Raw genomic sequence first — 56,575 nt, 5'->3', positions numbered from 1 at the left:
GGCGATGGCCGAAGACCACTAGGCTGGGCCAGTGTTGCGCGCCGGCATCTTTGTGATCAACGGATACCGTTTCTTACATTGCGCCGGGATCGGTGCGCGCTAGACTGTGGGCATGTTCCTCCACAAGAAAGGACTCCCATGACACATCGCGCGCTCCGGCCGGCCAAGGTCCTCCTGCTGGCGGCCCTGCTGGGTTCCGGCCTGACGTTCAGTGCGGCGTCGATGGCCCAGGTGTCGGTCAATATTGCCATCGGCGTACCACCGCCGGCCCCGATCTACGAGGTCGTGCCCGCACCGCGCTCCGGCTATGTCTGGATGCCGGGCTACTGGGACTGGGATGATCACCACCACAAGCACGCCTGGAAGAAGGGGCGCTGGGAACGTGAACGCCCCGGCTATATCTATGAGTCGCCGCGCTGGATCCAGTCGCGCGACGGCTGGGTGCTGGTGCCGGGTCGCTGGGACCAGGGCGGGTACAAGGACAAGGGGCAGAAGGATAAGGGCCACAAGGACAAGGGCTATCACTGCCCACCCGGCCACGCCAAGAAGGGCGAGTGCTGAGGTGCCGGCCACCGGGCGCAGCACGGTGACGCCGGGTGGCCTTGCCATGCTACGATCGCCGCCATGACAGCCGCGCCCACGCGGCACATCGGCGGCGGATACCGGAGGTAGCAATGGCAAAGCACGTTTTCACGCGCGCGCAGTATCTCGACATCCTCAATGACAGCCTGCGCAAGCATCCCGGCTGGCAGCCCGGCATGGCCTTTGTGTTCCTGCCGCCTGGCGCCGATGCCAGCCAGGCCACGGCCGTGGGCTGCACCGGGCCGATGGAGGCCATTCCTGTCTATGCGGAAATCCAGCGCGTGGCTGCCGAACTGATCGAAGTCGGCAACGAATAGCGGCGCCGGTCGCGTTGCGGCCGGTGGGTGCCGCGAGTGCGTACAATACCGGCCTCTACAGACTTTCGGATAATGCCGTGAAGAAAACGGACCTGGAAAAAAACAAGGGCCTGAAGATCGCCAACAGCCTGAAGCAGGCTTCGGCGGGCCGGGGTATTCCCGGCGGCGCTGCGCGCCCGGACCGGCGCGAACAGCGCCGGCTGGACCAGGAGCAAGGTCTGGTGCCCTTTGCGTGCAAGCTGGACGGCACGCTGGTCAAGCGCCTGCAAGCGCTTGCCGTGGATCACCCGGGTGGCATGACCGGGCTGCTCAATGAGCTGCTGGCGGGCGCGTTGCCGCCGGAGCAGGGCCAGAGCTGAATATGGTGGCCGCGCCCGCGGCCACCTGCCTGACCCCATCAGGTCGCGAGCGGGTCAGTCCTCTTCTTCGTCAAGGAATTCGCGGCGCAGCATCCAGTTGGCGATGGCTTCGTCGCAGATGCGCTTGAATTTCTGCTTGTCCGGCATCTTGTCGAACAGCTGGAAATTGACCAGCGCCATGCCGGCATCGGTGATATAGAACATCCGGCTCGGATCGTCTTCATGGACGATGCGGCCATCGATGGCGTCTTCCTCGCTTTCCGCCGGCATGTCTTCTAGCTCGACCACGCGGCAGGTGAAGCGCGGGCTGCGGGTATGGGTCAGATACTCGAACTCGTCGTGCATGACCTCGCCGCCTTTGCCTGCGATAACGGCGAAGCCCCAGATAAAGCGGGGCATCGGCAGATCGGACAGATCTTCAATCTCGTCCATGGTGTTCTCCCTGATTCAATCCCCGCATTATCGCCCGGAACGCCGCCACCTCAAACGTTGACGTGGCGCTTAGGGCTTTGCCTGGCAGTTGGCCAGCGCCGGCGCGGCGTTTTCGGCCTGCATCAGGTCGCGCAGCGTGCCTTCCTCGCCCTTGGTCCACCATTCGTAGCGGCCGCCGACATAGCGCGCGCCGGAGGCCGACACGGTGCTGGCCGCCAGCACGGGCTTGCCATCGATGCTGAACACCGCCGCCTGGTTGTCCGGACTGTTGAAATAGCGCACGGAAAGCGTCTTGCCGCCGTCGCACTGGTAGCGCACGGCGCGCACGTCCGGGAAGCGCACGCCGTCGATGCCGGGCGCACGGGCGGCGTGTGCCGCGGCGCATGCGCCGAGGGTTGCGAGCAGGGCCACGGCGCGGGCGCAGGACAGGATCGGGCGAGTGGTCATGGCTTTGCCTTGGTCGATGGGTGGATTGTCAGCCAGTTGAGAGGGGCGGCGCCGGCGTCCGGGTCAGCCGAGCATGTAGCCGGCGGCGAGCGTGCGGAAACTCTCGATTTCGCGCGCCTGCCAGGCCTCGTCCTCGCCGAGTTCCTCGGCCAGGATAGCGGCCACGGCCGGCGCGGCGTCCACGGCGGCGCGCGCGTCCAGGAACAGCGCGCGGTTGCGGCGGGCCAGCACGTCCTCGACCCGGCGCGCCAGTTCGTGCCGGGCCGCAAAGCGCACGTGCGCTTCGGTCAGGCCTGACGCCGGTGCCAGCATGCGGTCATATCCGGGCAGCGCGCGCAGCAGGTCCAGCTCATTGCCGTAGTAGCGGTCCGGCGAGCCTGAATCCGGCGGCGGCAGCCCGGCCGGCAGCCCCGCCGCGCCGTGCAGGGGCAGCTCGGCGGTCACGCACGGGGCCGCGCGCACCATCTGGCGCTGGATCGCGGTCTCGATCACGTCTTCAGCCATCTTGCGGTAAGTGGTCCACTTGCCGCCGGTGACGGTGATCAGCCCGGCCTTGGACACCAGGATCGTATGCTCGCGCGACAGCGACGCGGTAGAGGCCTCGCCGGTGGCCCGCACCAGCGGCCGCAGGCCGGCCCAGACACTGGTGACGTCGGCGCGGGTCGGGTCCCTGGCGAGGTAGCGCGACGCGGTTTCCAGGATGAAGTCGACGTCGTCGGCGCCGGCGTCTGGTTCCAGCGGCAGGTCGCGGCGCGGGGTGTCGGTGGTGCCGACGATGGTGTGGCCGTTCCAGGGCACCACGAACAGCACCCGGCCGTCGTCGGTCTTGGGGATCAGGATGGCGCGCTCGCCCGGCAGGAAGCTGCGCGGCAGCGTCAGGTGCACGCCCTGGCTGGGCGCGACCATGGCGCGCGCGTGGCCGTCTTCCATCTGCCGGATCGCATCGACCCACACGCCGGTGGCGTTGATCACGCAGTCGGCGCGCAGGTGGAAGGTGGCGTCGCCCAGCACATCCTGCACGGTCACGCCGCTGATCACGCCGCCTTGCTGGCTCAGGCCCGTCACGCGCATGTAGTTGAGCGCGGTGCCGCCCACGTCGAACAGCGTGCGCATCAGCGCCACCGCCAGCCGCGCATCGTCGAACTGGCCGTCGAAATACAGGTTGCCGCCGCGCAGCGGACGCCCGCCGACGTGCTCGGCCAGGTTGGGCGCCGCGGCCAGCACCTCGCGGTGGTTCAGCCAGCGGCTGCCGGCCAGGTTGAGGTCGCCGGCCAGCATGTCGTAGACCTTGAGGCCGATGCCGTAGAAGGGCTGGTCGAACAGCTGGTAGGCCGGCACCACGAAGCCCAGCGGCCACACCAGGTGCGGCGCGTTGCGCGCCAGCAGGCCGCGCTCGTGCAGGGCCTCGCGCACCAGGCTGATATTGCCCTGGGCCAGGTAGCGCACGCCGCCATGCACCAGCTTGGTGGCCTTGCTGGAGGTGCCCTTGGCAAAATCCGCGGCTTCGACCAGCAGCGTGCGGTAGCCGCGCGAGGCGGCGTCGACTGCGGTGCCCAGGCCGGTGGCGCCGCCGCCGATGACGATCACATCCCAGCGCGGCTCGCGCTCCAGGGTGGCGAGCAGGGCGGCGCGGTCGGGGGGCTGGATCGGGGTGGAGACTCTCTGCATGACGCTTTTCTTGGGGGTGTGTTCGGGGTGGGCCGGCGCTCAGGCGTGGCTGCCGCTGGCTTCGTCCTCGCGCGCCCAGTCGCGCGCGCGGTCGACTGCGCGATGCCAGCGCGCCAGCCGGTGGCCGCGCGCGTCAGCCGACAGGTTCGGCTCAAAGCGCCGCTCCACCTGCCATTGCTGCGCGATCTCCGCCGGATCGCTCCAGTAACCGGTGGCCAGTCCCGCCAGGTAGGCGGCGCCCAGCGCGGTGGTTTCGGTCACGCGCGGGCGGACCACCGGGGTGCCGAGCAGGTCGGCCTGCATCTGCATCAGCAGGTCGCTGCGCGAGGCGCCACCGTCCACGCGCAGTTCGGCCAGCGAGATGCCGGCATCCTTCTGCATGGCTTCCAGCACGTCGACGCTCTGCAGCGCGATCGATTCCAGCGCCGCGCGCGCGATCTGCGGCCGGCCGGTGCCGCGCGTCATGCCAACCAGCGTGCCGCGTGCAAACGGGTCCCAGTGCGGCGCGCCCAGGCCGGCAAAGGCGGGCACCAGCACCACGCCGCCGGTGTCGTCGCACTGGCGCGCCAGCGGCTCGACCTCGGGAGCGCTATTGATGATCTTGAGGCCGTCGCGCAGCCACTGGATGGTGGCGCCGCCCATGAACACGCCGCCTTCCAGGCAATATTGCGTCTGGCCGCGGATCTGCCAGCCGATCGTGGTCAGCAGCCGGTTGTGCGACGTGACCGGCTGCGAGCCGGTATTCATCAGCAGGAAGCAGCCGGTGCCGTAGGTGTTCTTGGCCATGCCCGGCGACAGGCAGGCCTGGCCGAAGGTGGCGGCCTGCTGGTCGCCGGCGATGCCGGCAATGGGGATCTGCATGCCGAACAGCCGCGCCGAGGTGCGCGCCACCTCGCCGCTGGACGCCACCACCTCGGGCAGCAGCGCGTGCGGGATGTCCAGCAGCGCCAGCAGCGCATCGTCCCACTCGAAGTTGTGGATATTGAACAGCATGGTGCGCGAGGCATTTGACACATCGGTGACATGGCGCGCGCCGTCGGTCAACTGCCAGATCAGCCAGCTGTCGACGGTGCCGAAGGCCAGCTCGCCGCGCTGGGCGCGTTCGCGCGCGCCTTCGATGTTGTCGAGCATCCAGCGCAGCTTGGTGCCGGAGAAGTAGGCATCGATGATCAGGCCGGTCTTGTCGCGGAACAGCTCGCCGTGGCCGGCGGCCTGCAGCGCCTCGCACATGGGCGCGGTGCGGCGGTCCTGCCAGACCAGCGCGCGCCCGACCGGCTCGCCGGTCTTGCGGTCCCACAGCACAGTGGTCTCGCGCTGGTTGGTGATGCCGATGGCGCGCACCTGCGCGGCCGAGATACCGGCATCGGACAGCACCGCGTGCGCCACCGCCAGCTGCGATTGCCAGATCTCGTAGGGGTCGTGCTCGACATGGCCGGGATGTGGGTAATATTGGCGGAACTCGCGCTGCGCGAGCCGCACCACATTGCCGGCATGGTCGAACAGGATGGCCCGCGAGCTGCTGGTGCCCTGGTCGAGCGCCAGCACATATTGCGGCTCGGTGGGAAGCTGGGACGATGCAGGGCGCTGGGCCTGCGCGGCTGGCTGGTTCATGCGTTCAATCCTGACAATGACAAATCACGCCGGCCCGGCCGGCGCATGGATTCCTGATGGCTGAAACGTCTTCCTTGCCGCCCGCGGACGCCGCGGGCAACTTCGCCGCCGATCCCGCCGCGCAGATCGCCGCCTCGCTGGCGGCGCGCAGCGGCTTCGACGCCGCCGCCAAGCTGCGCCTGATGGCGGCAGGCCAGCAGGTTGGCTGGCTGCCGCGTGCCCATGCGGCAATCTTGCGCGGCATGGGCGCCATCCTCGGCCCGGACGAGCGCCTGGCCGATGGCACCACGGCGGCAGAACTGCTGCCCGGGCGCAATGACTTCGACGCGCGCAGCGCCGCGCTGCAGGCGCTGGCCCGCCAGCTGGCCGATGTCGGCCATGTGCGCGGCTGGCGTGACGAACTGTTCGCGGTCACCCCTGCGCAGGACGCGCCCGCACTTGCCGTGGTGGAGCGCGCGGCGGCGCGCTTTCTCGGGCTGCTGACCTTTGCCTCGCACATGAACGGCATTGTGGATGGCGATGTCGACGGCGGTCCCGCCCTGTGGATCTCGCGGCGCAGCCCGGCCAAGTCGGTCGACCCCGGCATGTGGGACAACCTGGTCGCCGGCGGCATGCCGCACGGCAGCGATCCGCTGGCGACGCTGGTGCGCGAATGCGAGGAAGAATCCGGCATCCCGCCCGCGCTGGCGCAGGGCGCGCAGGCCCACGGCATGATCGAGGTGCTGCGCGACCTGCCCGAAGGCGTACAGTGGGAGCAGGTCTACGTCTACGACCTGCTGCTGCCGCCCGGCTTCACGCCGCGCAACCAGGATGGCGAGGTCAGCGAGCACCGGCGCGTCGATGTGGCCGCATTGCTTGCTATCATGTCGGCCGGCGCCATGACGGTTGATGCGACACTGGTGACGCTGGATGCCCTTGGGCGGCGCGGCTGGCTCGGTCCTGACCATCGCGCCTGAGCCGTCGCCGCGGGTTCCGCCTGTGCCGGTCTTGCCGACCGCGCTGACCTGATTTTTCCGGCCTTGCGCCGCGCCACTCCGACAGAACAACACACCATGAGCAACACCGGATTCATCCTGACCCTCTCGTGCCCCGACCAGCCGGGCATTGTCCATGCCGTCTCGGGCCTGCTGTTCCAGCACGGCTGCAATATCGTCGATTCCGACCAGTACGGTGACGAGTACGCCGGCCGCTTCTTCATGCGCGTGCATTTCACGCCGGCCGCCGGCGGCCCGGACCTGGACACGCTGAAGGCCGCGTTCGCGCCGGTGGGCGACCAGTTCGGCATGCAGTGGGAGCTGAACGACGCCGCGGTCAAGCCGCGCGTGATGATCATGGTGTCCAAGATCGGCCACTGCCTGAACGACCTGCTGTTCCGCGCCAAGGTGGGCGGCCTGCCGGTCGAGATCGCGGCCATCGTCTCGAACCACCGCGACTTCTACCAGCTGGCGGCATCGTATGACGTGCCGTTCTTCCACCTGCCGCTGATGAACGCCTCGGCCGAGCAGAAGGCAGCGCAGGAAGCGCGCGTGTTCGACGTGGTGCAGGAGCAGAAGATCGACCTGGTGGTGCTGGCGCGCTACATGCAGGTGCTGTCCGATGACCTGTGCCGCAAGCTGGCCGGCCGCGCGATCAATATCCACCACTCGTTCCTGCCCAGCTTCAAGGGCGCCAAGCCGTACTACCAGGCGCATGAGCGCGGCGTGAAGCTGATCGGCGCGACCGCGCACTATGTCACCGCCGACCTGGACGAAGGCCCGATCATCGAGCAGGAGATCGAGCGCGTGGACCACAGCATGGACCCGGAGCAACTGACCGCCGTCGGCCGCGACGTGGAATGCGTGGCACTGGCGCGCGCGGTCAAGTGGCATGCCGAACACCGTATCCTGCTGAACGGCCACAAGACCGTGGTGTTCAAGTAATTCTCTGCCCGACCCTCGGTGTTCTCCCCTCTCCCGCTTGCGGGAGAGGGGCCGGGGGAGAGGGCTGGCCTGTCGCAAGAGCGAGGCGCCGGGCATCACCGCCAGCAAGGCAGCCTCAAGCCGGTCCCCGGCGCGCTCACTCCCGCTCCGCCACCACACACTTCACCCCACTGTCGGCCACGATCTGGTCGAACGGCGCTGCCAGCGGCTCGTCGGTAAAGAGCCGGTCGACCTGCGACACATGCGCCAGCTCCACCATCGCCTGGCGATTGAACTTGCTGGCATCCGCCGCCAGCCACACCTCGCGTGAATGCTCGATGATGGTCCGCGCCACCTTGACCTCGCGGAAATCGTAGTCGCGCAGCGTGCCGTCGGTCTCGATGCCCGAGATGCCGATCAGCCCGATATCCACCTTGAACTGGCGGATGAACTCCACCGTGGCCTCGCCCACGATGCCGCGGTCGCGTGAGCGCAGCACGCCGCCGGCGACGATGACCTCGCAATCGGGGTTGTCGGCAAGGATATTGGCCACGTTCAGGTTGTTGGTGATCACGCGCAGCCCGCGGTGGTGCATCAGTTCGCGCGCTATCTCTTCCACCGTGGTGCCGATGTTCAGGATCAGCGAGCAGCCTTCGGGCACCGCAGCGGCCACCGCGCGCGCGATGCGCGCCTTGCCCTCGGCGTTGAGCACCTGCCGCTGCCGGTAGGCGATGTTCTCGGTGGTGGAGCCCTCCACCCGCACCCCGCCATGGAAGCGCGCCAGCATGCCGTTCCCGGCCAGCAGGTTGACATCGCGGCGCACCGTCTGGAGCGTGACGCCGAATTTGCGCGCAAGTTCGTCGATGGAGGCAAAGCCCTGGGTGCGGACTTCTTCGAGCAGGGCCGTCTGGCGGGGATTCAGGGTCATGCCGGGATTCTAGTTCAAACAGAAACGAAAACAAATGATGCAGTGCACTATTGTTTTGCGTTCGTTTTGTTGCTAAAACGAACGTCAAGCCAAGACTTTTGTGCCTGCATCGCGCGCCAAAGCTGTGCTGCGGGAAGCATATCGAACATGGAGACCGGATGCAGCTACGTTTGGAAGGCGTCGCACAGCAGGCAGGTTCGCAGGCGTATCTCTTTCCGATGACGCTCGCGCCGGTTCCGGGCGCGGTGACCATCCTGCTGGGCGCGACGCAGGCGGGCAAGACCTCGCTGATGCGGCTGATGGCCGGGCTGGACCGGCCCAGCGCCGGCCGCGTGCTGGTCGACGGCCAAGACGTGACCGGCATGCCGGTGCGCGAGCGCAATGTATCGATGGTCTACCAGCAGTTCATCAACTACCCGTCGCTCAAGGTTTTCGACAACATCGCCTCGCCGCTGCGGCTGCTGCGCAAGGCGCCGGCCGCAGAGATTGCCGCGCGCGTGCGCGAGCTGGCCGGGCGGCTGCATATCGACCACCTGCTGGACCGCTATCCGTCCGAGCTCTCCGGCGGGCAGCAGCAGCGCGTGGCACTGGCGCGTGCGCTGGCCAAGGAGGCGCCGCTGATGCTGCTGGACGAGCCGCTGGTCAACCTTGACTACAAGCTGCGCGAAGAACTGCGCGAGGAACTGGCGCAGCTGTTCGCGCATGGCGACGCCACCGTGGTCTATGCCACCACCGAGCCCGGCGAAGCGCTGCTGCTGGGCGGCCATACCGCGGTGCTGGACGCCGGCGAACTGCTGCAGTACGGCCCCACGCCCCAGGTCTTCCACTACCCCGATTCGCTGCGCGTGGCGCGCGCTTTCAACGATCCGCCGATGAACCTGGTCGAGGGCCGGCTGCAGGGCGGCCGGGTCACGCTGGCCGGCGACATCTCAGTGCCGGTGCCCGGCGCGGGCGGGCACGACGGCCCGGTCACGGTGGGGGTACGCGCGTCGGCATTGCGCCTGGCCGGTGAGCCGGGCGCGGTGGCGGTGCCGGGGCGCGTGGCGCTGGCCGAGCTGTCCGGCTCGGACACCTTCGTCCACGCCGATACCCCGGTGGGCAACCTGGTGGCGCAGTTCGCCGGCGTGCTCGACCTGGCGCTGGGCGAGCCCGTGTCACTGCACCTGCTGCCCGAGCAGATCTATCTGTTCGACGCCGACGGGCGCCGCATCCATGCGCCGCGCCGGCCGGGCGGGCTGGCGGCGGACGTGCCCGGCGGCGCGGCCGCGGCTGCCGGGGCAGGGGCCTGAGATGGCGCGCATCGACCTGGACCTGGCGCACTCCTATGTGCCAAATCCGCGTACCGACGAGGACTACGCGCTGCTGCCGCTGCAATTCACGTTCGAAGACGGCGGCGCCTATGCGCTGCTGGGCCCGTCCGGCTGCGGCAAGACCACGCTGCTGAACTGCATTTCCGGGCTGCTGCGGCCCTCGCACGGCACCATCGCCTTCGATGGCCGCGACGTGACCGCCGCCACGCCGCAGGCGCGCAATATCGCCCAGGTGTTCCAGTTCCCGGTGATCTACGACACCATGACCGTCGGCGAGAACCTGGCCTTCCCGCTGCGCAACCGCGGCGTGCCGGAAGCCCAGGTGCGCGAGCGGGTAGGGCGCGTGGCCGAGATGCTGGACCTGTCGGCCACGCTCGATCGCCGCGCCAGCGGCCTGGCCGCGGACGCCAAGCAGAAGATCTCGCTGGGGCGCGGGCTGGTGCGCCAGGACGTGTCGGCCATCCTCTTCGACGAGCCGCTGACGGTGATCGACCCGCAGCTCAAATGGCAGCTGCGGCGCAAGCTCAAGGAAATCCACCACGAATTCCGCCTGACGCTGATCTACGTGACGCACGACCAGACCGAGGCGCTGACCTTTGCCGACCAGGTGGTGGTGATGTCGCGCGGCAAGGCGGTGCAGGTGGGGCCGGCGGATGCGCTGTTCGAGCGTCCCGCGCATACCTTCGTCGGGCATTTCATCGGCTCGCCGGGCATGAATTTCCTGACCGGGCAGTGGCGCGACGGCGCGATCGAGCTGGCGGGTCGCCGCTACATGCCGGAGTTGTCGCCGTCAGTTGAAGCGGCGCTGCGCGAGGCCGGCAGCTTCCGCATCGGCGTGCGGCCCGAGTACCTGCGCCTGGCGCCGGAGAGCGACGCGCAGGCGGTGCCGGTGCGGGTCGAGCGCGCGCAGGACATCGGCACTTACTGGCTGCTGACCGGCGGAGTGCAGGAGGCGGGCGCACTGGCCGGTACGCTGCGCGCGCGGCTGGGTATCGAGGCGGCCGATCTGCGCCTGGGCGACACGGCCTGGCTGTCGGTGTTCAACCGCCATACCTGCTACTACGTCAACGAGGAACTGGTGCCATGAAGCCCGTCAACCAGAAGGCCTGGCTGCTGGTGTTGCCGGTGGTGGTGTGCGTGGCGTTCTCCGCGATCCTGCCGCTGATGACCATCGTCAACTATTCGGTGCAGGACATCATCTCGCCCGAGCGGCGCGTCTTTGTCGGCACCGAATGGTTCCGCACCGTGTTGCGCGATGGCGAGCTGCACGACGCGCTGCTGCGCCAGCTGGGCTTCTCGCTGGCGGTGCTGCTGGTGGAGATCCCGCTCGGCATCCTGCTGGCGCTGTCGATGCCGGCCAGGGGCTGGAAGGCATCGACGGTGCTGGTGATCATCGCGCTGTCGCTGCTGATCCCGTGGAACGTGGTCGGCACCATCTGGCAGATCTTCGGGCGCACCGATATCGGCCTGCTCGGTGCCGCTCTCGAGGCGTTGGGGTTCGACTACAACTACACCGGCAGCGCTTTCGATGCCTGGGTCACGGTGCTGGTGATGGACGTCTGGCACTGGACGCCGCTGGTGGCGCTGCTGTGCTACGCCGGACTGCGCGCCATCCCCGACGCCTACTACCAGGCCGCGCAGATCGACGGCGCCTCGCGCCTGGCGGTGTTCCGCTATATCCAGCTGCCCAAGCTGCGCGGCGTGCTGATGATCGCGGTGCTGCTGCGCTTCATGGACAGCTTCATGATCTATACCGAGCCGTTCGTGCTGACCGGCGGCGGCCCCGGCAACGCCACCACCTTCCTGTCGCAGTACCTGACGCAGAAGGCCGTGGGCCAGTTCGACCTGGGCCCGGCGGCAGCGTTTTCCATCGTCTATTTCCTGATCATCCTGCTCATGTGCTTCATCCTCTATAACTGGATGCAGCGCGCGGGCACCGCCGGCAGCGAGGACATGCCCCATGGCTGAGATACGCCCCCCCGCCAACCGCGCCACCTGGTGGCGCGCCGGCTTCCTGCTGGTCTACCTGCTGTTCGCCATCGTGCCGATCTACTGGATGGTGAACATGTCGTTCAAGACCAACGAGGAGATCGTCTCCACGCTGTCGCTGTGGCCCGCGGAATTCACGCTGCAGCATTACAAGACCATCTTCACCGACCCGTCCTGGTATTCGGGCTACGTCAACTCGATGATCTACGTGGCGATGAACACGGTGATCTCGATCAGCGTGGCGTTGCCGGCCGCCTATGCCTTTTCGCGCTACCAGTTCATCGGCGACAAGCATGTGTTCTTCTGGCTGCTGACCAACCGCATGACGCCGCCCGCGGTGTTCCTGCTGCCGTTCTTCCAGCTCTACAGCACCATCGGGCTGATGGATACCCACCTGGGCGTGGCGCTGGCGCACCTGGTCTTCAACGTGCCGCTGGCGGTGTGGATCCTGGAGGGCTTCATGTCGGGCGTGCCGCGCGAGATCGACGAGACCGCGTATGTCGACGGCTACTCGTTCCCGCGCTTCTTCCTGACCATCTTCCTGCCGCTGATCAAGGCCGGCGTGGGCGTGGCGGCGTTCTTCTGCTTCATGTTCAGCTGGGTCGAGCTGCTGCTGGCGCGCACGCTGACCTCGGTCAATGCCAAGCCCATCGTCGCCACCATGACGCGCACGGTGTCGGCATCGGGCATGGACTGGGGCGTGCTGGCCGCGGCCGGCGTGCTGACCATCGTGCCCGGCGGCATCGTGATCTGGTTCGTGCGGCATTACATCGCGAAGGGCTTCGCGATGGGTCGCGTGTAAGCGCGCGGCGCAACCCTGATCACAACACAAGGAGACGGCGCAATGCTGAGCTGGATGGTCTGGACGATACCGGTGGCGGTGTTCTTCGGCTGCATCGTAGTCATGCTGATCACCATGACTATCTGGGAAATACGCGCGCCGTCGGTGCTGCGCAAGGGCTTCCTGCCGATCGCGACCACGCGTGGCGACCGCTTGTTTATCGGGCTGATGTGCGCCGCCTGGGTCAACCTGGCGTGGGTGGGACTGGGCGAGAAAGTCACCGCTTGGCTGTCGCTGCCCGAAGAGCCGTCGGTCTGGATCAGCTTCGGGGTATCGATGCTGGTGCTGGCGCTGATCATGCGCAAGGGCTAGCCGTTTATTCGCAGGCATCAGGGTTGGATGGAAGGTTTGCGGCTTATCCCTGCCCCGGGGCCGCCACCACGACCACAGCCGGGGAGGGGAAATCTTGAGGAGACACTGATGAAAGTGCACGTGAAGTTGGGGATGTCAGCCCTTGCCTGCGCGGCTGCGCTGGCTTGTGGGTCCGCCTCGGCGGGCGAGGCTGAGGCCAAGAAGTGGATCGACAATGAATTCCAGCCCTCGTCGCTGGCCAAGGACAAGCAGCAGGCCGAAATGAAGTGGTTCATCGACGCCGCCGCCAAGCTCAAGGCCAGGGGGGTCACGCAGATCAGCGTCGTGTCCGAAACCATTACCACGCACGAGTACGAGTCCAAGACGCTGGCCAAGGCGTTCGAGGAGATTACCGGCATCAAGGTCAAGCACGACCTGATCCAGGAAGGCGATGTGGTCGAGAAGCTGCAGACCTCAATGCAGTCCGGCAAGTCGATCTACGACGGCTGGATCTCTGACTCGGACCTGATCGGCACGCACTACCGCTACGGCTCGATCTTGCCGCTGACCGACTATATGAACGGCGCCGGCAAGGAGTGGACCAACCCCGGGCTGGATGTGAAGGACTTTATCGGCACCAAGTTCACCACCGCGCCGGACGGCAAGCTGTACCAGCTGCCCGACCAGCAGTTTGCCAACCTGTACTGGTTCCGCGCCGACTGGTTCGCGCGCAAGGACCTGCAGGACAAGTTCAAGGCCAAGTACGGCTACGACCTGGGTGTGCCGACCAACTGGTCAGCCTATGAGGACATCGCCAACTTCTTCACCAACGACGTGAAGGAGCTCGACGGCAAGAAGGTCTACGGGCACATGGACTACGGCAAGAAGGATCCGTCGCTGGGCTGGCGCTTCACCGACGCCTGGCTGTCGATGGCCGGCACCGCCGACAAGGGCCTTCCCAACGGCATGCCGGTGGACGAGTGGGGCATCCGCGTGGCCGAGGACAAGTGCACGCCGGTCGGCGCCTCGGTGTCGCGCGGCGGTGCCACCAACAGCCCGGCGGCGGTCTATGCGCTGACCAAGTACATCGACTGGATGAAGAAGTACGCGCCGCCGCAGGCGATGGGCATGACCTTCTCCGAGGCCGGCCCGGTCCCCGCGCAAGGCCAGGTGGCGCAGCAGATCTTCTGGTACACCGCCTTCACCGCGGACATGACCAAGAAGGGCCTGCCGGTGGTCAACGCCGACGGCTCGCCCAAGTGGCGCATGGCGCCGTCGCCGTACGGCCCGTACTGGAAGCAGGGCATGCAGAACGGCTACCAGGACGTGGGCTCCTGGACCTTCTTCAAGAACACCGATCCCAACAAGCTGGCGGGCGCCTGGCTGTATGCGCAGTTCGTGACATCCAAGACGGTCTCGCTGAAGAAGTCGCTGACCGGGCTGACCTTTATCCGCGACAGCGACATCCACCACGACTACCTGACCAGGAACGCGGCCAAGTACGGTGGGCTGATCGAGTTCTACCGCAGCCCCGCGCGCGTGGCGTGGACGCCGACCGGCACCAACGTCCCCGACTATCCGAAGCTGGCCCAGCTGTGGTGGAAGAACGTGGCCACCGCGGTGACCGGCGAGAAGACGCCGCAAGCCGCCATGGACACGCTGGCCGAAGAGATGGACCAGGTCATGGCGCGGCTGCAACGCGCCGGCATGAGCAACTGCGCGCCCAGGCTCAACCCGAAGGGAGACCCGGGCAAGTGGCTGTCGAACGACCATGCGCCGTGGCAGAAGCTGGCCAACGAAAAGCCGAAGGGCGAGACCATTCCTTACGACAAGCTGCTGCAGGCGTGGAAGGAAGGGAAGGTGCGCTGAGGCGTTTGAGGCTGCCGGCAATGAATGAATGCCGCTGGTTTGCTCCCCTCTCCCGCTTGCGGGAGAGGGGGCACTCAACAGGTCATTCGGCCCTGACTTCGGCGCTCGCTCTCTACGTGGCCAAGTCCGATGTTTCCGAGTGGGGCTCGTCCGCCACTGACTGCACCGCATAACGCGCCTTCCCATGCCGCTTGGCCTCATACAGCGCTATGTCGGCGTGCATGAACAGCTCGCTCGCGGTCATGGCATGGCGCGCGTCATGGATGGCCGAGCCGACGCTGGCCGAGGCCGCCAGCGTGTGGCCATCGATCACGAAGGGCATGCGCGCGGCCTGCACTATGGTGTTGGCGATGGATGCCATGGCCTGGCGGTCGGCAACGCCGTCCAGGATCACCGCAAACTCATCGCCGCCGATGCGCGCGACCGCGTCGCCCTTGCGCACGCAGGCGCGCAGCCGCTGCGCAAAGGCGACCAGCAACTCGTCGCCCACCGGATGGCCAAAGCTGTCGTTGACGCCCTTGAAGTCGTCCAGGTCCACCAGCAGCAGCGCCAGCGAGCGCCCGTCGGCGCTGGCGCGGGCCATGCATTCGGCCAGGCGCCGGTCGAAACCCTTGCGGTTGAGCAGGCCGGTGAGGTAGTCGGAGATGGTCTGCGCTTCCAGGCTGCGCAGTTTTTCGCGCTCATGGGTGACATTGCGCCCGAACATGTGCAGGCCGATGACGGTATCCTGCACATCGTTCCAGGCCGGCTGGCAGGTGATCTCCATGCATTCGGTGCCATCAGCGCTTTCACGGGTGAACGTCACCGCGCGCCCGGCGCAGGCCTGCTCCAGGTACGGCTGGCAGGCCAGGTATTCCTGCGTGCCCCACAGTTCGCGCAGCGACAGCCCCACGATCTGCTGCGCCGGCACGCCATAGCGCTGCGCATAGGCCTGGTTGACGAAGACGTAGCGCTGCTGCATGTCGATGAACGAGACAAAGTCCGGCACATGGTTGGCGATCGCCTCGATGCGCTTCTCGCTTTCGGCGGCGCGGTCCTTGGCCGCTTTCAGCGCGGCTTCGCGCTCCGACAGCTGCGCCACCACCTCGGCGAAGGTCGCGGCCAGTTCGCCGATCTCGTCGGCGCGGCCGACGGGCAGGTCCGCCACCGCGGCCGGGTTGGTGCCGATCTGGCGCACGGCGCGGTGCAGCCGCTGCAGCGGTTCAAGCAGGCGGCGCATGACCAGCCACATCATCGCGGCGGCAAGCAGCATGGTGATGGCGCCGATGACCAGGGTCCGTTGGCGCACCGCGAGCAGCGGCGCGTAGGCTTCGGCTGCCGGCAGGACCGCCACCAACTCCCAGCCGTTGGATGCCAGCAGATGGCGCGCCACGATCGGCTGCGTCGGCGTCAGGACTTCCAGGAAGGCGGGGGCGTGATCGGCGCCGCAGGCTTCGCCGATCGCGCGTGCGGGGCTCAGCACGCGGGCAGCGTCCGGGTGCATTGCATAGCGGGGATTGGTGCCGGCGGAAACCAGGCAGAAGCTGCCGGTAGTGCCCACGCGGCTGTGCGCAAGCTCGCGCAGGAAGTTGCTGTCCGAGAGGTTCAGGACGCCCCCGACCACGCCGCGCAGCTCGCCACCCGGCCCGTGCAGCGGCACTGCCAGCACTACGCCGGGGGCATTGGTCTGCTTGCCCTGGATCAGGTCCGACACCGCGAACGCCTGGCCCTGCTGGATATCGCGGAAATAGTCGCGGTCGTCCACGCGCAGGCGCACGCCATCCGGCACGGCGGTGCTGAACACCAGGTGCCCGTCGGGCGCGGCCAGGAAGACGGCGTTGAAAGTCTCGGGCATTTCCACCATGCCCTCCACGGCCCGGCGCAGTTCGGCCGGCTTTGCCGAAAGCATGGGGGAGAGCTGGCTTGCCACGCGCCGCAGGACGGTGGCGCGGCCCTGCAGCTTTTCATCGAGCTGCTCGGCCACCATCTTGACCAGCGTGTCCTGCTGCGTCTGCTGCAAGTTCTTCAGGCCGTCGTAGGCGTAGTACTGCGCGTAGAGCGCGCGCAGCACGATGATCAGCGTCACCACACCCGCCGTGGCGAACGCCATCCGGTACTTCAAAGAGTGCTGCATGATTGACTTATTTCTTGTGCGCACTGACCCGTATCCTCGTCCCGGCGCATTGTGTTGCCGACCCGAGATCCTGTCCGGGACGTGAAATCAAGATTAGCAGATGTCAAGATGAAATTCGCAACTGTTTGCAACAGCGCGCCAGGGTGCCAGCGCAACGTGCCGGCCGCGCTACAGGGAAGGGCCTGGCCGGTGGCGAGATCGCCACGCGCACTCATGCACCGATTCCGCCTTGGCAGTAGCATGCGGGATGGCCCGCGATGTGGCGGGCCCGTCTCGCGGTTCCTGATTGCCCGTTCCTGATTCCTTTCCAGCCCAAACGCCAATGACTACACCGACTACGCTGCTCGACCTGGCCGGCGCCAGCCGCACCCCTTCCGCCTGGGAAGCCGCCGTCCTGATCCTGATCGACCATCAACGCGAATACGTCGACGGCCGCCTGCCGCTGGCCGGCATGCCCGCGGCCGTGGCTGCCTGCGCGCAACTGCTGGCGCTGGCGCGCCGCCACGGCACGCCGGTAATCCATGTCGCGCACCACGGCCGGCCGGGTAGCATGGCGTTCGATCCGACCGGGCCGTATGCCGCCTTCATTGAAGGGGTGGGGCCGCAGGCCGGTGAGATTACCGTCACCAAGGGCTTGCCCAACAGCTTCGCCGGCACCACCCTGGCCGACGAACTGGCCAGGCTCGGCCGCAAGGAGCTGATCGTGGCCGGCTTCCAGACGCATATGTGCGTAAGCGCCACGGTGCGCTCGGCGCTCGACCACGGCTATCGCAGCACCGTCGTGGCCGCGGCCTGCGCCACGCGCGACCTGCCTGACCCGCTGGGCGGGCCCGCCGTGCCTGCGGCCGATCTCCACCGCAGCACGCTGGCCGCGTTGAACGACCGCTTCGCCACGGTCGTCGCGGACGCAGGGGCCTGGCACGGCTAACCAGCGACAGGCCAGGTGCGCACGCGCAGCACGGTATGGTCGCGCGGGCGCAGCGTCAATTCCAGTGCGGTCGGCACGCCCCGCCTCGTGATCGGCGCGACAAAGCGTGCCATTTCCGCTGCTGCAGCGAGGCGCGTGCCGCAGCGCATCGCCAGCCGCAGGATATGCAGCGGCACGAACCGCTCCGGCTCCTGCATGTCCGCCAGCGCGGCCAGCGTGAAATGCAGTGGCTGCCGAGCCAGTGCGATGAAGCGCCCGCGCAGCCGCGCCAGCGTCGCCGCGGGCGCCGCCAGTCCTTCGCCCTCGGCGCCGCTGCGCGTCATGCCGCGCACACGCGGCTGCCACAGCGTGCCGGCAACCAGCAGCGGTGCGCGCCCCGCGCCAGCTTCATCCACGCATGCATCCAGCGCCACGACACGGCCCGTCAGGTCATAGGTGGAAGCCACCGAGGCAAAGCTGCGGTGGTAGCCGATGATGCAATCCATGTCTTCGTCATAGACCGGCAGCGCATCACGCGGCACGCGCGCCTGGCGCATCTCGAACCAGCCGGCACTGACCGGGTTGCGGCCGGTCCAGGGCAGGGCGAGTTCTGTTTCGGTCGCGGTGGGGAGGCAGGGGGACGGCAAGTCGTGCTCCGGTGCAGGTCGGAGCAGTCAAGGTAGCCGGCGAGTGAGTGGGCGGATATGAGATAAGCCTTGTCGCCGGCAACGGAAAGGTTGCGTCGCGACGTGGCTGGGGCCTAGAAGCTCACGCCCAGCGAAAGGATCGCGACCTGGTCCGTCGAGCCCGGGTTGAACCAGTAGAAGCCCGCCGTGAACCTGCGCACCGTGACCTGGAAAAAGCCGCCTCGCTGGAGTTCGCGGCCTCCCCCGTAGATCCGGGTACGTTGCGCGACCAGGCCCAGCCTCAGCCATTCGACCGGGCGGAAGCCAAGTTCGCTCCAGGCGTAGAGATAGCCCGGCTCTTCGCCGCGCGCATCCAGGTATTCGGCTTCGATGTAGTAGTCGAACTTGCTCACTGCGACGCTGGCCTCGATTCCGCCGATCAGGCCGTGGGTGGAGCCTCCCACGAAGCCAACGATGGGGGTCGCCTTGAACTGGATGGTTTCGCCGCCCGAGAAGGTCCAGCCGATGAAGGCTGACTGCGAGTGGACTGCCTCGTAGTTGCTTCTTGCCTCGAGGTGAAGCTGCTTCCTTTCGGCGATGAAGATGCCGGAGAGGTAGTCGCCGCTCTGGCGCGGCATGTTCCAGTAGCCTGTTGCCGAGAAGGTCCAGGGCGAGCCGGCCGCCTGCCCGGCGGCATCCGGCGCGGGCTGGGGCGGCTCCTGTGCCTGGACCGTGCCCGCGCCAAGGGCGGCGGCAAGCAGCAGGATCGCGCCTCGCATCTCAGCCGCCCAGCGCGATAATGGCGATGGTCATGACCACGCCCAGCGCAGTCATGGCTGCGCCAGTGACCCAGCCGCCAAAGCCGGCATAGTGGCCCAGCGCCCACCCGGCGGCGAACAGCATGGCCAGGGTCAGCCCGCGCGAGATCAGTAGCGCCAGTTTGACATCGTCCAGCAGTACGAACGGCAGTGCGACCGGAAACGTGGCCAGTACAACGATAAAGAAGATGTGCACGGCACCGATCAGGTCGGCCATGTTCAGGCGGGGGCGGGGCGGCAGTGCCGGGGCGGCGGCAAGCCGTGCCCGCATGGCTTCCAGTTCCTTGTCGGTGACCAGCGACTTCGTTGCGCGAGGCAGCGCATCGCGAATCAGGCCGATCGCCGTGGCCTGGTCGTTAGCATTCCTGACGGCAAGTGCCAGGGAGATCCGCTGGCCGCGGTTCGCCAGCGTACGGATCAGGAACATGACCGCGTCCACCATGCCCCAGGCCAGGTTGCAGCCCAGCGCGGCATGCATCATGGTGCGGCTGGCATCCGGGCCACCCGTGCCGCTCGACACCGCGCCGACAAAAGTGAGCGCCATGAACAGGCCGAAGCACATCTCGGAGACGCGATCCACGACGTCCAGCACCGGCTCCCGTGTCTGAGCATCCTCCGGCGGCACGGTCGCGCCGGCATGGATCGTCGTCCTGGGTGAATCGGGCATGGCGGACTCCCGAAAGCTGCGTCGATGATCGGATGGGCGATAGGGGCTGTGCTCGTGGGAGCGAGGGCGACTGTGCCTGCCTGGCCCGTCGTCCTGTGGACAAGTATGCGCGCCAGCGGCAAATATGCCAGGCGAGCATTCCTTGATTGGCGTGATGAACCACGGTTTTCCGGGGGAGGGTAGAAAACGTGGGCAAACGCCGGGCAACAAAAAACCCAGAGAGCTTGCGCTGTCTGGGTTTCCTGGCAACTTAGGCAGTTGCTGGCCATTTGTCTGGTGGGTGGTACAGGGATTGAACCTGTGACCCCTGCCGTGTGAAGGCAGTGCTCTACCGCTGAGCTAACCACCCCTTACTGCGCCGTCGTTGCCGTCGTGCAGCGGAGAAATGAGATTATGCAGAGGTTCTTGTATCTTGTAAAGCCCTTTTTTGATTTTTGTCAGGCGGCCAGGCTTCCGGGTTCTGCCGCGGGGGCTTCCTGCCACACCGTCTTGCCGCCGCTGGCCTTGTCCAGGCCCTTGAGCAGGGCGAGATGGGCCTGCTGCTCTTCGTCCGTGGCGCGCAGCACGGGCAGGGCCAGGCGCGACAGGTCGGCCGCGGCAACCGCGCCGCCGTGGCCTGCGGTGCTGTCGTGCATGTCGATCACCAGCGAATCCTGGCCGCGCGTCATGGCCAGGTAGACCTCGGCCAGCAGCTCGGCATCCAGCAGGGCGCCGTGCAGCGTGCGGTGGGCGTTGCTGATGCCCAGGCGGTCGCACAGGGCGTCGAGCGAGTTGCGCTTGCCGGGGAACATCTGGCGGGCTTCGCGCAGGGTGTCGATCACATTGCCGGCATGCTGGCGGAACGGCGGCAGGCCCAGCAGCTGGAATTCCATGTCGAGGAAGCCCAGGTCGAACGGCGCGTTGTGGATGATCAGCTCGGCATCCTGGATGAACTCGCGGATGTCGTTGACGACTTCGGCAAAGCGGGGCTTGTCGGCCAGGAACTCGACCGTGATGCCGTGCACGGCGATCGCGCCCTCGTCGATATCGCGTTCCGGGTTGACGTAGAAGTGCAGGTGGCGCCCCGTCAGGCGGCGGTTCATCAGCTCGACGCAGCCGATTTCGATCAGGCGGTCGCCGGTGGCGGCACTCAGGCCGGTGGTTTCGGTGTCGAGAACGATTTGTCGCATGGCGGGCATTCTAGCGGAGCGGCGCGGGCGCCCCGCGGTTTCTTGTTAGCGAGAGGGATCAGCGGCCGATCGATTCGACGCCGCGGTTGGCCAGCGCGTCGGCGCGCTCATTGCCGGGGTGGCCGTTGTGGCCGCGCACCCAGTGCCAGGAGATCTGGTGCGGCTGCGCCAGGGTGTCCAGTTCCTGCCACAGGTCGGCGTTCTTGACAGGCTTCTTGTCGGCGGTCTTCCACCCGCGGGCCTTCCAGCCGGGCAGCCATTCGCTGATGCCCTTCTGGACATACTGCGAGTCGGTATAGACACGCACGACGCAGGGACGCTTGAGCGCGCGCAATGCTTCGATCACGGCGGTCATTTCCATGCGGTTGTTGGTAGTGTTGGGCTCGCCGCCGAACATTTCTTTCTCGCTGGTGCCGGCGACGAGCACCGCGCCCCAGCCGCCGCGGCCGGGATTGCCCTTGCAGGCGCCGTCGGAGTAGATCGTGACTTCTTGCATGTGATTCCATGGTGGCCACCCGTCGGGCGGGTGGCGCATTGAAGGGGGCAGGAGAAGGGCGCTGGACCGCGTCAGCGCTCTTCGCCGGGGGTCTTGCCGTGCGTGCCGGTGGGCGTGGCCACGGGCGACGATACCGGAGCCAGCGCCGGCTTGCTCTTCCAGGCCGGGCCGACCAGGCGGATATTGCGCACGCGCTTGATCGCCGAGATCATATAGACCGCGCCGAAGATCGGCCACCAGCGGTCACCGGCCTTTTCCATGAAGGCGGCGCGCTGCAGCCAGCGGTCGGTGCGGTAGGGCGGGCAGTAGCAGCCGAAGCGGCCGCGGATGATATCGAAGCCCAGCAGCTTGAGCCAGTCCTTGATGCGCACGAAGCCGATCTGCTGCGCGTCCGTCGGCAGGAAGGGCGTGGCGCCGAGCCGGTTCATGCCCTGGCGCGCGCCCCACAGGCTCATCGGGTTGAAGCAGGTGACCACCACGCGCCCCTCGGGCATCAGCACCCGCGAGACCTCGCGCAGCACTTCGTGCGGGTCTTCGGCGAATTCCAGGATGTGGGGCAGGGTGACCAGGTCGATGCTCTGGGTGTCGAACGGCAGCTCGTCGAAGCGGCACAGCAGCTGGCGCGCGTCGGGATGTGCGGCGCGCGGCCCGTGCGGTCCACTGGAAGGGTCCAGCGCCAGCGCCGAGAACGGCATCCGGTTCTCGCGCAGGGTGTCGATAAAGGGCAGGCCCAACTGGACGGCGTGGTAGCCGAAGATGTCGGTCACGATCCGGTCGTACTGCTGCGCCTCCCAGCGCAGCATGTACTCACCGGGCGGCGAGGCCAGCCAGTCTTCCCAGCTTACAATCGGATGATTGGGACGATTGGACATAGGAGCATGCGCATGTTGAAGGTTGAGCCGATCCCGGCGTTCCAGGATAACTATATCTGGGCCATCCACGACGGTCATAGCGCCGCCGTGGTCGATCCCGGCGAGGCCGCGCCGGTGGAGCGCTTCCTGGCGCAAAGCGGTCTGGCTCTGGGCGCTATTGTAATCACCCATCACCACGGCGATCACCAGGGCGGGGTAGCCGAGTTGCTGGCGGCGCACCCGCGCACCCCGTCGGGCGCGCCGATGCCGGTGCTGGGGCCCGCCGGCGAACGCATTGGCGGGCGCACCCGGGCCCTGCGCGAAGGCGATGTCGTGACGCTGGAGACGCCGGCGCTGACGCTGCGCGTGCTGGACGTGCCCGGGCACACCGCCGGCCATATCGCCTATGTGGGCGACCTGGGCGAAGCCGGCCCGGCGGTCTTCTGTGGCGATACGCTGTTTGCCAGTGGCTGCGGGCGTCTGTTCGAAGGCACGCCGGCACAGATGCTGGACTCGCTCGACAAGCTGGCGGCACTGCCGGGCGATACCCGCGTCTATTGCGCGCACGAATATACGCGCAGCAATGTGCGCTTTGCACGGGCGGTGGAACCGGCCAATGCCGCGCTGGCGGCATGGGAGCAGCGGGTCGACGCGCTGCGCGCGGCGGACCAGCCGACGCTGCCGACCACCATCGCTCATGAGCGCGAGGTCAATCCCTTCCTGCGCTCGCGCGAGCCCGCGGTGCGCGCGGCGGTGGCGGCGCAGGGCGGGGCCGCCACGGGCGATGCGCAGGCCTTCGGTGCGCTGCGCGGCTGGAAGGACAATTTCCGCTGAACCCTGCCGGGCCTTGCGCCGCAAGGCTTTCCGGCTGCCCGGCGGATACTGGCCATATGGAAAATCTGATTGACGCGATACGCGGTTTTTTTTAGCATCACGCATCCTTTTGGCGTCACGATTCGAGAACTTAATGAAAATTGGTCGATTACTGGCGGTGGTCGCGTGCGCCGCGCTGCTTGCAGCGTGCGCCAGCACCCCAACGCCGCCTGATGGCGCCAACGGCGCCGCGACCGCCCAGACCGCCAAGCGCCAGGACCCGCTCAACTCGCTCATCGACAAATCGGCGCTTTCTTCCGCATCCACGATCAATGTCGACCAGGGTGGCCTGGACTGGCTGCGCGGCCCGTCCAACGACATCTGGGATCGCATCCGGCGCGGCTTTGCCATGCAGGACCTGGAGGGCACGCTGGTCGATGACCGCACCCAGTGGTATGCGCAGCGGCCGGAATACATGGAACGGATGGTCGGGCGCTCAAGCCGCTACCTGTACCACATCGTAGAAGAGCTGGAACGGCGCAAGATGCCGACCGAGCTGGCGCTGCTGCCGTTCGTCGAGAGCGCGTTCAACCCGCAGGCGCAGTCCACCGCCAAGGCGGCGGGCATGTGGCAGTTCATCCCGAGTACCGGCAAGTCGTACAACCTGAAGCAGAACATGTTCCGTGACGAGCGCCGCGACGTGCTGGCCTCGACCGACGCCGCGCTGGACTACCTGGCGCGGCTCTACGATATGTTCGGCGACTGGCACCTGGCGCTGGCGGCTTACAACTGGGGCGAGGGCGCGGTGTCGCGCGCGATCGCACGCAACCAGGCGCGCGGGCTGCCGACCGACTACGCCAGCCTGCCCATGCCCAACGAGACGCGCTACTACGTGCCGAAGCTGCAGGCGGTCAAGAACATCATCGCCAACCCGGCTGCGTATGGCGTCAAGCTGCCCGAGATCCCGGACCACCCGTACTTTGTCACGGTGACCACCTCGCGCGATATCGACGTGAACCTGGCGGCCAAGCTGGCGGACATGTCGGTAGAGGAATTCAAGGCGCTCAATCCGTCGTTCAACCGGCCGGTGATCCTGGGCGCGTCCAACCCGCAGATCCTGCTGCCGTTCGATAACGCCGAGCGCTTCCAGTACAACCTGAACACCTACCGCGGCGGGTTGTCGAGCTGGTCGGCGGTGACGGTGGACAGCCGCGAGCGTATCGAAGCGCTGGCGGCACGGCTGAACGTCGACGCCGATACGCTGCGCGAGATCAACAGCATCCCGAAAGGCATGCGCCTGAAGGCCGGCTCGACCGTGATGATCCCGCGCTCGGGCCGCCACGACCAGGATATCAGCGCGACCCTGGCCGACAGTGCCATGCTGGCGATGGAGCCTGATTTGCCGGATGCGCGCCGCGTGGTGGTGCGTGCCGGGCGGCGCGACACCGTGGCCTCGGTGGCGCGGCGCTATGGCGTCTCGGCGGGGCAGGTGCAATCGTGGAACAAGCTCTCCGGCACCAAGTTGGTCGCCGGGCAGAGCCTGGTGCTGATGGTGCCGGTGCGCGGCGCCGGCGCGGTGCGGGCGGCGCGGGCCGAACAGGCCGACCGTGCCGAGCGCGCCGACCGTGCAGAGCGTTCCGAGCGAAGCAGCAAGGGCGGCATCGTGCGGGTCTCGGCCAAGGGCAAGGCGGGCAAGGCGGAGCCGCGCAAGCGCGTCACCGTCGAGGCGGCCTCGCGGCGCACGGCAGTCAAGGCGACGCCGGCGCGCGTGGTGCGCGAGTCCAAGCCGGGGCCGAACGTCAAGGCGTCGGCCAAGGCCGGCGCCAAGGGGGCCAAGGCCCGCTGACGAATGCGGGCGCCGGCTGGTCCGCCGCATGGCGCAAGAAGGGGCGATGCCGTCGGCACGCCCCTTTTTTTCATGTGCCGGCCCCCGGGGCCCGCGCGCCCCTCTCCGAATCTGTGTCCACGCGCACCCGCGCCGGTGGCAAACTACGGTCATCATCACAATGACCGCAGACGCGGAGGAGACAGACATGACGGCAAGCCATGCCGTGCATGCCCGTTCGCTGGCCGACCCCGAGGGGTTCTGGGCCGAACAGGCGGCGCGCATCGACTGGGAAACCCCGTTCGGCCAGGTGCTCGACAACAGCCGCGCGCCCTTTACGCGCTGGTTCGTCGGCGGGCGCACCAACCTGTGCCACAACGCGGTCGACCGCCACCTGGCGGCCCGCGCCAGCCAGCCGGCGCTGCACTGGGTCTCGACCGAGACCGACCAGGCCCGCACCTTTACCTACGCCGAGCTGCACGACGAAGTCAGCCGCATGGCCGCGATCCTGCAGGGCCTGGACGTGCAGAAGGGCGACCGCGTGCTGATCTACATGCCGATGATCCCGGAAGCCGCCTTTGCCATGCTGGCCTGCGCGCGCATCGGCGCGATCCATTCGGTGGTGTTCGGCGGCTTTGCCTCGGTCAGCCTGGCCGCGCGCATCGAGGATGCCCGGCCGCGCGTGGTGGTCAGCGCCGACGCCGGCTCGCGTGCCGGCAAGGTGGTGCCCTACAAGCCGCTGCTGGACGAGGCCATCCGGCTCTCGTCGCACCAGCCCGGGAAGGTGCTGCTGGTGGACCGGCAACTGGCGCAAATGCCCCGTACCGAGGGCCGCGATGAGGACTACGCCGCCTGGCGCGAACGCGTGGCCGGCGTGCAGGTGCCGTGCGTGTGGCTGGAATCGAGCGAGCCGTCGTACGTGCTATACACCTCCGGCACCACCGGCAAGCCCAAGGGCGTGCAGCGCGATACCGGCGGCTACGCGGTGGCGCTGGCCACCTCGATGGAATACATCTTCTGCGGCAAGCCCGGCGACACCATGTTCACCGCGTCGGACATCGGCTGGGTGGTGGGGCACAGCTATATCGTCTACGGCCCGCTGCTGGCCGGCATGGCCACGCTGATGTATGAAGGCACGCCGATCCGCCCCGACGGTGGCATCCTGTGGCGGCTGGTGGAGCAATACAAGGTCAACCTGATGTTCAGCGCGCCGACCGCGATCCGCGTGCTGAAGAAGCAGGACCCGGCCTGGCTGACCCGCTACGACCTGTCCAGCCTGCGCCTGCTGTTCCTGGCCGGCGAGCCGCTGGACGAGCCCACCGCGCGCTGGATCCAGGACGGCCTGGGCAAGCCCGTGGTCGACAACTACTGGCAGACCGAATCCGGCTGGCCGATCCTCGCGATCCAGCGCGGCATCGAGGCGCTGCCGCCCAAGCTGGGCTCGCCCGGCGTGCCCGCCTACGGCTATGACCTGAAGATCGTCGACGAGAACACCGGCGCTGAATGCCCGCCGGGGCAGAAGGGTGTGGTCGCCATCGACGGCCCGCTGCCGCCGGGATGCATGAGCACGGTCTGGGGCGACGACGACCGCTTCGTGCGCACCTACTGGCAGGCGGTGCCGAACCGGCTGTGCTATTCGACCTTCGACTGGGGCGTGCGCGACGCCGACGGCTATGTTTTTATCCTGGGCCGCACCGACGACGTAATCAACGTTGCCGGCCACCGGCTGGGCACCCGCGAGATCGAGGAAAGCCTGTCGTCCAACGCTGCCGTGGCCGAGGTGGCGGTGGTGGGCGTGCAGGACGCGCTCAAGGGGCAGGTGGCGATGGCCTTCTGCATCGCCCGCGATCCGGCGCGCACGGCCACGGCCGAAGCGCGGCTGGCATTGGAGGGCGAGTTGATGAAGACGGTGGAGCAGCAACTGGGTGCCGTGGCGCGGCCGGCGCGCGTATTCTTTGTCAATGCACTGCCCAAGACCCGCTCCGGCAAGTTGCTGCGGCGCGCCATGCAGGCGGTGGCCGAAGGGCGCGATCCGGGCGACCTGACCACGATCGAGGACCCGGGTGCGCTGGAACAGTTGCAGGCAGCGCTGAAAGGCTAGATGGCGGGCTGAGGGCGTGGGATGCGGGTGCCGTGCGGGGCACTCCGCCTCCCGCCCTTGCCATCGGCCGTGATACAGTCTAATATTTGAAGTATAAAATATTTAGACATCATCTAGATGGCGGTGTGATCCTGGGCAAAGGTGCCCGGCGCAGCCGGCAGGAGGCGACAGATGCGAGTGCTTTGTATTGGTGGTGGCCCGGCAGGCCTGTACTTCGGGCTGCTGATGAAGCTGCAGGATCCGGCCAACGAGGTCATCGTGGTCGAGCGCAACCGGCCCTACGACACCTTCGGCTGGGGCGTGGTGTTCTCTGACGCCACCATGGACAACCTGAAGCAAGCCGACCCGGTCAGCGCGGCCGAGATCAACGCGGCCTTCAACCACTGGGACGATATCGACATCCATATCGGCGGGCGCACCATCCGCTCCGGCGGCCATGGCTTTATCGGCATCGGCCGCAAGCGCCTGCTCAATATCCTGCAGGCACGCTGCGAGGCGCTGGGCGTGAAGCTGGTGTTCGAGACCGATGTGTCCGACGACCAGGCGCTGGCGATGCAATACCAGGCCGACCTGGTGATCGCCTCGGACGGCCTGAACAGCCGCATCCGCACCCTCTACGCCGACACCTTCCAGCCTGACATCGACACGCGCCAGTGCCGCTTTGTCTGGATGGGCACGCACAAGCTGTTCGACGCCTTCACCTTTGCCTTCGAGAAGACCGAGCACGGCTGGTTCCAGGCGCACGCCTACCGCTTTGACGACACCACCTCGACCTTTATCGTCGAGGCCCCGGAGTCGGTCTGGCGCGCCGCGGGCATCGAGCAGATGAGCCAGGAAGAGGGCGTGGCCTACTGCGAGCGCCTGTTCGCGCGCTACCTCGACGGCAACAAGCTGATCACCAATGCGGCGCACCTGCGCGGCTCGGCGATCTGGATCCGCTTCCCGCGCGTGATCTGCCGCCAATGGGTGCATTGGAACACCTTGCCCGACGGCCGCCGCGTGCCGGTGGTGCTGATGGGCGATGCCGCGCACACCGCGCACTTCTCGATCGGTTCGGGAACCAAGCTGGCGTTGGAAGATGCGATTGACCTGGCCGAGGAAATCCGTGGCAGGGGTCATGACGGCCTGCCCGATGCACTGTCGCGCTACGAAGCCACGCGCGGCGTGGAAGTGCTGAAGATCCAGAACGCGGCGCGCAACTCGACCGAATGGTTCGAGAACGTCGAGCGTTACGCGGGCAGCCTGCCGCCGGAGCAGTTCGCCTATTCCCTGCTGACCCGCTCGCAGCGCATCTCGCATGAGAATCTGCGCGTGCGCGATGCGGACTACGTGGCGCAGTTCGAGCACTGGCTGGCGCGGCAGGCCGGCGTGCAACCGGAAAGCCTGCAACTGCGTGAGCACCAGCCGCTGCCGCCGATGTTCACGCCGTTCCGCGTGCGCGGCGTCACGCTGAAGAATCGCGTGGTGGTGTCGCCGATGGCGATGTACTCATGCACCGACGGCGTGCCCGGCGACTTCCACCTGGTCCACCTGGGTTCGCGCGCGCTGGGCGGCGCCGGCATGGTGGTGGCGGAGATGACCTGCGTGTCGCCCGATGCGCGCATCACGCCGGGATGCCCGGGTTTGTGGAACGACGCGCAGCGCGACGCCTGGCGCCGCATCGTCGACTTCGTGCATGCCAACAGCGATGCGCGCATCGCCATGCAGATCGGCCACTCGGGCCGCAAGGGTTCGACCCAGCTCGGCTGGGAGGCAATGGACCATCCGCTGTCGGAAGGCAACTGGCCGGTGATCTCGGCCTCGCCGCTGCCCTACCTGCCGGGCGAGTCGCAGACCCCGCGCGAGATGACGCGCGCAGACATGGACCGTGTGCGCGATGACTTCGTCGCCAGCGCGCGCCGCGCCGCCGAGGCCGGCTTCGACTGGCTGGAACTGCATTGCGCGCATGGCTACCTGCTGTCGAGCTTTATCTCGCCGCTGACCAATACGCGGGAAGATGAATACGGCGGTTCGCTGGCCGCACGGCTGCGCTACCCGCTGGAGGTGTTTGCCGCGGTGCGTGAAGTGTGGCCGGAACACAAGCCGATGTCGGTGCGCATCTCGGCGCACGACTGGGTCGAAGGCGGCATCACCCCCGACGATGCGATCGAGATCGCACGCGCCTTCAAGGCCGCCGGTGCCGACATGATCGACTGCTCGTCGGGCCAGGTCAGCCCGGACCAGGCTCCGGTCTACGGCCGCATGTACCAGACCCCGTTTGCCGACCGCATCCGCAACGAGGCCGGCATCGCCACCATTGCCGTGGGCGCGATCTTCGAGGCCGACCATGTCGACTCGATCATCGCCGCGGGCCGTGCCGACCTGTGCGCGATCGCGCGGCCGCACCTGGCCAACCCGGCCTGGACGCTGCAGGAAGCGGCGCGCATCGGCTACCGCGATATCACCTGGCCCAAGCAGTACCAGGCCGGCAAGCGGCAACTTGAAACCAACCTGGAACGCGCCGCGGCGCAGGAGAAGCAGGGATGACGGGCAGCACGGGTTCATTGTCAGGGCGCCACGCGCTGGTCACCGGCGGCGGGCGCGGCATCGGCGCGGCAATCGCGCGCCGGCTGCTGGCCGACGGCGCCAGCGTGACGCTGCTGGGCCGCGATGCCGGCGCGTTGCAGGCGACTGTACAAGCGCTGCGTGAGGTCGCCCCCGCAGGCGCCGTAGTCTCCTTTGTCACGGCCGATATTGCCGATGCCGACAGCGTGGCACGCGCCTTCGCCGCCGCCGCGGAACAGTCCGGCCCGGTGTCGATGCTGATCAACAATGCCGGCCAGGCGCACAGCGCACCGTTCCTGAAGACCGATGCCGCGCTGTGGCAGCGCATGCTGGACGTGAACCTGACCGGCACCTTCCTGTGCACGCAGGCGGCGCTGCCGGCGATGCTCGACGCGGGCTGGGGCCGTATCGTCAATGTGGCGAGCACGGCCGGCCTGATCGGCTATGGCTATGTCAGTGCCTATTGCGCGGCCAAGCATGGGGTGATCGGCCTGACGCGCGCGCTGGCGCTGGAAACCGCGGCCAAGGGCGTGACCGTCAACGCGGTCTGCCCGGGCTATACCGAAACCGACATCGTGCGCGACGCGGTGGCCAATATCGTCGGCAAGACCGGCCGCACTGAAGCCGAGGCCCGCGCTGAACTGGCCGCGCGCAATCCGCAGCGCCGCCTGGTGCAGCCCGAGGAAGTGGCCGACGCCGTGGCCTGGCTGTGCCGGCCGTCCGCCGCGGCGATCACCGGCCAGGCAATCCCGGTGGCCGGCGGCGAGGTGATGGCCGGCTGACAACGACAGAACAAGGACCTGAGAGAGAACCCATGACAGAGATCGCACTCGACATGCGCCACCACAAGCGCAGCTTTGCCGGCTACCAGCCGGAGCACTTCCTGTGGTCGGTGTCCGGCGACGGCAAGGTCGGCACCGTGACGCTGAACCGGCCGGAGCGCAAGAATCCGCTGACTTTCGATTCCTACGCCGAGCTGCGCGATCTGTTCCGCGGCCTGTGCTATGCCAGCGACATCAAGGCGGTGGTGGTGACGGGCGCGGGTGGCAACTACTGCTCGGGCGGCGACGTGCACGAGATCATTGGGCCTCTCACGCGCATGACCATGCCTGAGCTGCTCGACTTCACGCGCTTGACCGGCGACCTGGTCAAGGCCATGCGCGCCTGCCCGCAGCCGGTGGTGAGCGCGGTCGACGGCATCTGCGCCGGCGCCGGCGCGATGATGGCGCTGGCCTCCGACATGCGCCTGGGCACGGCGCAGGCCAAGACCGCGTTCCTGTTCACGCGCGTCGGCCTGGCCGGCGCCGACATGGGCGCGTGCACGCTGCTGCCGCGCGTGATCGGGCAGGGGCGTGCCAGCGAGCTGCTCTACACCGGCCGCTCGATGAGCGCGGAAGAGGGCCTGCAGTGGGGCTTCTTCAATGCGCTGCATCCGTCCGAATCGGTGCTGGCCCAGGCGCAGACGCTGGCCGCGCAACTGGCCGCCGGCCCGACCTTTGCGCATGGTGTGACCAAGAAGCTGCTGCACCAGGAATGGAACATGGGGCTGGACGAGGCCATCGAGGCCGAGGCCGAAGCCCAGGCCATCTGCATGCAGACGCGCGACTTCCGCCGCGCCTACGAGGCCTTCGTCGCCAAGACCAAGCCGGTGTTCGAAGGGGACTGAAGCGCCATGTCCGACAAGACCTATCTCGACCTGCCGCTGTTCGACGATGCGCACCGCACACTGGAGCGCGAACTGGACGCCTGGTGCGCGCAACACCTCCATGTCGACCACAGCGATACCGACGCCGCCTGCCGCGCGCTGGTGCGCCAGCTGGGCGAGGCCGGCTGGCTGCGCTACTGCGTGCCGGCCGCGCACGGCGGCGCGCTGCCGGCGCTGGATTCGCGCTCGCTGTGCCTGCTGCGCGAGACCCTGGCGCGCCATGACGGCCTGGCCGATTTTGCCTTTGCCATGCAGGGGCTGGGCTCGGGCGCGATCTCGCTGGCCGGCAGCGATGCGCTGCGTGCGCATTACCTGCCGCGCGTGGCCCGCGGCGAGGCGATTGCCGCGTTTGCGCTGTCCGAGCCAGAGGCCGGTTCCGATGTGGCCGCCATGCAGTGCAGCGCACGGCTGTCGGACGACGGCAGCCACTATGTGATCGATGGCGCCAAGACCTGGATTTCCAACGGCGGCATTGCCGACTTCTACTGCGTGTTCGTGCGCACCGGCGAGGCGCCGGGCGCGCGCGGCATCTCCGCCTTTGTGGTGGACGCCGATACGCCGGGCCTGACCATCGCCGAGCGCATCGACGTGATGGCGCCGCACCCGCTCGCCACGCTGCGTTTCGACGACTGCCGCGTGCCCGTGGGCAACCGGCTGGGCGAGGCGGGGCAGGGCTTCAAGGTGGCGATGATGACGCTCGACATCTTTCGTGCCTCGGTCGCGGCGGCTGCGCTGGGCTTTGGCCGCGCCGCGCTTGACGATGCTCTGGCGCGCGCCTGCGCGCGCCCGATGTTCGGCGGCGTGCTGGCCGACCTGCAACTGACCCAGGCCGCCATCGGCGACATGGCCACCGCGATCGACGCCGCGGCGCTGCTGACCTACCGCGCGGCCTGGCTGCGCGATGTCAAGGGCCAGCGCACCACGCGCGAGGCGGCCATGGCCAAGATGGTGGCAACCGAGAACGCACAGCAGGTGATCGACCGTGCGGTGCAGATGTTCGGCGGCCTGGGCGTCAAGGTCGGCACGCGGGTGGAAAGCCTGTACCGCGAGATCCGCTCGCTGCGCATCTATGAAGGCGCCACCGAAGTGCAGAAGCTGATCATTGCGCGCGAGACGCTGGCCGGGCGCAAAGCCTGACGCCCCCGCGTGCCACCCACGACTGCCGTACCGATACAGAGCAGACAGGAGACAAGCCATGGCGACCACAGCCCACCTCGATACCTTCGCGCGCGACCGCCTGCCGCCGCCCGATATGTGGCCGGTGTTCCGCTTCAATGACGATACCGACTACCCTGAGCGGATGAATGCCGCGGTGGAGCTGGTAGACCGCCACGTGCGCGAAGGCCGCGGCGAGCGCATCGCCATCCGCCATCGCTGCGACGGACAGATCGAGACGGTCACGTATGCGCAGCTGGCGGCGCTGGTGAACCGCATCGCCCATGTGCTGGTCGAGGACATGCAGCTGGTGCCCGGCAATCGCGTGCTGCTGCGCGGGCCCAACAACCTGATGATGGCCGCCAGCTGGCTGGCCACGCTCAAGGCGGGCCTGGTCGCGGTGCCGACCATGCCGCTGCTGCGCGCCAAGGAACTGAAGCAGATCATCGACAAGGCCCAGGTCGGCGCCGCGCTGTGCGATGCGCGGCTGCGCGAGGAACTCGATGCCAACCAGCAGGCGGGCGGCGAATTCCACTGCCCGAGCCTGGCGCGCACGCTGTACTTCAACGGTGAAGGCGAGGGTTCGCTGGAGGCGGCGATGGCGGGCAAGCCGGATGCCTTCGAGGCCTGCGACACCGCCAGCGACGACGTCTGCCTGATCGCCTTTACCAGCGGCACCACCGGCCAGCCCAAGGGCACCATGCACTTCCATCGCGACGTGCTGGCCATGTGCGACCTGTTCCCGCGCCACGTGCTGCGCCCGCAGCCCGACGACGTGTTCTGCGGCACACCGCCGATCGCGTTCACCTTCGGGCTGGGCGGCATGCTGTGTTTCCCGCTGCGCATCGGCGCCAGCGCCGTGCTGGCCGAGAAGCTGACGCCAGAGACGCTGCTCGGGCTGATCCAGGATTTCCGCGCCACCATCGTCTTTACCGCCCCGACCTTCTACCGGCAGATGGCAGCGCTGGCGCCGCGCTACGACCTGTCCAGCCTGAAGAAGAGCGTGTCGGCCGGCGAAGCCCTGCCGGACGCCACGCGCCAGAGCTGGAAGGCGGCCACCGGCATCGAGATGACCGACGGCATCGGCGGCACGGAGATGATGCATATCTTTATCTCCAGCGCCGGCGCCGAGGTCAGGCCGGGCGCGATCGGGCGCGTGGTGCCGGGCTATGTCGCGCAGATCGTCGACGAGAACATGCAGCCCCTGCCGCCGGGGCAGGTCGGCAAGCTCGCGGTGCAGGGGCCAACCGGCTGCCGCTACCTGGACGATCCGCGCCAGTCCAACTATGTGAAGGCGGGCTGGAACCTGCCGGGTGATACCTTTTTCGTTGACGAGGACGGCTACTACTTCTACCAGGCGCGTTCGGACGACATGATCATCTCGGCCGGCTACAACATCGCCGGGCCGGAGGTGGAAAGCGCACTGATGCAGCACGAGGCAGTGGCCGAATGCGGTGTGGTCGGCGCGCCCGACGACGGGCGCGGCCAGGTGGTGATGGCCTATGTGGTGCTGCGCGAGGGCGTGGCGGCGGACGACGCTACCCGCACCGCGCTGCAGGACTACGTGAAGCGCCAGATCGCGCCCTACAAGTATCCGCGCCGTATTGTGTTCGTGCCGGCGCTGCCGCGCACCGAGACCGGCAAGCTGCAGCGCTTCCGGCTGCGGCAGATGGCGGAGCAGGGCAATGGCGGCGGCAATGGCGGCGTCAACCAGGCGGGGAAGCCATGAGCCCCGTGTTCCGCAGCACCGTCCTGGTGCGCTTCAAGCACTGCGACGCCGCGGGCATCGTGTTCTACCCGCGCTATTTCGAGATGCTCAACGACCTGATCGAAGACTGGTTCAGCGAGGCGCTGGGCTGGCCCTTCGACGCCATGCATGGCGAGGGCCGAACTGGCGTGCCGACCGCCGAGCTGGAGTGCCGCTTCCTGGCTCCGAGCCGGCTGGGCGAGGTGCTGACGCGGGAACTGCGCGTGCTGAAGCTGGGCCAGTCCAGCTTTACCCTCGCGATCCGCTTCGCCGGCCCGCATGACGATACCCGCATGGAAGTGACGCAGCGGCTGGTCTGCGTCGATACCGGCTCGATTGCTCCGCAGCCGCTGCCCGATGCCGTGCGCGAGGCCATGTCGGCCTACCTGGTCGCGACGGCCTGAATCCCCGAATTCCATTCACTCATACAGATAATCAACAGGAAAACGCATCATGAACATCCTGCAGCCGCCCGACTGGGCGCCTCCGCGTGGCTACGCCAACGGCACCATGACCGAAATGCAGGTCGGCAGCCGCCTCCTCTTTGTCAGCGGCCAGATCGGCTGGACCGGCAAATGTGAATTCGAGACCGACGACTTCGGCCTGCAGGTGGCGCAGGCGCTGCGCAACGTGGTTGCCGTGCTGGCGGCCGGAGACGCGCTGCCCGAGCATATCGTGCGCATGACCTGGTATGTGAAGGACAAGGCGGAATATGTCGGCGCCTATGGGGCGATCGGCCAGCATTACCGGGCCATCATCGGCCGCCACTTCCCGGCGATGACGGCGGTCGAGGTTGCGGACCTGGTGGAGCCGCGCGCCAAGGTGGAAATCGAGGTCACGGCGGTCGTGCCGCCGCGGGCGTAACGTAGCAGGCACAGGGCAGGACGGTGGCCGGCGGCGTCGCGCCGCCGCTGCCTGCCGCGTGCAAGTCCTTGAAAACTTGAGAAATTGGGTGGCGCGGGATATAATTCGAAAGTTTCGCTTTCAGAACCCTTCACCCTAGCGCCTACCGCTTTCCACCTTCCGCCGCCCCCAGCCGCGCCGCCTTTGCTGTCCGCATTCAATGTGACGCAAGGAGCATGTCGCAACCGGATCCGACCGCATCGGCGCAATGCCGCTGCCGCCGTCACGGATCCAGCCTGGGAGGCACGAGGCGTCGATTGGTCGGTCACGGGGTGAGTCCAGCAGGAGCCTACCCGTGTTACCGTCTTTTCCGTCCGCCATTCTCGCGCTTGCAGACGGCACGGTCTTTCGTGGCTATTCCATTGGCGCTTCCGGCCATACCATCGGTGAAGTGGTGTTCAACACCGCCATCACCGGTTACCAGGAAATCCTCACCGACCCGAGTTACTCCCGGCAGATCGTCACGCTGACGTATCCGCATATCGGTAACTACGGGGTCAATCCTGAGGATGTCGAAGCCACGAAAGTCCATGCCGCCGGCCTGATCATCAAGGATCTGCCGATCCTGGCCTCGAACTTCCGCAAGGAGCACACCCTTGCCCACTACCTGAAGCAGGAAAAGGTGGTGGCCATCGCCGGCATCGATACGCGCAAGCTGACGCGTATCCTGCGTGAAAAGGGTGCCCAGAACGGCTGCATCTTGGCCGGCGAAGACAATGTCCAGAAGGCCATCGACCTGGCCCGCTCGTTCCCCGGCCTGGCCGGCATGGACCTGGCCAAGGTAGTCTCGGTCAAGGAACCGTACGAGTGGACCCAGTCCGAATGGAAGCTGGGCGAAGGCTACGGCAAGCAGGACCAGCCGCAATTCCACGTGGTCGCCTATGACTACGGCGTCAAGTACAACATCCTGCGCATGCTGGCCGAGCGCGGCTGCAAGGTCACGGTGCTGCCCGCGCAGGCGAGCGCCGCCGACGCGCTGGCGCTGAATCCGGACGGCGTGTTCCTGTCCAACGGCCCCGGTGACCCCGAGCCGTGCGACTATGCCATCGCCGCCACGCGCGAGTTCATCGAGCGCGGCATCCCGACCTTCGGCATCTGCCTGGGCCACCAGATCATGGCGCTGGCAGTAGGCGCCAAGACCCTGAAGATGAAGTTCGGCCACCATGGCGCCAACCACCCGGTCAAGGACCTGGACGATGGCCGCGTGGTGATCACGTCGCAGAACCACGGCTTCGCGGTCGATGCGGACACGCTGCCGTCGAATGTGCGCGTGACGCACAAGTCGCTGTTCGACGGTTCGCTGCAGGGTTTCGCGCTGACCGACAAGCCGGCCTTCTGCTTCCAGGGCCATCCGGAGGCGTCGCCCGGTCCGAACGACGTGGCTTACCTGTTCGACCGCTTCATCAAGCTGATGACGGACGCGCGCAAGTAAGCGGGCAAGAAGAACAGCGCAGACCTCAGGGACATCCCATGAACGCCTTCATGCATACCGCTTTCGGCATCACCGATTTCTGGACCTATGTGCTGGGCACGATCTTTATCGTGCTGCTGCCGGGGCCGAACTCGATGTACGTGCTGTCGGTGGCGGCGCAGCGCGGCGTGCGCGCCGGCTACAAGGGCGCGTGCGGGGTGTTCCTGGGCGACTTCGTGCTGATGGTGCTGTCGGCGGCGGGCGTGGCCTCGCTGCTCAAGGCCAGCCCGGCGCTGTTCTACGTGGTGAAGTACGTCGGCGCGGCCTACCTGGCATGGATTGGTTTCAGCATGCTGCGCGGCGCGCTGCGCAACTGGGCCGCACGCGGCGATGCCGCCGCCGCCGCGCCGGTTAGCAAGGCCGACCAGTCCGACCCGTTCCGCAAGGCGTTGCTGATCAGCCTGCTGAACCCGAAGGCGATCCTGTTCTTCATCTCGTTCTTCATCCAGTTTGTCGACCCGGCCTTCGCTTACCCGGTGCTGTCGTTCTCCGTGCTGGGCCTGGTCGCCCAGTTCTGCAGCTTTGCCTACCTGACCACGATCATCTTCGTGGGCGCGAAGCTGGCCGACGCATTCCGGCGCCGCCGGCGCCTGTCGGCGGGCATGTCGAGCGGGGTGGGCGCGATGTTCATCGGCTTCGGCGCCAAGCTGGCGACGGCCACGATGAACTGAGCAAGACGATATTTTTGAATCCTGACGGATTCCCTGATTACCGGCGCGGTCCGCAGGCAAGGCGGGCCGGCCCATAAAGAGAGCGTGCAATGCCAAAACGCACAGACATCAAGAGCATCCTGATTATCGGCGCGGGCCCCATCATCATCGGCCAGGCGTGCGAGTTCGACTACTCCGGCGCCCAGGCCTGCAAGGCGCTGCGCGAGGAAGGCTTCAAGGTCATCCTGGTCAATTCGAACCCGGCGACCATCATGACCGACCCCAACACGGCCGATGTGACCTACATCGAGCCGATCACCTGGGAAGTGGTCGAGCGCATCATCGAGAAGGAGCGCCCGGACGCGATCCTGCCGACCATGGGCGGCCAGACCGCGCTGAACTGCGCGCTGGACCTGCACCGTCACGGCGTGCTGGACAAGTACAAGGTCGAGCTGATCGGCGCCTCGCCGGAAGCCATCGACAAGGCCGAGGACCGCCAGAAGTTCAAGGACGCCATGACCAAGATCGGTCTGGGTTCGGCCAAGTCGGGCATCGCCCACTCGATGGACGAAGCCATGGCCGTGCAGTCGCGCATTGCCCAGGAAACCGGTACCGGCGGCTACCCGATCGTGATCCGCCCGTCGTTCACGCTGGGCGGCAGCGGCGGCGGCATCGCCTACAACCGCGAAGAATTCGAAGAGATCTGCAAGCGCGGCCTGGACCTGTCGCCGACGCGCGAGCTGCTGATCGAAGAATCGCTGCTGGGCTGGAAAGAGTATGAGATGGAAGTCGTCCGCGACAAGAAGGACAACTGCATCATCATCTGCTCGATCGAGAACCTGGACCCGATGGGCATCCACACCGGCGACTCGATCACCGTCGCTCCGGCGCAGACCCTGACCGACAAGGAATACCAGATCCTGCGCAACGCGTCGCTGGCCGTGCTGCGCGAGATCGGTGTCGACACCGGCGGCTCCAACGTGCAGTTCTCGATCAACCCGAAGGACGGTCGCATGATCGTCATCGAGATGAACCCGCGGGTGTCGCGTTCGTCGGCGCTGGCCTCCAAGGCCACCGGCTTCCCGATCGCCAAGGTCGCGGCCAAGCTGGCCGTGGGCTACACGCTGGACGAGCTGAAGAACGAGATCACCGGCGGCGCGACCCCGGCCTCGTTCGAGCCGTCGATCGACTACGTGGTCACCAAGGTGCCGCGTTTCGCGTTTGAGAAATTCCCGCAGGCCGACAGCCACCTGACCACCCAGATGAAGTCGGTGGGCGAGGTGATGGCGATGGGCCGCACCTTCCAGGAATCGTTCCAGAAGGCCCTGCGCGGCCTGGAAGTGGGCGTCGACGGCCTGGACGAAAAGTCGACGGACCGTGACGAGGTCGTCGAGGAGATCGGCGAAGCCGGCCCCGACCGCATCTGGTACGTGGGCGACGCCTTCCGCCTGGGCATGTCGCTGGAAGAGGTCTATGCCGAGACCGACATCGACCCGTGGTTCCTGGCCCAGATCGAAGACATCATCAAGACCGAAGGCCTGGTCAAGGCGCGCACGCTGGAAAGCCTGTCGACCGCCGAGCTGCGCTTCCTGAAGCAGAAGGGCTTCTCCGACCGCCGCCTGGCCAAGCTGCTGAAGACCGACGCCAAGGCCGTGCGCGAAGCGCGCATCGCCCAGAACGTGCGCCCGGTCTACAAGCGCGTGGACACCTGCGCGGCCGAGTTCGCCACCAACACCGCCTACATGTACTCGACCTACGAGGCCGAGCATGGCGAGTGCGAGGCGCAGCCGACCGACAAGAAGAAGATCATGGTGCTGGGCGGCGGCCCGAACCGGATCGGCCAGGGCATCGAGTTCGACTACTGCTGCGTGCACGCCGCGCTGGCGCTGCGCGAAGACGGGTACGAGACCATCATGGTCAACTGCAACCCGGAAACCGTGTCGACCGACTATGACACCTCGGACCGCCTGTACTTCGAGCCGCTGACGCTGGAAGACGTGCTGGAGATCGTCGCGCTCGAGAAGCCGGTCGGCGTGATCGTGCAGTACGGCGGCCAGACCCCGCTGAAGCTGGCGCTGGACCTGGAAGCCAACGGCGTGCCCATCATCGGCACCAGCCCCGACATGATCGACGCGGCCGAGGACCGCGAGCGCTTCCAGAAGCTGCTGCAGGAACTGGGCCTGCGCCAGCCGCCCAACCGCACCGCGCGTGCCGAGGACGAAGCGCTGCGCCTGGCCGAAGAAATCGGCTACCCGCTGGTGGTGCGCCCGTCGTACGTGCTGGGCGGCCGCGCCATGGAAATCGTGCATGAGCCGCGCGACCTCGAGCGCTACATGCGCGAGGCCGTCAAGGTCTCGAACGATTCCCCGGTGCTGCTGGACCGCTTCCTGAACGACGCCATCGAGTGCGACGTCGATGCCATCTCCGACGGCAAGCGCGTCTTCATCGGCGGCGTGATGGAGCACATCGAGCAGGCTGGCGTGCACTCGGGCGACTCCGCGTGCTCGCTGCCGCCGTACTCGCTGTCGGCCGAGACCGTGGCTGAACTGAAGCGCCAGACCGCCGCGATGGCCAAGGCGCTGAACGTGATCGGCCTGATGAACGTGCAGTTCGCGATCCAGCAGAACGACGGCGTCGATACCGTCTACGTGCTGGAAGTGAACCCGCGCGCCTCGCGCACCGTGCCGTACGTGTCCAAGGCCACCGGCTTGCAGTTGGCCAAGATCGCCGCGCGCTGCATGGCGGGCCAGTCGCTGGACGAGCAGGGTATCGGCGAAGAAGTCATCCCGCCGTACTACAGCGTCAAGGAAGCGGTGTTCCCGTTCAACAAGTTCCCGGGCGTCGATCCGGTCCTCGGACCTGAAATGCGCTCGACCGGCGAAGTGATGGGCGTGGGCAAGGCCTTCGGCGAGGCGCTGTTCAAGAGCCAGCTGGCCGCAGGTTCGCGCCTGCCGGAGAAGGGCACCGTGCTGATCACCGTGAAGGACAGCGACAAGCCGCGCGCCGTTGGCGTGGCACGCATGCTGCACGACATGGGCTACCCGATCGTTGCCACCCGCGGCACCGCGTCGGCCATCGAGGCCGCCGGCATCCCGGTCAAGACCGTCAACAAGGTCAAGGACGGCCGTCCGCATATCGTGGACATGATCAAGAACGGCGAACTGGCGCTGGTGTTCACCACCGTGGACGAAACCCGCACCGCGATTGCCGATTCGCGCTCGATCCGGACCTCGGCGCTGGCCCACCGCATTCCTTACTACACCACCATCGCCGGCGCCCGCGCCGCGGTGGAGGGCCTGAAGCACATGCAGAGCCTGGAGGTCTACGACCTGCAGAGCCTGCACGCCTCGCTGGCCTGAAGCCCCGCAGGTAAGGCAAGCGGCACATCGCCACTGGCCGGGCGCATTGCGCCCGGTCAAGGCCAGGAAGCCCGCCGGAGTTGCTGCCGGCTGGCTTCCTGGCCTAAACTACGTCAAATTCGCCGATCGATGCGGCGTGCCCGCATTCGGTCCTGTCTGAAAGCCGCGGTTGAGCGGAAGTGCCCTGGCAGCATTGGTCAGGGATGGCTCCAGCTCCGCTGCGGCTCATTTTTTTGTTGAACGAAGACATGAGCACCATTCCGATTACCAAGCGTGGCGCAGAGCTCCTGAAGGAAGAGCTGCAGCGCCTGAAGGCTGTCGAGCGTCCGGCGGTGATCAATGCGATCTCGGAAGCCCGCGCACAGGGCGACCTGTCTGAAAACGCCGAATACGACGCCGCCAAGGAAAAGCAAGCCTTTATCGAAGGCCGCATCCTGGAAGTGGAGGCCAAGCTGTCGGCCGCGCAGATCATCGACCCGACCCAGCTGGACACCGACGGCCGCATCGTCTTTGGCGCGACTGTGGACCTGGAAGACCTGGAGTCCGGCAGTCCCGTCAGCTACCAGATCGTGGGCGATGACGAAGCCGACATCGACGTCGGCAAGATCTCAGTCAGCTCGCCCATCGCGCGTGCGCTGATCGGCAAGTTCGAAGGCGACGTCGCAACCGTGCTGGCCCCTGGTGGCGAGCGCGAGTACGAAGTCATTACCGTACGCTATATCTGACGCCGGCCCGGCCGGCAGGCTTGCACCTGGCCCGGCCCACCGGAAAGACCGGCACGTGTTCTCCAATTCCTATAACAATCTGCCGCCGCTGCCGCACCGCATCTTCCTGCTGCTGACGGTGGTGTGGGCAGGCAGCCTCTGGACCGTCGGCTACATGGTGGCGCCGACCTTGTTCTCGGTGCTGCCCAGCCGCGAGATGGCGGGCATGATCGCCGGGCACCTGTTCCATACCGAGGCCATCGTCGGGGTCACCATCGGCGTGCTGCAGCTGGTGCTGTGCAACGTGATGATCCGGCGCGGTGCCCACCGCTATCGCGGCCTGCGCTGGCTGGTGCTGGGCATGTTGTGCTGCGTGCTGGCGGGCTACTTCGGCACCCAGCCGTTCATGGCCGGCCTGAAGGAAAAGGCGCTGGCGCTGGGCGTCGGCGTTTCGGAATCGCCTTACAAGGCGCAGTTCGGCATGCTGCACGGCGTGTCGAGCGCCTTCTACCTGCTGCAAAGCCTGCTGGCGCTGGTGCTGGTGTGGCGCGCTTCGGCGCCGCGTTCGGCCGGGGAATGAGGCCGGCCGCCGGCACCGCCACGGGCGTGGCGTGCCGGCATCGGGCGTCGCCTGGCAGCGACCCCGCCATGCTTCAGCTGATCGTGCTCAGCCCAGCGCCTTCTTCTTCTGGCTGGTCGGGCGTGCGCGCGAACGCTTCACATTGCCGCCGGCGGTGACGCGCTCGTTGCCAAGCACCGTGACTTCCTTGCGGGTCGGACGGCGGTTCGGCGCGGCGCTGGGCTTCTTGACCGTCACCGTGCGCGGGGCCGCGCCGCCACGGCGGGCGGGGGTGTGGCGGCCCAGGTCTTCGGCCTGGTTTTCCTTCAGGCGCGCTTCGCCCGGACGCCAGACCACCAGCAGCTTGCCGATATGCTGGATCGGCGCGGCGCTGAGCTGGTCGCAGATTTCTTCGTAGATGGCGATGCGCGCATCGCGATCGTCGCCGAACACGCGGATCTTGATCAGGTCGTGGGCGGCCAGGCTGCGGTCGATCTCGGCCAGTACGGCACGGGTCAGGCCTTCGGCGCCGACCATCACGACCGGGTTCAGGGCATGGGCACGGGAGCGCAGGTCAGAGCGCTGGGCAGGGACTAGTTGTAGAGCAGGCATAAGTTGGCGCTGATTATTTGAGGCGCTTGAAATAGTGATAGAGCGCGTGGGCGCTGGAAATCGGGCGCTGCAGCCCGCGCCGGTCGTGACACGGCGGGTCGGGCAAGGACAGGCTGCCGACGGCCGCCCGGGGGCGGCAAGCCGGCAGCTGATAAGGCGAGCCGGCGGTCGGGATGCGGATTGGCGCGTATTATCCGTCAATCCGGCACTGTCGGGCAGCAAAATCATCAAAACAGTAGGAAAACCCTCGCGGGCGGCATTGACCGGCGGGCGGGGCAGGGAACAGGCTGGTAACTGGCATGGCAAAAAACAAGTTCAATCATTCGTGGCTGCACGACCACATCAACGATCCGTACGTGAAAATGGCCCAGCGCGAGGGCTATCGTGCCCGCGCGGCCTACAAGCTCAAGGAGATCGACGAGCAGGACAAGCTGATCCGCCCGGGGCAGGTGATCGTCGACCTGGGCGCGGCGCCGGGCAGCTGGAGCCAGTACGCCCGCAACAAGCTGGCGGACTCGCCCCGGGCCAAGGACGGCAGGATCGATGGCGCCGTGGTCGCGATCGACCTGCTGCCGATGGAACCGGTCGCCGACGTCACTTTCATCCAGGGTGACTTTCGCGAGGAATCAGTCTTCCGCGAACTGGAAAGTGTGGTGCTGGACGCCTCCGGCGGTAACAAGATTGACCTTGTTTTGTCGGACATGGCCCCCAATTTGTCCGGTGTGGCCTTCGCCGATGCAGCACGGATCGAGTACCTGTGCGACCTGGCGCTGGAATTTGCGCAGGCCCACCTTAAGCCGGAGGGGGCATTGCTGGTAAAGTGCTTCCACGGGAGCGGCTACAGCCAGATCGTGGAGAAGTTCAAACGGCATTTCAAAGTGGTTGCGAAACGCAAGCCCAAGGCGTCTCGCGACAAGTCTTCCGAAACCTTTATCCTTGGGCGCTACCTCAAGGCAGTGGATTGACCGGTCTCGATACAAGCCAGGGCGAAAAAAGAAGCGTGGAAAGTGCCCCACCCGGTGCTATCGGCATCATAGTTTCTCTGTTTCCCCCCGAGGGCGGGCGCTGCATTACAATGCAGCTATCCGTTGGCAAGGCAATTGCAAAGGAGTTCGGCCTTGAATAACAACCTGTTTCAAAAGGCGGCAATCTGGCTCGTAATCGCGCTGGTGTTGTTTACCGTCTTCAAGCAGTTCGACAAGCCCCGTGCGCAGGACAGCGTCACCTATTCGCAGTTCATGGATGACGCCAAGAATGGCAAGGTGTCGCGTGTCGACGTGCAGGGCCGCAACCTGGTGGTCTCGCCTAAGGAAGGCGCCAAGTACACCATCATCTCGCCGGGCGACATCTGGATGGTCGGCGACCTGATGAAGTACGGCGTCCAGGTGACCGGCAAGGCGGACGACGAACCCAACGTGCTGGTGCAGGCCCTGTATTACCTCGGGCCGACCCTGCTGATCATCGTGTTCTGGTTCTACATGATGCGCCAGATGCAGGGGGGCGGCAAAGGCGGCGCTTTCTCATTCGGCAAGTCGCGTGCGCGCCTGATCGACGAGAACCAGAACGCCGTCACGTTCCAGGACGTCGCCGGCTGCGACGAGTCCAAGGAAGAAGTGGTCGAGCTGGTCGACTTCCTGAAGGACCCGCAGAAATTCCAGAAGCTGGGCGGGCGCATCCCGCGCGGCGTGCTGTTGGTAGGCCCTCCGGGTACCGGCAAGACGCTGCTGGCGCGCGCCATTGCCGGCGAGGCCAAGGTGCCGTTCTTCAGCATCTCGGGTTCCGACTTTGTGGAAATGTTCGTCGGCGTGGGCGCGGCCCGCGTGCGCGACATGTTCGAGAACGCCAAGAAGCAGGCACCCTGCATCGTGTTCATCGATGAAATCGACGCGGTCGGCCGCCATCGTGGCGCCGGCATGGGCGGCGGCAACGACGAGCGCGAGCAGACCCTGAACCAGATGCTGGTCGAGATGGACGGCTTCGAGGCCAACTCGGGCGTGATCGTGATCGCCGCGACCAACCGTGCCGACGTGCTGGACAAGGCGCTGCTGCGTCCGGGCCGTTTCGACCGCCAGGTCTACGTGGGCCTGCCGGACATCCGCGGCCGCGAGCAGATCCTGAAGGTCCATATGCGCAAGGTGCCGATCGGCAACGATGTCGACGCCTCGATCATCGCGCGCGGCACCCCGGGCTTCTCGGGCGCGGACCTGGCCAACCTGGTCAACGAAGCCGCACTGTTTGCCGCCCGCCGGAGCAAGCGCGTGGTCGACATGCAGGACTTCGAGGACGCCAAGGACAAGATCTACATGGGTCCGGAGCGCAAGTCGACGGTCATGCGCGAAGAAGAGCGCCGGGCCACGGCTTACCATGAGTCGGGCCATGCGGTAGTGGCCAAGCTGCTGCCCAAGGCTGACCCGGTGCACAAGGTCACCATCATGCCGCGTGGCTGGGCGCTGGGTGTGACCTGGCAGCTGCCGGAGCATGACAAGTATTCGAAGTACAAGGACAGCATGCTGGAAGAGGTTGCCATCCTCTTCGGCGGCCGTGCGGCGGAAGAGGTCTTCCTCAACGCCATGAGCACCGGTGCTTCCAACGACTTCGAGCGCGCCACCAAGCTCGCCCGCGACATGGTGACCCGCTTCGGCATGAGCGATTCGCTGGGTGCCATGGTCTACGTGGATACCGAGCAGGATGGCATGTTCGGCAAGCTGTCGTCGAAGACGGTGTCGGAAGCCACGCAGCAGAAGGTCGACGCCGAGATCCGCCGCATCATCGACGAGCAATACGCGCTGGCCAAGCGCCTGCTCGAAGAGAACCGCGACAAGGTCGAAGCCATGACCAACGCGCTGATGGAATGGGAAACCATCGATGCCGACCAGGTCAACGACATCATGGCCGGCAAGCCGCCGCGTCCGCCGCGCAGCGCGTCGGGCCCGAACGGCGGCGGCAGCACGCCTCCGGGCGGGTCGCCGGTGGCGCCGACCAACGCGCCCGCCACGGCCTGATCCTGGTTCGTCCACAGACGACGCCGTAGTGATGGCTGTGTAGTGTGCCTGTCCCTGAAGCCGGTGCCTGGTGCACCGGCTTTTCCTTTTGCGCGGCATCTGCCGCGCCCGGATTGAATCAAGCATTCCTACCTTGCAGCAGACTTCTCAGACCAGGTATTTCCAGTGCGGCCGTTTTCGCTTTGCCCTGGACCAGCGCCCGCTGGTGATGGGTATCCTCAACGTCACGCCCGATTCCTTCTCGGATGGCGGCCAGCATGCCAGCCGGGACGCGGCGCTGCGCCATGCCGGGCAGATGATCGCCGAGGGCGTGGACATCATCGACATCGGCGGGGAATCCAGCCGGCCCGGTTCGGCGGCGCTGCCGCTGGAAGACGAACTGGCGCGCGTGATCCCGGTGGTGGAAGCACTGCGCGACTGCGGCAAGCCGCTCTCGGTCGATACCTACAAGCCCGAGGTCATGCGCGCCGCGCTTGCGGCCGGAGCCGATCTCATCAACGATATCTGGGGTTTCCGCATGCCGGGCGCGGTCGAGGCCGTGGCGGCGGGGCAGGCGGGCCTGTGCGTGATGCATATGCAGCGCGATCCGCAGACCATGCAGGAAGACCCGCACTACGATGACGTGGTCGCCGAGGTGGCCGGGTTCCTTGCCGAGCGCATTGCCGTGCTGCGCGCTGCCGGCATCGACGATGCGCGCATCTCCCTCGATCCGGGGTTCGGCTTCGGCAAGACACCCGATCATAATCTGCGCCTGCTCGGCCAACTGCCGCGGCTGGCGCTTGAGGGCCTGCCGGTGCTGGCTGGCATCTCGCGCAAGTCCACGCTGGGCGCGGTCCTTGGTGGCCGGCCGCCGCAGCAGCGTGTTGCCGCCAGCATTGCCGCCGCGGTGTGTGCGCTGGAGCGCGGAGCATTTATCGTGCGCGTGCATGATGTGGAGCAGACGGTGGACGCCGTGAAGATCTGGTGGGCGGTGCGCAACGAGTCCGTTGGCGCGGCCTGAACCAGCCGCGGCCACCGCAGGCAGAACAACGATCAGAGTAAAGAAAGGGAATCAGCGAATGACACGCAAGTATTTCGGGACAGATGGCGTGCGGGGCAGGGTCGGCGAGGCGCCGATCACGCCGGACTTCGTGATGCGCCTGGGCCATGCGGCCGGCAAGGTGCTGGCCCACGGCGCCAAGACCGGGCAAGGCAAGCCGACCGTGCTGATCGGCAAGGACACGCGCATTTCCGGCTATATGCTGGAAGCGGCGCTGGAAGCCGGCTTCACCTCGGCCGGCGTGCACGTGCTGCTGACCGGTCCGCTGCCGACGCCGGGCATCGCCTACCTGACGCGGGCGCTGCGGCTGTCCGCCGGCGTGGTGATCTCGGCCAGCCACAATCCCTACTACGACAACGGCATCAAGTTCTTTTCGGCCGACGGCGACAAGCTGCCCGATGCGGTCGAGGCAGAGATCGAGGCTGCCATCGAAGAGCCGATGGTGTGCGCGCCGTCCGATGACCTGGGCCGCGCGCGCCGCATCAACGATGCGCCCGGCCGCTATATCGAGTTCTGCAAGAGCACCTTCCCGCATGAGCAGGACCTGTACGGCCTGAAACTGGTGGTCGACTGCGCCCATGGCGCCGCCTACCACATCGCGCCGCACGTGTTCCATGAGCTGGGCGCCGACGTGGTTTCGATCGGCAACCAGCCGGACGGCCGCAATATCAACGACGGCTACGGCGCCACCGCGCCGGCCAAGCTGGTTGAGGCGGTCAAGGCCCATGGCGCTGACCTGGGCCTGGCCTTTGACGGCGACGCCGACCGCTTGCAGGTGGTGGATGCCGACGGCCGTCTCTACAACGGCGACGAACTGCTGTATCTGATCGTGCGCGACCGCCAGGCCGCTGGCCAGGCGGTGCCGGGTGCCGTGGGCACGCTGATGACCAATATGGCGGTGGAGCTCGCGCTCAAGCGCCAGGGCGTGGAATTCGTGCGCGCCAAGGTGGGTGACCGCTATGTGCTGGAAGAGTTGAACAAGCGCAGCTGGACTCTGGGCGGCGAGGGCTCCGGCCACCTGCTGTGCCTGGACCGCCACAGCACCGGCGACGGCATCGTGTCGGCGCTGCAGGTGCTGGCCGCGCTGCGCCGCAGCGGCAAGACTCTGGCGCAGTTGCTCGAGGGCGTAAGGCTGTTCCCGCAGACGCTCATCAACGTGCGCGTGCAGAAAGGCTTCGACTGGCAGTCGCATGCCGGCCTGCAGGCCGCGCGCGCGGCGGTCGAGCCTGAACTGGAGGGGCGCGGCCGGGTGCTGATCCGTGCCTCCGGCACCGAGCCGGTGGTGCGCGTGATGGTCGAGGCCGAGCAGGCTGAAATGGCCGAGCGCGCGGCCAGGCGGCTGGCCGATGCCTTGGGCGCCTGATGCGCCGCCCCCTGACCAGGAACGCCGGGCCAGTCCCGGCGTTTTTTTATTCCATAACGCAATTAACCGCCGTCATATTGCGTCACCATGATTGCCGGATGGCCGCGGCGATCCCTTGCTGGAGGCCGGTTCCAAGAAGATTTAAAGATGTCACGGAATTGTCATACAGGGAGCATAGAGTTCGTCTTGTCAAAAATTTGTCATTCCCAACCAATGTTCTCTGGAGGACATATGAAGCTGGTCAAGACTGCCGTGGCAGGCATCGTTTCGATGGTGGTGGCGGGTACTGCGTTCGCGGCGGAAATTACCGGTGCAGGCGCTTCTTTCCCGGCGCCCGTGTATTCCAAGTGGGCCGACGCATACCAAAAAGCAACGGGTAATAAGGTCAACTATCAATCCATCGGCTCGTCGGGCGGGATCAAGCAGATCGGCGCCAAGACGGTCGATTTCGGTGCCTCGGACGCGCCGCTGAAGGACGAGGACCTGAACAAGCAGGGCCTGGTCCAGTTCCCGACCGTGATCGGCGGCGTGGTGCCGGTGATCAACCTGCAGGGCGTAAAGCCGGGCGATCTGACCATCACGGGCGAAGTGCTGGCCAATATCTACCTGGGCAAGATCAAGAAGTGGGATGACCCCGCGATCAAGGCGCTGAACCCGCAAGCCAAGCTGCCGAGCCAGGACATCCTGCCGGTGCGCCGCGCCGACGGTTCGGGCACTACCTTCATCTTCACCAACTACCTGTCCAAGGTCAGCCCGGACTGGAAGAGCGCGGTGGGCGAGGGCACCACGGTCAACTGGCCGGGCGGCGGCACCGGCGGCAAGGGCAACGAGGGCGTCGCCGCCTTCGTGCAGCGCCTGAACGGCGCCATCGGCTACGTCGAGTACGCCTACGCCAAGCAGAACAAGATGACCCACGTGAACATGAAGAACGCGTCGGGTGCCGTGGTCAAGCCGGGCGACGATGCCTTCAAGGCTGCCGCCGCCGGTGCGGACTGGAGCAAGACCTACTACCAGATCCTGACCAACCAGCCGGGCAAGGAAGCCTGGCCGATCGCCGGCGCCACCTTCATCCTGGTCCACAAGAACCAGGAAAAGGCCGCGCAGGGTGCCGAAGTGCTGAAGTTCTTCGACTGGGCCTACAAGAGCGGCGCCAACATGGCCGCCGACCTTGACTACGTGCCGCTGCCGGAAAACGTTGTGAACCAGATCCGTTCGACCTGGAAGACCAGCGTCAAGGACGCCTCGGGCAAGGCGCTGTACTGATCCTGACGGCATCGCCGGCCCCGCGCGAGTGCGGGGCCGGTGGCCGGGCTGCCCGAAACTGGCCCGGACACCAGGCTCCCGCCCAGGCGGGAGCGGCGATCCACCCTGAATTCCCGACATGGCGACTACCCCCTCCGAGATCCGCAACGTCCAGCCCCCGAGCCGCATGGGCGACATCCTGTTCGGCGGCCTGACGCGGGGCGCCGCGATCGTGACCCTGCTGCTGCTGGGCGGCATCATCGTCTCGCTCGCGATCAGCGCCTGGCCGTCGATCCAGACCTTCGGTGCGCGCTTCCTGTGGACCGCGGAGTGGGATCCTCCCGCCGATGTCTATGGCGCGCTGGTGCCCATCTACGGCACCATCGTGACCTCGCTGATCGCGCTGATCATCGCGGTGCCGGTGAGCTTCGGCATCGCGCTGTTCCTGACCGAGCTGTCGCCGGCCTGGCTGCGCCGCCCGCTGGGCACGGCCATCGAACTGCTCGCCGCGGTGCCGTCGATCGTCTACGGCATGTGGGGCCTGCTCGTGTTCGCGCCGATCTTCGGCGAGTATTTCCAGAAGCCCCTGGCCGCCACGGTGGGCCAGCTGCCGGTGGTCGGCAAGCTGTTCCAGGGCGCGCCGCTGGGCATCGGCCTGCTGTGCGCGGGCGTGATCCTGGCGATCATGATCATCCCGTACATCGCTTCGGTGATGCGCGACGTGTTTGAAGTCACCCCGGTGCTGCTCAAGGAATCGGCCTACGGCGTGGGCTGCACCACCTGGGAAGTGATGTGGAACGTGGTGCTGCCCTACACCCGCGCCGGTGTCATCGGCGGCGTGATGCTGGGCCTGGGCCGCGCACTGGGCGAGACCATGGCCGTCACCTTCGTGATCGGCAACACCAACCTGCTGGACAGCGCCTCGCTGTTCTCGCCGGGCAACAGCATCACCTCGGCGCTCGCCAACGAATTCGCCGAAGCCGGCGCCGGCCTGCACACCGCGGCGCTGATGGAACTGGGCCTGATCCTGTTCTTCATTACCTTCGTGGTGCTGGCGCTGTCCAAGCTGCTGCTGCTGCGACTGGCAAAGAATGAGGGAACCAAATGAGCGCGAGTCAAGCTGTGTCAACCGCATCGATCCCGGCGGTCCGTGCCGACGCGGATGCCATTCGCACCCGGCTGCAGGCGCGCCGCCGCCGCACCAACCTGTATGCACTGACCGCCTCGCTGGTGGCGATGGGCTTCGGCCTGTTCTGGCTGGCGTGGATCCTGTGGACCACCGTCACGCTGGGCGTGGGCGGCCTGTCGCTGGACCTGTTCACGCAGATGACCCCGGCGCCGAATACCGCTGGCGGCGGCCTGGCCAACGCCATCTTCGGCAGCTTCGTGATGGTCGGCATGGCCACGCTGTTCGGCACGCCGCTGGGCATCCTGGCCGGCATCTACCTGGCCGAGTACGGCAAGAGCTCGCCGCTGGCCAGCTTTATCCGCTTTATCAACGACATCCTGCTGTCGGCGCCGTCGATTGTGATCGGCCTCTTTGTCTACGCGCTGGTGGTGACCCGCATGGGCCACTTCTCGGGCTGGGCCGGGATCTGCGCGCTGGCGCTGCTGCAGGTGCCGATCGTGGTGCGCACCACCGAGAACATGCTGAACCTGGTGCCCAACGCGCTGCGCGAGGCGGCCTTCGCACTCGGCACGCCCAAGTGGAAGATGGTGCTGTCGATCACGGTGAAGTCATCCTACGCCGGCATTGTGACCGGGGTGTTGCTGGCCGTCGCCCGTATCGCCGGCGAGACCGCGCCGCTGCTGTTCACCGCGCTGTCCAATCAGTTCTGGACCAGCGACCTGAACAAGCCGATGGCCAACCTGCCGGTGACGATCTTCCGCTTTGCCATGAGCCCGTTCACCGAATGGCAGCAACTGGCCTGGGCGGGTGTGTTCCTGATTACGATCGGCGTGCTGGCCCTGAATATCCTGGCGCGCATCCTGTTCAAGAAATAAGCGGCCGGACCACGCAAACCGTCCCGCCCAAAGACTGCAAGCGAGAAACGCAATGACCTCCACCGTCATCGACATTCCCGATTCGGTACGCGCCAAGATCGACGTGCGCAACCTGAACTTCTACTACGGCCAGTTCCATGCGCTGAAGGACATCAACATGTCGATCCCCGACCGCAAGGTCACGGCCTTCATCGGACCGTCGGGGTGCGGCAAGTCGACGCTGCTGCGCACCTTCAACAAGATGTATGCGCTGTATCCCGAGCAGCGCGCCGAGGGTGAGATCAACATGGACGGCGACAACCTGCTGACCGCGCGCCAGGACATCGCGCTGCTGCGCGCCAAGGTCGGCATGGTGTTCCAGAAGCCGACACCGTTCCCGATGTCGATCTACGACAACATCGCCTTCGGCGTGCGCCTGTTCGAGAAGCTGTCGCGCTCGGAGATGGACGACCGCGTGGAATGGGCGCTGACCAAGGCGGCGCTGTGGAACGAGGCCAAGGACAAGCTGCATCAGTCCGGCTACGGCCTGTCCGGCGGCCAGCAGCAGCGCCTGTGCATCGCGCGCGGCATTGCCATCCGCCCGGAAGTGCTGCTGCTGGACGAGCCGTGCTCGGCACTCGATCCGATTTCCACCGGCCGCATCGAGGAACTGATCGCGGAGCTGAAGGACGAGTACACGGTCGTGATCGTTACCCACAACATGCAGCAGGCGGCGCGCTGCTCGGACTACACCGCCTACATGTACCTGGGCGAACTGATCGAGTTCGGCGAGACCGAGAAGATCTTCATCAAGCCGCACCGCAAGGAAACGGAAGACTACATTACCGGCCGGTTCGGCTGATCGTTACCGCAGGGCGTAGCATATCCATAAGCGGCCAGGAGAATCCCATGCCAGACAAGCACCTGTCGACCCAGTTCGACGCCGACCTCAACGCGATCAACACCAAGCTGCTGCAGATGGGCGGCCTGGTCGAGTCGCAGATCGAGCTCGCCATGCGCGCGCTGTCCGACTTCGATGGCGAGACCGCCGACCAGGTCATCGCCCGGGAGATCCAGCTCAACGCGCTGGAAGTCGAGATCGATGCCGACTGCGGCAACATCATTGCCCGGCGCCAGCCGACCGCGCGCGACCTGCGCCTGGTGATGGCCATCTCCAAGACCATCACCAACCTGGAGCGCGCCGGCGACGAGGCCGAGAAGATCGCCAAGCGCACCAAGCACATCATGGAAGACGCGTCGGCGCACAGCATCAATTACGCCGAGGTCAAGCTCTCGGGCGAGATGGCGATCTCGCTGCTGCGCCAGGCGCTGGACGCCTTTGCGCGCCTGGACACCGTGGCGGCGGCGCGCATCGTCAAGGACGACAAGGCCATCGACGAGGAATTCCGCGGCTTCGTGCGCAAGCTGATCACGTACATGATGGAAGACCCGCGTACGATCTCGGTCGCGCTGGATTTCCTGTTCATCGCCAAGGCGGTGGAGCGCATTGGCGATCACGCCAAGAACATCGCGGAATTTATCATTTACATTGTCAAGGGGACGGACGTCCGCCATGTCTCGCGCGAGGACATGGAGCGCGAAGCGCTGAGCTGAACTCAGCCGCCCACGGAGAACAATTACATGCCAAGCAGTATTCTCGTTGTCGAAGACGAACCGGCGATCGCCGAACTGATCGCCGTGAACCTGCAGCACGCGGGGCACTATCCGATCCGGGCCTACAACGCCGAGCAGGCGCTGTCGCTGATGAGCGATGTGCTGCCCGACCTGGTGCTGCTCGACTGGATGCTCCCGGGCAAGTCGGGCGCGAACTTCGCCAAGGAGTTGCGGGCCAACGACCGCACCCGCCAGATCCCCATCATCATGCTGACCGCCCGCGGCGAGGAGCAGGACAAGGTGATGGGGCTTGAGGCCGGCGCCGACGACTACGTCACCAAGCCGTTCTCGCCCAAGGAACTGCTGGCGCGGATCAAGGCGGTGCTGCGCCGCCGTGCGCCGCAGCTGACCGACGATGTGGTGGCCATCAACGGCCTGCGCCTGGACCCGGCCACGCACCGTGTCACCGGCCAGGACGACAGCGGCGCGATCAAGCTGGAGCTGGGTCCGACCGAGTTCCGCCTGCTGCACTTCCTGATGACGCATCCGGAGCGCGTGCACAGCCGCTCGCAACTGCTCGACCAGGTCTGGGGCGACCATGTCTTTGTCGAGGAGCGTACCGTCGACGTCCATATCAAGCGCCTGCGCGCCGCGCTCACCCCCGGCGGCTACAGCAATATGATCGAAACCGTGCGCGGCAGTGGCTACCGCCTGGCGCGCACGCCCGGCGCCTGACGCGCCGGACATGGGAGGGCGGCTTGACGTGCTGCCCTGCCAGAGCCCACGCTGCTGGCAGGGCGCGGCGCATTCGTGGCACACTCCGTCGCAACCCTGCAGCCTTCCGTGGCTGCGAGCCTGAACCCTGCGCATGAATGTCATCTGGGCCCGTTCCGTGGCCATCCTGATCAGCCTGCTGGTGCTGTCCGCCGGTGTTTACCTGGCCGTGGGCCCGGTGCCGGCGCTGGCGCTGGCATGCGTATCGCTGCTCGGGCTGCTGTTCTACTACCTGTACCAGATCAACCGCCTGTGGAAGGTGCTTGATGCGCCGGTCTACGGCGAGATCCCCAGTGCACTCGGGCTTTGGGGCGAGGTGTATTACCGGCTGCACCGGCTGGTCAAGCGCTGGCGCACCCAGGTGCTGCAGGTCGAGCAGCAGCACACGCGCTTTATCCAGGCCATCCAGGCTTCGCCCAACGGCGTGCTGATGCTGGACGACGCCGACCAGATCGAGTGGTGCAACGACGTGGCCGAGCAGCATTTCGGCCTGAACGCGCGGCGCGACGTGCGCCAGCGCATCACCCACCTGATCCGCCGCCCCGAGTTCGTCCACTACCTGACCCGGCAGCGCTTCGATGACCCACTGGTGATGCGCGACATGGGCGAGCACAAGCACAGCGTGATCGCGGTGCAGATCCTGCCCTATGGCGACAACCGCAAGCTGGTGATCACGCAGGACATCACCAAGCTCGAAAACACCGAGGCGATGCGGCGCGACTTCGTTGCCAACGTGTCGCACGAACTGAAGACGCCGCTGACGGTGCTGACCGGCTTCCTGGAAACCGTGCGCGACCTGCCGGTGTCGGAAGACGACCGGCGCCGCTACATCGACATGATGCTGGCGCAGTCGGTGCGCATGCAGAGCATCGTCGAAGACCTGCTGGCGCTGGCCAAGCTGGAAAGCGATGCGCAGCCGCCCGGCAATGACATCGTGCCGATCCGTGCCATGGTGGCGCACCTGACCCACGACGCCGAGGCGCTGTCGCAGGGACGGCACCAGGTCTCGGCCGAGATCGACCCGACCGTCGGCATGCGTGGCGCCGAGACCGAACTGCTGTCGGCGCTGGGCAACCTGGTGTCGAACGCCGTGCGCTACACGCCGGACGGGGGGCGCATCACCATCAGGCTGGCCTGGGAAGAGGGTCATGCCGTGTTCTCGGTGGCCGATACCGGCCTGGGCATCGCTCCCGAGCATATTCCCCGGCTGACCGAGCGCTTCTACCGCGTGGACCGCAGCCGCTCGCGCGACACCGGCGGCACCGGGCTGGGGCTGGCCATCGTCAAGCACGTGCTGTCACGCCACCATGCGGACCTGCGCGTGACCAGCGAAGAGGGCCGGGGCAGCGTGTTCCGCGTGATCTTCCCGCTTGAACGCAGCCTGCGTTCGGCGGGGGAGGGCGCGGACATGCCAGCGCCAGGCAGCGGCCCGACCGCGCCGCCGCAGTCGCCGGACACCTCGCGGCGCGCCGCCTGACCCGTAAAGGAAAACCCCGCCGCGGCGGGGTTTTGCATGTTATGCCTCAGGGAAGCCTCCTCGGCTCCTGGCGCAGGGTGGGCAACAGAAGCCCGCTCAGGGCATCCCCCCAAACATCACCAGCATATCGTTCTGACTCACATGTGGACGCTTCGAGCGCGTCTGCTTGCGTGCATAGTTGCCGTCCGGCTGCATGATCCACGCCGAGGCGTTGTCGCGCAGGTGCACCTGCAGGCTTTCCTTGATGACGCGTGCCTTCAGCGCCTTGTCCAGCACCGGGAAGGCAACTTCCACGCGGCGGAACAGGTTGCGGTCCATCCAGTCGGCGCTGGACAGGTACAGCACCTCTTCGCCGCCGGCGTAGAAGTAGTAGACCCGGTGGTGTTCCAGGAAGCGGCCGATGATCGAGCGCACCGAGATGTTCTCGGACATGCCCGGCACGCCCGGCATCAGCGCACACACGCCGCGCACGATCAGGTCGATCTTCACCCCCGCGCGCGAGGCCTTGTACAGCTCGTCGATGATCGATGGCTCCAGCAGCGCGTTCATCTTGGCGATGATGCGCGCGGGCTTGCCGGCGCGCGCGTTGCGGGCCTCGGCGCGGATATGGTCGACCAGGTTGCTCTGCATGGTGAAGGGCGACTGCCACAGGTGGTTCAGCCGGATGGTGCCGGCGGTGCCGGTCAGCAGCTGGAACACGTGATGCACGTCTTCGCAGATCTCCTCGTTGGCCGTCAGCAGGCCGAAGTCGGTGTAGAGGCGGGCGGTGCGCGGATGGTAGTTGCCGGTGCCGAGGTGGGCGTAGCGCCGCAGCTTGACCTGCTTGGCCTTGGGGCCGGTGGGCTCGCGCCGCACGATCAGCAGCATCTTGGCGTGGCACTTGTGGCCGACCACGCCGTAGATCACGTGTGCGCCCGCGGATTCCAGGCGCTCGGCCCAGTTGATGTTGGTTTCCTCGTCAAAGCGCGCCAGCAGCTCCACCACCACGGTCACTTCCTTGCCGTTGCGCGCGGCAGTCATCAGTGCTTCCATCACCAGCGACTCATTGCCGGTGCGATAGACGGTCTGCTTGATCGCGACCACGTTGGGGTCGGCCGCGGCCAGCTGCAGCAGGTCGAGCACGGAACTGAAGCTCTCGTACGGGTGGTGCAGCAACACGTCCTGCTGGCGCATCACGTCGAACATTGACGCGCCGGCGGAGAAGGCCTTGACCGGCGCGGGCACATATGGCGCAAACTTCAGCGCGGGCCGGTCCACCATGTCGGGGATCTGCATCAGCCGCACCAGGTTCACCGGGCCGGAAACACGATACAGGTCCTGCTCGGCGAGGCCCGATTCCAGCAGCAGCCGGCGTGCCAGCGGTGCCGGCGTGTCCGACGAGACTTCCAGGCGCACCGTGTCGCCGAAATGGCGCGTGGGCAGCTCGCCCTGCAGCGCCTCGCGCAGGTCGGTGATCTCGTCTTCCGAGACGAACAGGTCGGAGTTGCGCGTGACGCGGAACTGGTAGCAGCCGTGCACGGCAATCGCCGGGAACAGCTCATGCACGAAGCCCTGCATGAAGGACGACAGCATCACAAAGCCATACGGGTAGCCCGACAGCTTCTCCGGCATCTTTACCACGCGCGGCAGCGCGCGCGGCGCCTGCACGATGGCCAGGTCGGCCTCGCGGCCGAAGGCGTCCTTGCCGGACAATTCCACCACGAAGTTCAGGCTCTTGTTGAGCACGCGGGGAAAGGGGTGGGCG

Annotated in this window: 53 protein-coding genes and 1 tRNA gene (1 of these 54 cut by a window edge); 39 read left to right on the top strand and 15 right to left on the bottom strand. The window is 66.7% G+C overall.

The window, feature by feature from the left end; genetic code table 11:
* From AC3WRR_RS27355 to AC3WRR_RS27340, 4 genes are all read left to right on the top strand, one after another.
* Positions 1-22: the end of a hypothetical protein gene (locus AC3WRR_RS27355; protein WP_010814357.1), read on the top strand. It extends 182 nt beyond the left edge of the window; only the last 22 of its 204 coding nucleotides appear in the window; its start codon lies off the left edge, out of view; the stop codon is at positions 20-22.
* A gap of 116 nt (positions 23-138) precedes the next feature.
* A complete protein-coding gene (locus tag AC3WRR_RS27350) occupies positions 139-561 on the top strand; it encodes a YXWGXW repeat-containing protein (RefSeq protein WP_010814356.1) in 423 nt (140 codons plus the stop codon).
* 113 nt (positions 562-674) lie between these two features.
* Complete coding sequence (locus AC3WRR_RS27345; protein WP_010814355.1) at positions 675-899, top strand: hypothetical protein; 225 nt, start codon at positions 675-677, stop codon at positions 897-899.
* Positions 900-976: 77 nt separating this feature from the next.
* Positions 977-1,258 (top strand): hypothetical protein, encoded by a 282-nt coding sequence (locus AC3WRR_RS27340; protein ID WP_010814354.1) that lies wholly within the window; start codon positions 977-979, stop codon positions 1,256-1,258.
* A 54-nt stretch (positions 1,259-1,312) separates the two neighbouring features.
* Here the strand turns inward: AC3WRR_RS27340 and AC3WRR_RS27335 are convergent, their stop codons facing one another.
* The 4 genes from AC3WRR_RS27335 to glpK all read right to left on the bottom strand — a co-directional run bounded on the left by AC3WRR_RS27335 (position 1,313) and on the right by glpK (position 5,416).
* Entirely contained in the window at positions 1,313-1,690 is a 378-nt protein-coding gene (locus AC3WRR_RS27335; protein WP_010814353.1) for a hypothetical protein, read from the bottom strand.
* A gap of 69 nt (positions 1,691-1,759) precedes the next feature.
* Positions 1,760-2,137, bottom strand: a complete 378-nt coding sequence (locus AC3WRR_RS27330) for an MliC family protein (RefSeq protein WP_439668055.1) — start codon at positions 2,135-2,137, stop codon at positions 1,760-1,762.
* 63 nt (positions 2,138-2,200) lie between these two features.
* On the bottom strand, positions 2,201-3,805 hold the full coding sequence (locus AC3WRR_RS27325) for a glycerol-3-phosphate dehydrogenase/oxidase (RefSeq protein WP_010814351.1): 1,605 nt from the start codon (positions 3,803-3,805) through the stop codon (positions 2,201-2,203).
* A gap of 39 nt (positions 3,806-3,844) precedes the next feature.
* Complete coding sequence (gene glpK, locus AC3WRR_RS27320; protein WP_058697213.1) at positions 3,845-5,416, bottom strand: glycerol kinase GlpK; 1,572 nt, start codon at positions 5,414-5,416, stop codon at positions 3,845-3,847.
* A gap of 56 nt (positions 5,417-5,472) precedes the next feature.
* Between glpK and AC3WRR_RS27315 the strand changes: the two genes are divergently transcribed.
* Positions 5,473-6,372, top strand: a complete 900-nt coding sequence (locus tag AC3WRR_RS27315; protein WP_439668053.1) for an NUDIX hydrolase — start codon at positions 5,473-5,475, stop codon at positions 6,370-6,372.
* A gap of 96 nt (positions 6,373-6,468) precedes the next feature.
* Complete coding sequence (gene purU, locus AC3WRR_RS27310; protein WP_010814348.1) at positions 6,469-7,335, top strand: formyltetrahydrofolate deformylase; 867 nt, start codon at positions 6,469-6,471, stop codon at positions 7,333-7,335.
* Between the two features lie 136 nt (positions 7,336-7,471).
* On the opposite strand, the gene AC3WRR_RS27305 is transcribed toward purU, so the two are convergent.
* On the bottom strand, positions 7,472-8,242 hold the full coding sequence (locus AC3WRR_RS27305) for a DeoR/GlpR family DNA-binding transcription regulator (protein ID WP_010814347.1): 771 nt from the start codon (positions 8,240-8,242) through the stop codon (positions 7,472-7,474).
* A gap of 158 nt (positions 8,243-8,400) precedes the next feature.
* Between AC3WRR_RS27305 and AC3WRR_RS27300 the strand changes: the two genes are divergently transcribed.
* From AC3WRR_RS27300 to AC3WRR_RS27275, 6 genes are all read left to right on the top strand, one after another.
* Positions 8,401-9,531, top strand: coding sequence for an ABC transporter ATP-binding protein (locus tag AC3WRR_RS27300; RefSeq protein ID WP_037025177.1), 1,131 nt, complete (start codon positions 8,401-8,403; stop codon positions 9,529-9,531).
* A 1-nt stretch (position 9,532) separates the two neighbouring features.
* The gene (locus tag AC3WRR_RS27295; protein WP_010814345.1) at positions 9,533-10,639 is read left to right on the top strand and encodes an ABC transporter ATP-binding protein; all 1,107 of its coding nucleotides are present in this window, start codon (positions 9,533-9,535) and stop codon (positions 10,637-10,639) included.
* Positions 10,636-11,520: a carbohydrate ABC transporter permease gene (locus AC3WRR_RS27290; protein WP_010814344.1), complete on the top strand. Its 885-nt coding sequence runs from the start codon at positions 10,636-10,638 to the stop codon at positions 11,518-11,520. Before AC3WRR_RS27295 ends, AC3WRR_RS27290 begins: the two co-directional genes overlap by 4 nt.
* Positions 11,513-12,343 carry a carbohydrate ABC transporter permease gene (locus AC3WRR_RS27285; RefSeq protein ID WP_010814343.1) on the top strand — a complete coding sequence of 277 codons (831 nt, stop codon included), beginning with the start codon at positions 11,513-11,515 and terminating at the stop codon, positions 12,341-12,343. Before AC3WRR_RS27290 ends, AC3WRR_RS27285 begins: the two co-directional genes overlap by 8 nt.
* 42 nt (positions 12,344-12,385) lie before the next feature.
* The gene (locus AC3WRR_RS27280) at positions 12,386-12,694 is read left to right on the top strand and encodes a DUF2160 domain-containing protein (protein ID WP_010814342.1); all 309 of its coding nucleotides are present in this window, start codon (positions 12,386-12,388) and stop codon (positions 12,692-12,694) included.
* A 120-nt stretch (positions 12,695-12,814) separates the two neighbouring features.
* Entirely contained in the window at positions 12,815-14,542 is a 1,728-nt protein-coding gene (locus AC3WRR_RS27275; RefSeq protein WP_037025189.1) for an ABC transporter substrate-binding protein, read from the top strand.
* A 112-nt stretch (positions 14,543-14,654) separates the two neighbouring features.
* On the opposite strand, the gene AC3WRR_RS27270 is transcribed toward AC3WRR_RS27275, so the two are convergent.
* A complete protein-coding gene (locus AC3WRR_RS27270) occupies positions 14,655-16,655 on the bottom strand; it encodes a sensor domain-containing diguanylate cyclase (RefSeq protein WP_246840247.1) in 2,001 nt (666 codons plus the stop codon).
* Between the two features lie 322 nt (positions 16,656-16,977).
* On the opposite strand from AC3WRR_RS27270, the gene AC3WRR_RS27265 reads away from it, so the two are divergent.
* Positions 16,978-17,583: a cysteine hydrolase family protein gene (locus AC3WRR_RS27265; RefSeq protein ID WP_010814339.1), complete on the top strand. Its 606-nt coding sequence runs from the start codon at positions 16,978-16,980 to the stop codon at positions 17,581-17,583.
* On the opposite strand, the gene AC3WRR_RS27260 is transcribed toward AC3WRR_RS27265, so the two are convergent.
* The 7 genes from AC3WRR_RS27260 to AC3WRR_RS27230 all read right to left on the bottom strand — a co-directional run bounded on the left by AC3WRR_RS27260 (position 17,580) and on the right by AC3WRR_RS27230 (position 22,210).
* Entirely contained in the window at positions 17,580-18,209 is a 630-nt protein-coding gene (locus AC3WRR_RS27260) for a hypothetical protein (protein ID WP_010814338.1), read from the bottom strand. The two genes, AC3WRR_RS27265 and AC3WRR_RS27260, sit on opposite strands and share 4 nt — an antisense overlap.
* Before the next feature lie 113 nt (positions 18,210-18,322).
* Positions 18,323-18,967 carry a hypothetical protein gene (locus AC3WRR_RS27255; RefSeq protein WP_010814337.1) on the bottom strand — a complete coding sequence of 215 codons (645 nt, stop codon included), beginning with the start codon at positions 18,965-18,967 and terminating at the stop codon, positions 18,323-18,325.
* A gap of 1 nt (position 18,968) precedes the next feature.
* Complete coding sequence (locus tag AC3WRR_RS27250) at positions 18,969-19,673, bottom strand: VIT1/CCC1 transporter family protein (protein ID WP_010814336.1); 705 nt, start codon at positions 19,671-19,673, stop codon at positions 18,969-18,971.
* A 274-nt stretch (positions 19,674-19,947) separates the two neighbouring features.
* Positions 19,948-20,022, bottom strand: a tRNA-Val gene (locus AC3WRR_RS27245).
* An 88-nt stretch (positions 20,023-20,110) separates the two neighbouring features.
* Positions 20,111-20,851, bottom strand: coding sequence for a DNA polymerase III subunit epsilon (dnaQ, locus tag AC3WRR_RS27240; RefSeq protein ID WP_011615667.1), 741 nt, complete (start codon positions 20,849-20,851; stop codon positions 20,111-20,113).
* 49 nt (positions 20,852-20,900) lie between these two features.
* Positions 20,901-21,338 (bottom strand): ribonuclease HI, encoded by a 438-nt coding sequence (rnhA, locus tag AC3WRR_RS27235; RefSeq protein ID WP_010814334.1) that lies wholly within the window; start codon positions 21,336-21,338, stop codon positions 20,901-20,903.
* A 71-nt stretch (positions 21,339-21,409) separates the two neighbouring features.
* Positions 21,410-22,210, bottom strand: a complete 801-nt coding sequence (locus tag AC3WRR_RS27230; RefSeq protein WP_010814333.1) for a methyltransferase domain-containing protein — start codon at positions 22,208-22,210, stop codon at positions 21,410-21,412.
* Between the two features lie 12 nt (positions 22,211-22,222).
* Between AC3WRR_RS27230 and gloB the strand changes: the two genes are divergently transcribed.
* The 15 genes from gloB (at position 22,223) to AC3WRR_RS27155 (ending at position 41,746) form a co-directional block, all read left to right on the top strand.
* A complete protein-coding gene (gene gloB, locus AC3WRR_RS27225; RefSeq protein WP_439670751.1) occupies positions 22,223-23,023 on the top strand; it encodes a hydroxyacylglutathione hydrolase in 801 nt (266 codons plus the stop codon).
* 133 nt (positions 23,024-23,156) lie between these two features.
* Entirely contained in the window at positions 23,157-24,848 is a 1,692-nt protein-coding gene (locus AC3WRR_RS27220; protein ID WP_037025174.1) for a transglycosylase SLT domain-containing protein, read from the top strand.
* Between the two features lie 187 nt (positions 24,849-25,035).
* Positions 25,036-26,928, top strand: a complete 1,893-nt coding sequence (locus AC3WRR_RS27215) for a propionate--CoA ligase (RefSeq protein ID WP_010814330.1) — start codon at positions 25,036-25,038, stop codon at positions 26,926-26,928.
* A 171-nt stretch (positions 26,929-27,099) separates the two neighbouring features.
* Positions 27,100-29,454 carry a bifunctional salicylyl-CoA 5-hydroxylase/oxidoreductase gene (locus AC3WRR_RS27210; protein WP_492298624.1) on the top strand — a complete coding sequence of 785 codons (2,355 nt, stop codon included), beginning with the start codon at positions 27,100-27,102 and terminating at the stop codon, positions 29,452-29,454.
* Positions 29,451-30,254, top strand: coding sequence for an SDR family NAD(P)-dependent oxidoreductase (locus AC3WRR_RS27205; protein ID WP_492298622.1), 804 nt, complete (start codon positions 29,451-29,453; stop codon positions 30,252-30,254). Before AC3WRR_RS27210 ends, AC3WRR_RS27205 begins: the two co-directional genes overlap by 4 nt.
* Before the next feature lie 32 nt (positions 30,255-30,286).
* Positions 30,287-31,138, top strand: a complete 852-nt coding sequence (locus AC3WRR_RS27200) for an enoyl-CoA hydratase family protein (RefSeq protein ID WP_492298620.1) — start codon at positions 30,287-30,289, stop codon at positions 31,136-31,138.
* A gap of 6 nt (positions 31,139-31,144) precedes the next feature.
* On the top strand, positions 31,145-32,314 hold the full coding sequence (locus AC3WRR_RS27195; protein ID WP_058697207.1) for an acyl-CoA dehydrogenase family protein: 1,170 nt from the start codon (positions 31,145-31,147) through the stop codon (positions 32,312-32,314).
* Positions 32,315-32,372: 58 nt separating this feature from the next.
* Positions 32,373-34,061, top strand: a complete 1,689-nt coding sequence (locus AC3WRR_RS27190; RefSeq protein ID WP_058697206.1) for an AMP-binding protein — start codon at positions 32,373-32,375, stop codon at positions 34,059-34,061.
* Positions 34,058-34,483, top strand: coding sequence for an acyl-CoA thioesterase (locus AC3WRR_RS27185; RefSeq protein WP_010814324.1), 426 nt, complete (start codon positions 34,058-34,060; stop codon positions 34,481-34,483). Before AC3WRR_RS27190 ends, AC3WRR_RS27185 begins: the two co-directional genes overlap by 4 nt.
* A gap of 49 nt (positions 34,484-34,532) precedes the next feature.
* Positions 34,533-34,943 carry a RidA family protein gene (locus AC3WRR_RS27180; RefSeq protein ID WP_010814323.1) on the top strand — a complete coding sequence of 137 codons (411 nt, stop codon included), beginning with the start codon at positions 34,533-34,535 and terminating at the stop codon, positions 34,941-34,943.
* 334 nt (positions 34,944-35,277) lie between these two features.
* Positions 35,278-36,414 (top strand): glutamine-hydrolyzing carbamoyl-phosphate synthase small subunit, encoded by a 1,137-nt coding sequence (gene carA, locus AC3WRR_RS27175; RefSeq protein WP_010814322.1) that lies wholly within the window; start codon positions 35,278-35,280, stop codon positions 36,412-36,414.
* Between the two features lie 38 nt (positions 36,415-36,452).
* Positions 36,453-37,124: a leucine efflux protein LeuE gene (gene leuE / locus AC3WRR_RS27170; protein ID WP_011615659.1), complete on the top strand. Its 672-nt coding sequence runs from the start codon at positions 36,453-36,455 to the stop codon at positions 37,122-37,124.
* A gap of 89 nt (positions 37,125-37,213) precedes the next feature.
* Positions 37,214-40,462 (top strand): carbamoyl-phosphate synthase large subunit, encoded by a 3,249-nt coding sequence (carB, locus tag AC3WRR_RS27165; RefSeq protein ID WP_010814320.1) that lies wholly within the window; start codon positions 37,214-37,216, stop codon positions 40,460-40,462.
* A gap of 248 nt (positions 40,463-40,710) precedes the next feature.
* The gene (gene greA / locus AC3WRR_RS27160; RefSeq protein ID WP_010814319.1) at positions 40,711-41,187 is read left to right on the top strand and encodes a transcription elongation factor GreA; all 477 of its coding nucleotides are present in this window, start codon (positions 40,711-40,713) and stop codon (positions 41,185-41,187) included.
* Between the two features lie 55 nt (positions 41,188-41,242).
* On the top strand, positions 41,243-41,746 hold the full coding sequence (locus tag AC3WRR_RS27155) for a DUF4149 domain-containing protein (protein ID WP_010814318.1): 504 nt from the start codon (positions 41,243-41,245) through the stop codon (positions 41,744-41,746).
* Positions 41,747-41,833: 87 nt separating this feature from the next.
* Here AC3WRR_RS27155 and AC3WRR_RS27150 read toward each other — a convergent pair whose 3' ends face one another.
* Positions 41,834-42,337, bottom strand: a complete 504-nt coding sequence (locus AC3WRR_RS27150; RefSeq protein ID WP_010814317.1) for a YhbY family RNA-binding protein — start codon at positions 42,335-42,337, stop codon at positions 41,834-41,836.
* A gap of 299 nt (positions 42,338-42,636) precedes the next feature.
* Between AC3WRR_RS27150 and AC3WRR_RS27145 the strand changes: the two genes are divergently transcribed.
* From AC3WRR_RS27145 to phoR, 11 genes are all read left to right on the top strand, one after another.
* The gene (locus AC3WRR_RS27145; protein ID WP_010814316.1) at positions 42,637-43,302 is read left to right on the top strand and encodes an RlmE family RNA methyltransferase; all 666 of its coding nucleotides are present in this window, start codon (positions 42,637-42,639) and stop codon (positions 43,300-43,302) included.
* Positions 43,303-43,455: 153 nt separating this feature from the next.
* Complete coding sequence (gene ftsH / locus AC3WRR_RS27140; protein WP_010814315.1) at positions 43,456-45,339, top strand: ATP-dependent zinc metalloprotease FtsH; 1,884 nt, start codon at positions 43,456-43,458, stop codon at positions 45,337-45,339.
* A gap of 133 nt (positions 45,340-45,472) precedes the next feature.
* Entirely contained in the window at positions 45,473-46,339 is an 867-nt protein-coding gene (gene folP / locus AC3WRR_RS27135; RefSeq protein ID WP_201025220.1) for a dihydropteroate synthase, read from the top strand.
* 58 nt (positions 46,340-46,397) lie between these two features.
* Complete coding sequence (gene glmM, locus AC3WRR_RS27130; RefSeq protein ID WP_010814313.1) at positions 46,398-47,741, top strand: phosphoglucosamine mutase; 1,344 nt, start codon at positions 46,398-46,400, stop codon at positions 47,739-47,741.
* A 231-nt stretch (positions 47,742-47,972) separates the two neighbouring features.
* The gene (pstS, locus tag AC3WRR_RS27125) at positions 47,973-49,004 is read left to right on the top strand and encodes a phosphate ABC transporter substrate-binding protein PstS (protein ID WP_010814312.1); all 1,032 of its coding nucleotides are present in this window, start codon (positions 47,973-47,975) and stop codon (positions 49,002-49,004) included.
* Between the two features lie 118 nt (positions 49,005-49,122).
* The gene (gene pstC, locus AC3WRR_RS27120) at positions 49,123-50,091 is read left to right on the top strand and encodes a phosphate ABC transporter permease PstC (protein WP_011615657.1); all 969 of its coding nucleotides are present in this window, start codon (positions 49,123-49,125) and stop codon (positions 50,089-50,091) included.
* A complete protein-coding gene (gene pstA, locus AC3WRR_RS27115; protein WP_011615656.1) occupies positions 50,088-50,987 on the top strand; it encodes a phosphate ABC transporter permease PstA in 900 nt (299 codons plus the stop codon). The genes pstC and pstA overlap by 4 nt, the downstream gene beginning before the upstream one ends.
* Before the next feature lie 52 nt (positions 50,988-51,039).
* Entirely contained in the window at positions 51,040-51,828 is a 789-nt protein-coding gene (gene pstB / locus AC3WRR_RS27110) for a phosphate ABC transporter ATP-binding protein PstB (protein ID WP_010814309.1), read from the top strand.
* Between the two features lie 47 nt (positions 51,829-51,875).
* Positions 51,876-52,580 (top strand): phosphate signaling complex protein PhoU, encoded by a 705-nt coding sequence (gene phoU, locus AC3WRR_RS27105; RefSeq protein WP_010814308.1) that lies wholly within the window; start codon positions 51,876-51,878, stop codon positions 52,578-52,580.
* Between the two features lie 27 nt (positions 52,581-52,607).
* Complete coding sequence (gene phoB, locus AC3WRR_RS27100) at positions 52,608-53,315, top strand: phosphate regulon transcriptional regulator PhoB (protein WP_010814307.1); 708 nt, start codon at positions 52,608-52,610, stop codon at positions 53,313-53,315.
* A 133-nt stretch (positions 53,316-53,448) separates the two neighbouring features.
* The gene (gene phoR, locus AC3WRR_RS27095) at positions 53,449-54,831 is read left to right on the top strand and encodes a phosphate regulon sensor histidine kinase PhoR (protein WP_010814306.1); all 1,383 of its coding nucleotides are present in this window, start codon (positions 53,449-53,451) and stop codon (positions 54,829-54,831) included.
* 96 nt (positions 54,832-54,927) lie between these two features.
* Here phoR and ppk1 read toward each other — a convergent pair.
* The coding region (gene ppk1 / locus AC3WRR_RS27090; RefSeq protein ID WP_492294318.1) for a polyphosphate kinase 1 at positions 54,928-56,575 on the bottom strand (1,648 nt) is incomplete at its 5' end.

Source organism: Cupriavidus sp. FW305-3-2-15-C-LB2 (genome assembly GCF_058787575.1).
The sequence above is the reverse complement of the archived record's forward strand: the minus strand, read 5'-3'. Positions and strand labels throughout refer to the sequence as shown.

Excerpts from the sequence above, each read along its gene's own strand:
- AC3WRR_RS27350 (WP_010814356.1), top strand. The coding sequence starts at position 139 with ATGACACATCGCGCGCTCCGGCCGGCCAAGGTCCTCCTGCTGGCGGCC.
- AC3WRR_RS27345 (WP_010814355.1), top strand. The coding sequence starts at position 675 with ATGGCAAAGCACGTTTTCACGCGCGCGCAGTATCTCGACATCCTCAAT.
- AC3WRR_RS27335 (WP_010814353.1), bottom strand. The coding sequence starts at position 1,690 with ATGGACGAGATTGAAGATCTGTCCGATCTGCCGATGCCCCGCTTTATC.
- AC3WRR_RS27330 (WP_439668055.1), bottom strand. The coding sequence starts at position 2,137 with ATGACCACTCGCCCGATCCTGTCCTGCGCCCGCGCCGTGGCCCTGCTC.
- AC3WRR_RS27325 (WP_010814351.1), bottom strand. The coding sequence starts at position 3,805 with ATGCAGAGAGTCTCCACCCCGATCCAGCCCCCCGACCGCGCCGCCCTG.
- glpK (WP_058697213.1), bottom strand. The coding sequence starts at position 5,416 with ATGAACCAGCCAGCCGCGCAGGCCCAGCGCCCTGCATCGTCCCAGCTT.
- AC3WRR_RS27315 (WP_439668053.1), top strand. The coding sequence starts at position 5,473 with ATGGCTGAAACGTCTTCCTTGCCGCCCGCGGACGCCGCGGGCAACTTC.
- purU (WP_010814348.1), top strand. The coding sequence starts at position 6,469 with ATGAGCAACACCGGATTCATCCTGACCCTCTCGTGCCCCGACCAGCCG.
- AC3WRR_RS27305 (WP_010814347.1), bottom strand. The coding sequence starts at position 8,242 with ATGACCCTGAATCCCCGCCAGACGGCCCTGCTCGAAGAAGTCCGCACC.
- AC3WRR_RS27300 (WP_037025177.1), top strand. The coding sequence starts at position 8,401 with ATGCAGCTACGTTTGGAAGGCGTCGCACAGCAGGCAGGTTCGCAGGCG.
- AC3WRR_RS27295 (WP_010814345.1), top strand. The coding sequence starts at position 9,533 with ATGGCGCGCATCGACCTGGACCTGGCGCACTCCTATGTGCCAAATCCG.
- AC3WRR_RS27290 (WP_010814344.1), top strand. The coding sequence starts at position 10,636 with ATGAAGCCCGTCAACCAGAAGGCCTGGCTGCTGGTGTTGCCGGTGGTG.
- AC3WRR_RS27285 (WP_010814343.1), top strand. The coding sequence starts at position 11,513 with ATGGCTGAGATACGCCCCCCCGCCAACCGCGCCACCTGGTGGCGCGCC.
- AC3WRR_RS27280 (WP_010814342.1), top strand. The coding sequence starts at position 12,386 with ATGCTGAGCTGGATGGTCTGGACGATACCGGTGGCGGTGTTCTTCGGC.
- AC3WRR_RS27270 (WP_246840247.1), bottom strand. The coding sequence starts at position 16,655 with ATGCAGCACTCTTTGAAGTACCGGATGGCGTTCGCCACGGCGGGTGTG.
- AC3WRR_RS27265 (WP_010814339.1), top strand. The coding sequence starts at position 16,978 with ATGACTACACCGACTACGCTGCTCGACCTGGCCGGCGCCAGCCGCACC.
- AC3WRR_RS27255 (WP_010814337.1), bottom strand. The coding sequence starts at position 18,967 with ATGCGAGGCGCGATCCTGCTGCTTGCCGCCGCCCTTGGCGCGGGCACG.
- AC3WRR_RS27250 (WP_010814336.1), bottom strand. The coding sequence starts at position 19,673 with ATGCCCGATTCACCCAGGACGACGATCCATGCCGGCGCGACCGTGCCG.
- dnaQ (WP_011615667.1), bottom strand. The coding sequence starts at position 20,851 with ATGCCCGCCATGCGACAAATCGTTCTCGACACCGAAACCACCGGCCTG.
- rnhA (WP_010814334.1), bottom strand. The coding sequence starts at position 21,338 with ATGCAAGAAGTCACGATCTACTCCGACGGCGCCTGCAAGGGCAATCCC.
- AC3WRR_RS27230 (WP_010814333.1), bottom strand. The coding sequence starts at position 22,210 with ATGTCCAATCGTCCCAATCATCCGATTGTAAGCTGGGAAGACTGGCTG.
- gloB (WP_439670751.1), top strand. The coding sequence starts at position 22,223 with ATGTTGAAGGTTGAGCCGATCCCGGCGTTCCAGGATAACTATATCTGG.
- AC3WRR_RS27220 (WP_037025174.1), top strand. The coding sequence starts at position 23,157 with ATGAAAATTGGTCGATTACTGGCGGTGGTCGCGTGCGCCGCGCTGCTT.
- AC3WRR_RS27215 (WP_010814330.1), top strand. The coding sequence starts at position 25,036 with ATGACGGCAAGCCATGCCGTGCATGCCCGTTCGCTGGCCGACCCCGAG.
- AC3WRR_RS27210 (WP_492298624.1), top strand. The coding sequence starts at position 27,100 with ATGCGAGTGCTTTGTATTGGTGGTGGCCCGGCAGGCCTGTACTTCGGG.
- AC3WRR_RS27205 (WP_492298622.1), top strand. The coding sequence starts at position 29,451 with ATGACGGGCAGCACGGGTTCATTGTCAGGGCGCCACGCGCTGGTCACC.
- AC3WRR_RS27200 (WP_492298620.1), top strand. The coding sequence starts at position 30,287 with ATGACAGAGATCGCACTCGACATGCGCCACCACAAGCGCAGCTTTGCC.
- AC3WRR_RS27195 (WP_058697207.1), top strand. The coding sequence starts at position 31,145 with ATGTCCGACAAGACCTATCTCGACCTGCCGCTGTTCGACGATGCGCAC.
- AC3WRR_RS27190 (WP_058697206.1), top strand. The coding sequence starts at position 32,373 with ATGGCGACCACAGCCCACCTCGATACCTTCGCGCGCGACCGCCTGCCG.
- AC3WRR_RS27185 (WP_010814324.1), top strand. The coding sequence starts at position 34,058 with ATGAGCCCCGTGTTCCGCAGCACCGTCCTGGTGCGCTTCAAGCACTGC.
- AC3WRR_RS27180 (WP_010814323.1), top strand. The coding sequence starts at position 34,533 with ATGAACATCCTGCAGCCGCCCGACTGGGCGCCTCCGCGTGGCTACGCC.
- leuE (WP_011615659.1), top strand. The coding sequence starts at position 36,453 with ATGAACGCCTTCATGCATACCGCTTTCGGCATCACCGATTTCTGGACC.
- carB (WP_010814320.1), top strand. The coding sequence starts at position 37,214 with ATGCCAAAACGCACAGACATCAAGAGCATCCTGATTATCGGCGCGGGC.
- greA (WP_010814319.1), top strand. The coding sequence starts at position 40,711 with ATGAGCACCATTCCGATTACCAAGCGTGGCGCAGAGCTCCTGAAGGAA.
- AC3WRR_RS27150 (WP_010814317.1), bottom strand. The coding sequence starts at position 42,337 with ATGCCTGCTCTACAACTAGTCCCTGCCCAGCGCTCTGACCTGCGCTCC.
- AC3WRR_RS27145 (WP_010814316.1), top strand. The coding sequence starts at position 42,637 with ATGGCAAAAAACAAGTTCAATCATTCGTGGCTGCACGACCACATCAAC.
- glmM (WP_010814313.1), top strand. The coding sequence starts at position 46,398 with ATGACACGCAAGTATTTCGGGACAGATGGCGTGCGGGGCAGGGTCGGC.
- pstS (WP_010814312.1), top strand. The coding sequence starts at position 47,973 with ATGAAGCTGGTCAAGACTGCCGTGGCAGGCATCGTTTCGATGGTGGTG.
- pstC (WP_011615657.1), top strand. The coding sequence starts at position 49,123 with ATGGCGACTACCCCCTCCGAGATCCGCAACGTCCAGCCCCCGAGCCGC.
- pstA (WP_011615656.1), top strand. The coding sequence starts at position 50,088 with ATGAGCGCGAGTCAAGCTGTGTCAACCGCATCGATCCCGGCGGTCCGT.
- pstB (WP_010814309.1), top strand. The coding sequence starts at position 51,040 with ATGACCTCCACCGTCATCGACATTCCCGATTCGGTACGCGCCAAGATC.
- phoU (WP_010814308.1), top strand. The coding sequence starts at position 51,876 with ATGCCAGACAAGCACCTGTCGACCCAGTTCGACGCCGACCTCAACGCG.
- phoB (WP_010814307.1), top strand. The coding sequence starts at position 52,608 with ATGCCAAGCAGTATTCTCGTTGTCGAAGACGAACCGGCGATCGCCGAA.
- phoR (WP_010814306.1), top strand. The coding sequence starts at position 53,449 with ATGAATGTCATCTGGGCCCGTTCCGTGGCCATCCTGATCAGCCTGCTG.